The organism is Arthrobacter sp. NPDC058288 (assembly GCF_042880995.1).
GTDB lineage: Bacteria > Actinomycetota > Actinomycetes > Actinomycetales > Micrococcaceae > Arthrobacter.
Window position 1 is genome coordinate 1 of record NZ_JBHVYH010000006.1, and the last position, 55869, is coordinate 55869.

Genomic DNA, 55869 nt, shown 5'->3' on the forward strand with positions numbered 1-55869 from the left:
GCGCGCTTTGGCCCGGAACCTGCCCGGCACCAGCTCCCCGGCCGGGCAGCCCCGCGCAGCAAAAGGGGCCCCGGGGTCCAGGAAATGCCCCTCCAAGGCAGCGGCCGCGGCCGGGTCCAGACCGGATGTTTCATCACACATCACCCGTGCGTGCTGCCACGAAATGCTCCCTGCCCGCAGCGCGGACAGGGTCAGGGGCAGCCCGGTGGTCAGGGTGGCCGACTCCGCCAACAGCGCCGCGGCCGAGCGTTCGCTCACCGTCAGGGCACAGGCCACTTCTGCTGTCACTGCCATGTCCCGGGCGGTGCGCTCCTGCGGGGAAACGGCCGGGCCCGCCAACACGTCCGCCGCGGCCGCGTACCCGGCAGCGAAGTGCACCTTCACCGCGGCCAGCATGGCTTCCATGCCGCACACCCCCGCCAGGCCGTCCAGGCACGCGTCCGCTTCATCGCGAAGAGGGTCAACACCAGCAGCACCCCCGGCCCCGGCCCCGCCCACGTTCCCGGCACATGCCATCAGCACAGCAAGGGAGGCCGCCATGGCCTCCAACGTCCCCGCAACCGCACTGCCGTCCATACCCAGAGCATGACAGCAGGCACCGACATTAAACGGTGGCCAGTAACACCGGCCCCTTAACGCCGGCTCGCTGACAGGCCCACGGCCGTCGTCGCCGGCAAAGATGTCATAGCGCTGGTCGTCCTGGACGAAGCCCCTACAGAGGGCATCAAGGTCCGAACGCAACTGGTTCTGAGGGACTCACCGGCAGCCTCCGCAGCCTGAATTTTTCCCGCAGCGTGCCGGACATTACACCACTTCGACTTAGTTCGTGGTGGTGGAGCGGGAATAAGGGTGCGATGGTGTAGGTTGCATTCCCGTCAGACAAGAACATCAGAAAAGAGAAACACCCCAGTGGCAACCGATTACGACGAAGTACGATCCGACGTCAAGGAATCCCAGGAGAACTCCCTGGAGGCGCTTCAGTCCGCCAATGCCCCCGATGCGCGCAGCGTTGTCCGGGAGCTGGATGAGACCGACGCCCTCGATGACGGCATGGTCCCCGGCGGCGAGTTCGTCGCCGAGGAACTGGTAGTCCAGGTCATCCCGCAGGCACAGGATGAATTCACCTGCTATTCCTGTTTCCTGGTCCGGCACCGGTCCCAGATCGCCCGCGAAAAGAACGGCCACGCCTATTGCGTTGAATGTGAAGGCTAAGGGCCGCAGCGCCGTCTCCCGCCGCCCCTGAAACCGGGGGACGGGCCCCGGAAATCTCACGGAAACGTGACCGGCCTACTGTAGTTACACAAGCAGTACGTTGAAGGGATTTTCGATGCATCTGATGCCCCGTGAGCAGGAAAAGCTCATGATCGTGGTCGCCGCAGACCTTGCCCGGCGCCGCCAGGCCCGCGGCCTGAAGCTGAACTTCCCTGAATCCGTGGCAATCATCAGCTACGAACTGATTGAGGGCGCCCGGGACGGCCGTACCGTGGCCGACCTCATGAGTTACGGCACCACGCTGCTGACCCGGGACGACGTGATGGAGGGCGTGCCGGAAATGATCCACGACGTCCAGATCGAGGCCACGTTCCCGGACGGCACCAAGCTCGTCACTGTCCACGATCCGATCCGCTAGGGGCAGGCGATGATTCCAGGCGAATATGTTCTCGGGTCCACGCCCGTGGTGATCAATGCCGGACGCGAGGCGATCGACGTCGTCGTCGTTAACACCGGTGACCGGCCCGTGCAGGTGGGTTCGCATTACCACTTCGCGGAAGCGAACGCCGCCCTTGAGTTCGACCGCACGGCTGCCTACGGGCGCCGGCTGGACATCCCGGCCGGCACGGCGGCCCGCTTTGAGCCGGGGGACAGCAAGACGGTCCGGCTGATAGAGCTGGCGGGCACACGCGAGGTATATGGCCTGAGCAACGCGGTCAACGGCGCGCTGGCAACGGCCGCGCCGTCCGGAACGACGGAGGGTGCCAAGTGAGTTTCGAACTGACCCGCAGGCAGTACGCGGACCTCTACGGCCCGACGACGGGCGATAGCATCCGCCTGGCGGACACCGAGCTGTTCCTGGAGGTCGAAAAGGACCTCACCGCCTACGGCGAGGAAGTGGTGTTCGGCGGCGGCAAGGTGATCCGCGACGGCATGGGCCAGAACGGCCAGGCGGTCCGCGACGAGGACATCCCAGACACCGTGATCACTAACGCCGTCATCCTGGACTACACCGGCATCTACAAAGCCGACGTCGCGATCAGGGACGGCCACATCTTCAAGATCGGCAAGGCCGGCAACCCGCAGATCACCGACGGCGTGGACATCGTGATCGGTGCCAGCACCGAAATCATCGCCGGGGAGCGCAAGATCCTCACCGCCGGCGGCGTGGACACACACATCCACTTCATCTCGCCGGACCAGGTGCCCACCGCGCTCACCAGCGGCGTGACCACCATGGTGGGCGGCGGAACCGGGCCGGCGGAAGGCACCAAGGCCACCACTGTCACGCCCGGCAAATGGCACATCCAGCGGATGCTGCAGGCCACCGAGGGAATGCCCATCAACATCGGGCTGTTCGGCAAGGGCCACGCGTCCGCCGTCGAACCGCTCGCCGAGCAGATCCGGGCCGGCGCCATCGGACTCAAGGTCCATGAGGACTGGGGATCCACCACGTCCTCGATCGACAACTCCCTGAAGGTGGCGGACGAATACGACGTCCAAGTGGCCATCCACACCGACACCCTCAATGAATGCGGCTTCGTGGAGGACACCATCAGGGCCATCGCCGGCCGGGTCATCCACACCTTCCACACCGAGGGTGCCGGCGGCGGGCACGCCCCGGACATCATCAAGATTGCCGGGCTGCCCAACGTGCTGCCCGCCTCCACCAACCCCACGCTGCCGTACACGCGCAACACCATCGAAGAGCACCTGGACATGCTGATGGTGTGCCACCACCTCAACCCGGACATCCCGGAAGACGTGGCGTTCGCCGATTCCCGCATCCGCGCAGAAACCATCGCCGCCGAGGACGTCCTGCAGGACATGGGCATCTTCGCCATCACCTCCTCCGACTCCCAGGCCATGGGCCGGGTGGGAGAGGTGATCACCCGCACCTGGCAGGTGGCAGACAAGATGAAGAAGCAGCGCGGTGTGCTGAAAGACCCGGCCGGCCGAGAGCACGGTTCAGAAGACAGCGACAACTTCCGGCTCAAGCGTTACGTGGCGAAATACACTATCAACGCGGCTCTCGCGCAGGGCATGGCGGACTCCATCGGCTCCGTCGAGGAAGGCAAGTTCGCGGACCTGGTGCTTTGGGATCCGGCGTTCTTCGGGGTCAAGCCCGAACTGGTGCTCAAGGGCGGGCAGATCGCCTACGCGCTGATGGGTGACGCCAACGCCTCCATCCCCACGCCGCAGCCGCGGACGATGCGTCCCATGTTTGCCGCGTTCGGCAAGGCCGTGCAGCAGTCCTCCATCACCTTCCTGTCCCAGGCCGCCATCGAGGCCGGTGTGCCGGAACAGCTGGGGCTCCAAAAGAACATCCGGCCCGTGTCCGGGATCCGGACGCTGTCCAAGGCCGACCTCAAGTTCAACGACGCCACGCCGGACATCCAGGTGGACCCGGAAACGTACCAGGTGACGGTGGACGGCGAGGACGTGACCTGCGAACCGGCGGACGTGCTGCCCATGGCGCAGCGCTACTTCCTTTTCTAACCTCCCGAGCACCGGAGCACCCGTGATTATCGAAAAGATCCTCGGCAACCTGCATGACCTCCCTGCCGCTGAAACCGCGGCCTTCGCCGGGCTGCACCGGGAGAAGGTGGTGCTGCCCAGCGCCCAGCTGGTCAAGCGGATCCAGCGCGTCACCACGGACCACGGCAAGGAGCTGGGCATCCGGCTGCCGTCCGGTTCCGGGGACCTCCGCGACGGCGACATCCTGCACGTGGCCGATGCCAACATGATTGTGGTGTCCGTGCTGCCCACCGACGTCCTGGTGGTGGCGCCGCGGACCATCCACGAGATGGGCGTGGTGGCGCACTCCCTGGGCAACCGGCACCTGCAGGCCCAGTTCTTCGACGCCGCCTCGGAGTACGCGGCAGAGGTGATGGTGTGCGCCTACGACCACACCGTGGAGGATTACCTCAAACATGTCGGAGTGCCCTACGACCGCCAGGAACGCGTGATGCCCGTCCCCTTCCGCCATGCTGAACACTCGCACTGACGCGGTGGCCGTGGCAGGGTCCTACCAGCTCGCGCTGCAGCAGCTGACCGACTCCGCCCTGCCTACAGGTGCGTTTGCGCACTCGCTCGGCTTCGAGACCTACATTGAGCGCGGCCTGGTCCACGATGAGGCGTCCTTCGGGGTGTGGCTGTCCGCGTTCATCGGGCAGCAGCTGAGCTACTCCGACGGGCTGGCCATCCGCTTCCTCTATGAAGGCGTTCCCGTTGCGGAGCTGGATGCGCTGCTGACCGCACAGCTCCTGCCGCGGCAGCTGCGGGAGGCGAGCACGAAGATGGGCACCCGGCTCCTGGAGATCGGCTCGGAGGTGTTCCCTTCCCCGGAGCTGGCCGGCTACAAGGCGCTGGTGACGGAAAGACGTGCTGCCGGCCATCAGCCGCTGGCGTTCGCCGTCGTCGCCCGTTCCCTGGGTGTGCCGCTCACCGAAGCGCTCGCAGCGTACCTTTTCGCCGCCGTCACGTCGCTGACGCAGAACGCCGTCCGCGCCATTCCGCTGGGGCAGAACGCCGGCCAGCGGCTGCTGCGGAAAGCATCCGACGACGTCGCTGCCGCCGTCGGGCGGATCGGTCGCCTGGCGCTGGACGACTTCGGGGCCGTCAGCCCCGGACTTGAAATTTCGCAGATGCGGCACGAGCGTCAACGCGCCCGCATGTTCATGAGCTAGCAGGAGGACACCATGACTGAACCCATCAAGATCGGCATCGGCGGACCGGTCGGTGCCGGCAAGACCCAGCTCGTGGAGCGACTGACCCGGCACATGAGCCGCGAGATCTCCATGGCCGCCATCACCAACGACATCTACACCATCGAGGACGCCAAGATCCTCGCCGCCAACGGCATCCTGCCCGAGGACCGGATCATCGGCGTCGAAACCGGCGGCTGCCCCCACACAGCCATCCGCGAGGACACATCGATGAACACCGCGGCCATCGAAGAACTCAAGAAACGCCACCCGGACCTGCAGGTCATTTTCGTGGAATCCGGCGGGGACAACCTGTCCGCCACGTTCAGCCCTGAGCTTGTCGATTTTTCGATCTACATCATCGACGTTGCGCAGGGCGAGAAGATCCCGCGCAAGGCCGGCCAGGGCATGATCAAGTCCGATCTGTTCATCATCAATAAAACCGACCTCGCACCCCACGTCGGCGCCGACCTGTCCGTGATGGAGCGGGACTCGAAGGAATTCCGGGGCGAGAAGCCGTTCTGCTTCACCAACCTGAAGACCGACGAAGGCCTCGACGCCGTCATCGAATGGGTGCGGCGCGATGTCCTGATGCTCGACCTGGCCCAATGAGCACGACGGCGGTGCTGGCGCCCGCGGCCGCCTCTGCCGATGGGTCGCCTCGCGGCGTGCTTGAGCTCGTCATCAGTGAGCGGGGCGGGCGATCCATAGCGTCCCGGCAATTCCATGAAGGCGCCCTGCGGGTTTTGCGGCCGCACTATCTCGATGACTCGGGGCAGGTCTGCTACGTCATGGTCAACCCGGGCGGTGCCTATCTTGGGGCTGATCTCTATGTGATTGACGTAGAGGTGGGCGACGGGGCGAGGCTTCTGCTGACCACCCAGTCCGCCACGAAGATCTACCGGACTCCGGGGTCGTTTGCGGAGCAGCGGATGAGCCTGCGGCTGGGGGAGGGGGCGCAGCTGGAGTTGGCCCCGGACCAGCTGATCGCGTACCGGGAGGCCAGTTACCGGCAGAGGACGCACATCACTGTGCGGCCGTCGTCGAGCCTGGTGATGGCTGAAGTGGTGACACCGGGGTGGTCCCCCGACGGCGCCTCGTTCCGGTACGAGGAACTGCGGCTCCGCAACGAGATCCACGTACAAACACCGGACGGCACCGGGCTCCTGGCCTTGGATAACCTGCTGATCCGGCCGCCGCTCAACGACGTTACCGGCATGGGCTTCATGGAGGGCTGCAGCCACCTGGGATCGCTGGTGGTGGTGGACCCCCGCGTGGACCAGGCGCTCGCCGACGAGCTCCACGCCCTCGCCTCACGCCATGACGCCTACACTGGTGTTTCCCTGACCGCATGCGTGGGCGGGACCACCGGCCTGGTGCTGCGGTCGCTGTCCAACTCCACGGAGGAACTCAACCGGCTGCTGGGGGCCTGCACCGCCCTGCTGCGGGACCGCTGGCACGGGCAGGCGCCCCTGAACCTGAGGAAGTACTGATGGCCATGCTCACCGGGGTTGCCGCCATGTACCGGGAACGGGAGCAGCTGCCGCTGCGGACCCGCCTGCTCTTCGCCTTCGGTGCGGTGGGGGCACTCCATCTTGCCGCCGTCGTTCTCTTGCTTGCCGGTTCGGCGGGGGCCGCGCAACCGTTGGCGCTGGGGCTGGTGCTGACCGCCTACCTGGCCGGCATCAAGCACAGCTACGACTGGGACCACCTCGCTGCGATCGACAATTCGACGCGGAAGTTCGTGGCGCAGCACAAGGATCCGGTAAGCGTGGGGTTCGCGTTCAGCCTGGGCCACAGTTCGGTGGTGATCCTGGCCGGGGTCCTGGTGCTGGGCGGCGCCGCCATGGTGGGCCAGTTCATGGAGGACGGTACGGCCGGGAACCTGGTGCTGGGGCTGATCGGCAGCGGGGTCTCCGGGTTGTTCCTGCTGGCCATGGGCCTGTTCAACGGCTCGGCGTTCATCAGGGCAGCGCAGGCATACCGGAACGTGCAGGGCGGCGGGACTGTGCGGGACGAAGACCTCGAGGCGAAAGGCTTCGTGGCACGCCTGCTGGCCAAACCCCTGTCCAGGGTGCAACGACCGCGGAACATCTACGTGATCGGATTCCTGTTCGGGCTCGGTTTCGATACCGCCACCACCATCGGGCTTTTGGTGATGACGACGGCGGCATCCCTCGCCGGGGTCTCCCCGATCGCGTTACTCGCACTGCCGCTGGCGTTCACGGCTGCCATGACCTTGTGCGACACGGTCAACGGCGTGGCCATGATGCGTATGTACCGGTCAGCCATCCACGATCCACAGCGGAAACTCGGGTTCAACGCCCTGATCACCGGGATCTCCGCCGTGTCCGCGCTGTTCATTTCAGCCATTACCCTGGGCGGATTCCTCAACGCGGCGTTCGGTTTGGAGGATCCGCTCACCACCTGGCTGGGCGCGGTGGACCTGGGCGAAGCCGGCCTGCTGCTGGTGGCCGTCCTGCTGGCCGTGTGGGCTGCTGCGGCGTGGCGGGAGCAGTGGAAGGGCCGCTCACAGGCCGTTTAGCGTGATCGGAGACCCGGTCTCGGCGCAACCCATGACGCCGGCCCGGCCGGGTGGCAGGATAGAACGCATGGAACTGCACATCACCGGGGACCCGGCCGCCGACAAACTACTCAGCGACGATGCGTTTGCACTGCTTACCGGCATGCTGCTCGACCAGCAGGTAACCATGGAATCGGCGTTTGCCGGTCCCGAAAAGATCCGGACGCGCATCGGTTCCATGGACCCCGCGGCGATTGCCGGGTACGACCCCCAGGAATTCGTCGAGATGTTCAAAGAGCGCCCGGCCGTACACCGGTTCCCCGGATCCATGGCCGGACGCGTGCAGGCCCTCGCGGAGACCGTGCACCAGGACTGGAACGGGGATGCCACGGCCATCTGGACCAAGGGCGACCCTGACGGCAAGGAAGTGCTTCGCCGGCTGAAGGCCCTGCCGGGATTCGGCGAGCAAAAGGCGAAGATCTTCCTCGCGCTGCTCGGGAAGCAGTGCGGCCTCAAAGCCGAAGGGTGGCGCGAAGCCGCCGGCCATTACGGCCAGGAGGACGCCTACCTGTCCGTGGCCGACATTGTGGATCCGGAGTCCCTGGTCAAAGTGCGCGCCAGCAAGCAGGCAGCCAAGGCCGCTGCCAAGGCCGCGAAACCCGCCGGGAACTGACCGGCCGGCATTGACCGCCCGGCGTCGGGAAGCGTACTAGTTGGGGAAGCCAACTACGTGGAAGGCGGGACCATCAGTGACTGAGCAGCTCGCAGGCAGGCAGGGTTCCCTGTGGGTGGCCAGCAGCAGACTAACCAGTTATGCGGCGCTCCGGGAGGACATCGACGTCGACGTAGCCGTGATCGGTGGCGGCATCGCGGGCCTCACCGCCGCACTGGCACTGAAACGTGCCGGCCAGACGGTGGCCGTGCTGGAGGCCGCCAGGGTGGGCACGGGAGTCACCGGGAACACCACCGGGAAAGTCACGTCCCTGCACCGGCTGGCCTACACCGGACTTGCCGCACATCACGGCACGGAGGCGGCCCGCCTCTACGGGCAGGCCAACGAGGCCGCGATCGAGCATGTGGCCGGCACTGTGGCGGACGAAGGGATCGACTGCGGCTTCCGGCGGGTCTCCAACTACACCTACGCCGAATCGGACCGCGCGCTCGCCCTGGTCCGGGAGGAGGCTGCACTCGCCGGGAGGCTCGGGCTTCCGGCGTCCTTTACCACCGAGGTGCCGCTGCCGTTCAACGTCCGCGGCGCGGTGCGTTTCGACAACCAGGCGCAGATCCACGCACTCAGGTACGTGCAGGGACTGGCCCGCGCAGTGGACGGCGATGGCAGCTTTGTCTTTGAGGAGTCGCTTGCCACAGGGTTCCGCGACGGGTCGCCGGCGGTGGTGGAGACGGAGCGGGGCTCCGTCCGGGCCAAGGAGATCATTGTGGCGACCAACCTGCCGTTCGGGGATGGCGGGCTCTACGCCGGGCGATGCTACGCGCACCGCTCGTATATCGTCGCTGCCCGGAGCGCGGTGGCTCCGCTGGACGCAACCTTCGTCAGCGTTGATGAGCCGATGCGCTCCATCCTGACCGTCGACGTCGAAGGCACCAATTACGTGCTGGCCGGCGGTGAAGGACACCCTGCCACCGAAGGCGTCGATTCCGCCGAACGATACCGGCGTCTCGCGGCTTTCGCCCGGGACCGCCTGGGCGCCGGGGAGATCGCCTTCCGCTGGTCCACCCAGGACGCCATGCCCGCCGACGGGCTGCCCTTCGTCGGCCGCCTGTCGCCGGACTTCCGGCATGTCCACGTAATCACGGGCCTGCGCAAATGGGGCCTGACGAACGGAACGGCCGCTGCGCTGATCCTCCGGGACACGCTGTGCGGCCGCGCTAACGCGGGGGCGGCTTTATTTGACAGCACCAGGACCGTCCGCGAGGAGGGTGCGGTGCCGCCTGCGACAGAGGACGCGACGGCGCCTCCCGCCGGGCTCGCCGGCAGCGCTCCGGCCTGGCCGGACCTCGTTCCCGGAGAAGGAAGAGTCCTGGACGTAGGCGGGGCCAAGACCGCTGTCTACCTCAGCCCCGCGGGCGATGTCAGCGCCGTCTCGGCGGTTTGCACGCACCTGGGCTGCACCGTGGAGTTCAACCCGGCCGACGTGACCTGGGACTGCCCGTGCCACGGTTCCCGGTTCAGCACCGACGGCACGGTGATCCAGGGCCCGGCTACCAGGAACCTCGCTCCCGGCCACGCGCCTTCCTAGGACCCTTGGAGTTTTTCCCGGAGCCGGGTCCTCTTCCAGCGGCGCAACGCCGCCATCACGCGCATGGACAGCGCCCAGTACGCCACCCCGGCGGCAAGCGAAGCGGCAACCGCTAACGCAGGGCTGGTGTCCACCAGCAGGGGGTACACCAGCCAATGTGTGAGGTAGGCGTAGAGCGAGGATGCAGCCAGCAGGCCCACCAAACCGTGCAGGCGGGCGGGCACTGGAATGCTGCGAACCCAGATGAGCAGGAGGATGCCGGCAACGAGGGTGGCCTCACGGTTCGGGTTGTCGAAGAAGCCTGGAACGGTGAGCACGGTGACGGCCGTGACAGCGAGCCGCTGGACGAGGTTCCGCGAACGCGCCACCGCCCAGCCGAGCGCGAAAAGCCACAGCACCGGCCCGGTGTTGGGCACCTCGGGATCCACCAGCTCGAATCGTTCCAGCAGCCCCACTGCTGTCAGCACCAGGGGGAAAGCCCATGGGAAGCGCCGCTCCGCACGGTCAGCCCACGGAACAGCCAGCAAGGCACCAGCCGCCGCAAGGATGTAGACCAACACCTCAACAAACCAGAAGTGCCACTGTGTTGTCACCTCGTCCGGGCCGATGATGGCGTTGAGGAGCAGCACGTTGGCGACGCTGTACCGGTCGGTGAGCAGGTAGGCCGCGCCAATAAAGAGGACGCTGGGAACAACAACCCTGCCGAGGCTGCGCAGCTGGCGGCGAAGCCGGGGCAGCCTTTCTCCGGTGAGCTGGAAGCGGGCAAAGTTGAACCCGGCGACGGCCATCAGTACATGCGCGGTGCCCTGCCAGCTGAAAAGGCCAACGTGGGTGCTGACGATGAAGACGATCGCAAGCGCCCGCAGGACTATCCCCGTCTCCAGCCGGGCGAAGAACCGCCTCCGCCGTTGCGGGGGCTTCCCGGGGTTCGTGAGGCCGGGGTTCATGAGTTCGCGGACCGTGCGGACATGCCAGTCCTGCGGGAGGTTGCCGAGGGCTATTTCCAGCCGGACGGAGACGGCCACGTAGGACAGCGAGTCCCCGCCGAGGGTGACGAACGTGCTGTCGTCCGTGACGTCGTCGTGCTCCAGCTGTTCCGCGAAAATCTTCGGGACGTCCGCTGGTCCCTCGTCAGCCGCGGAAGCGGGCGCTTCACGTGCAGGTGCAGGGGCAGCCCGCGTGGCGGCGAGCTCCAGGACGGCGGGGTAGTCCACCTTCCCGCTCCCCAGCCGGGGAAGGTGCTCGACGGCGTGCACGTCGACGGACGTGCGCGGCAGGCCCACGCCCTGCGCGAGGACCTTGCCCAGCAGCCGTTCATCGTGGTCACCTTCCACAGCGACCACCAGGCCGTCGTCGGATCCCGCGCAGGCCCCGGAAACGCCCAGCCCGGCAAGGATCCGCTCCACCTGCCCGAGATCCACGCGCAACCCGACCACCTTGACGAACCGGCTGCGCCGTCCCACGATTTCGTAAATGCCGGTGGGATGCTGCCGGGCCAGGTCGCCGGTCCGAAGCTCGGCGACTGTCCGGCCCGCTGAGAGGTCGTCCGGGCTCTCGGCATAGCCGAGCATCACATTCGGGCCGGTGTACACCAGTTCGCCGTCGTCCAAACCTGCAACGGGGTCTATCCGGAAGGAACCGCCCGGCACGGGAATGCCGATGGTTTCCGGCGCGCTTTCGGCCAGTTCAGGGGGAAGGTACGCCATCCGGGCCGTTGCTTCAGTGGCACCGTACATGACAAAGAGATCCCAGCCCCGCCGCCGGCCCAACCGCGAGAACTCGCGCACTTGCTCAGGGGCAAGCCTCCCGCCGGCCTGCGTCACATAGCGCAGGTGCGGCAAATCCATCCCGCTAAACCCGACGCGGTCCAAGAGCTCAAAGGTGTAAGGGACTGCTGCAAAGGACGTCGCACCGCGGGCGGCAAAAAGGTCCCAGAAGCACGGATCGACGACCGAGAGATCCGTGAGCACCAGCGCGGCGCCGCGTGCCAGGTGGCTGTTGATGACCGATAGCCCGTAGCAGTAGGACATCGGCAGGGTGGTGGCCGCGCGGTCCTCCGGACGGATGCCCAGGTATTCGGCAATCGACTCCGCGTTTGATTGCAGGTTGACGTGCGAGAGGCGCACCAGTTTCGGTGAGCCGGTGGACCCCGAGGTGCTGAGGAGCAGGGCGAGGTCCGGGTGGAGTTCGTGCGATGTGCCGGGCCGCACTTCCTCGATGGCCGGACGGCCGTTGCCGTCTCCAGACCGGAGGATGACGTCCGGCCTGTAGGCAGCGGCGATGGAGCCCGAGGAACCCGCCTTGTCGCCGGGAACGACGATCAACGGGTGGCCGGCGGAAAGGGCCGCAAGGTAGGCGACCAGCGAGTCCACGTCGTTCCGGGCTTCGAGCAACACCAGGCGCCGCACGGGTCCGAGGGTGGCCGCAGTGGCATCCACGAGTCCGGCCAGTTCCCGGTAGGAGAGCGACGCCGCCGCCGTCAGAACGGCAGGAAGATCGCCATGCCGGGCGAGACTGCCAGCAAAGGTTGCCGGGTCGAGGTCCTGCCCCGTGTCAGGGCAGGCGAGGGGCGGGGCAGGAATCATGGTGGTCCTCACGTCCGTACTTAGGCTGGCCTAACCATGAAACTGTACCGGTGATTTCCGGAATTAAGAAAAGTTTATGTGTCCTATTTCTCCAGCCGTTTTTCTAACCCGGATCACGCTTGTGCGACGTGCCGCACACCGCCGCTGACCTCGGCCTTGAATCCCAGGTTCCGGGAGACCGCCCTGGCCGTGGCCTGGACCGCCGGCGCCAGTACGTTCGGGGGAGTGGCGCCGTCGGGAACAACGATGGAAAGCGCGGCGGCGACGGCGCCCTGGGCGTCGAAAATGGGCGACGCCACGGACACCGTCCGGGACGGCGCGGATCTCCTGATCATGGCCACGCCTGTACGGCGCACGTCGGAAAGGGTGCGCCTGAGCTGCCCCTCCGGCATGGCGTCCACGCCGGCTTCCACGTCGGCCGGCTGCCGGATGACGGAGTCCTGGAACGCCGTGTCCGCGCCGGCCAGCAGGACGAGCCCGACGGCGGTGGACCGCAGCGGTGCGCGGCCGCCCACCCGGTACGCCACTTCCGTCGCCTCCTTGGAGGACAGCCGCTCGATGAGGACGGCCTCGTTCCTGTCGCGCACCGCCAGCAGGACGTGGTGGCGTGTCACTTCAAAGAGGTCCTCGAGGTACGGCAGGGCGATTTCCCGCACGCCGTGGCCGCGGGGAGACAAGGAGGCGACTTCCCAGAGCCGCACGCCCACCACGTACCGCCCGTCGTCGAGCCTTTCCAGCGCACCCCAGGCCACCAGCCGGGCGATGAGCCGGAGCGCCGTTGGCGCAGGCATGTCCGCGTACCTTGCCATCTCGGAAAGGGTAAGGGCACGGCGCCGGTCGGTAAACACGGCGAGGAGGCTCAACGCACGGTCGATGACGGGTTCGCCCTGCTTGGGCCTTTTTCCGCGGGCAGGAGCAGCGACGACCGGTCCGGTGCTGTTCGGATCCCCGTTCGGGACTGCTGTCATGTCACACCGTTCCTTTTGTCGTCGCCAGTGACCCCCACCACCTTAGTATTTCGACCAATGAAACCAGTAGTCAGCACAATGCCGGGCAGGTAGCGTCGTCCGCGAACCTGCCCGGCATTGATCAGCAAGCTGCTAGGAAGCGGCCCCCTGCGCCTGGAGCCGGTCCATCCCGTCCGCCAGGACGGTCAACGTGACGCTGTCCGGCCGCTCCACAGTGCTGTTGATGCGCACTGCCGAGCCGTTGTGGGCAGATTCGAGTACTGATTCCATGACCTCAAGGACGTGGTAGGCCAGGGCCCCGCCCGCCCGTGGTTCGACTCCGTCCGGGGTGGAAGCCAGGTCCGCAATGCCAAAACCGCGGCCGGAGTCCACGTACCCGGCGGACACCGGAAGGGTCTCCCAGGCATCAGCGCCCAGGGAAAACAGCTGGACCTCGCCATCAAAGTGGTTGGGGTCCGGCACTACCAGCGACCCGCGTTCCCCATGGATCTCGATGTTCGGCGACTTGGACTTTACCGCGTCGAAGCTCATCAAGAGGGTGGACAGCGCGCCCGAGGCGTGGACCAGGACGCCGGTGACGTGGGAGTCGATGTCTACCGGGACCTTTTCGCCTTGGCGCGGCCCGGAGCCGATGGTCCGTTCATTGCGGGTGTGGCTCGCGGCGCCCACCACGGAGACGACGGGACCCAGCAGGGTCACCAGCGCAGTCACGTAGTAGGGGCCCATATCGAGGAGGGGACCGCCGCCGGGCTGGTAGTAGAAGTCGGGATTCGGGTGCCAGCGCTCGTGGCCGGGTGTCACCATGGTGGCGGAGGCGGAGATGGGCGCACCGATCAGTCCGTCATCGATTGCTTTGCGGGCGGTCTGGATGCCGGTGCCGAGGACTGTGTCGGGAGCGCAGCCGACCGCCACGCCTGCCTCGCGTGCTGCGTCCAGCACCTGGCGTGCCTCCGCAGTGGTGGCTGCCAGCGGCTTCTCGCCGTACACGCCTTTGCCCGCCGCAATGGCCTTCAGCGCAACCTCGGCGTGCGCAGCCGGGATGGTCAGGTTCAGGACAAGTTCGACGTCGTCCGCGGCGAGGAGCTCGTCAACGGATAGGGCGCGAACGCCCTCATACTGCTCTGCCACGGCCTGGGCGCGCGCCGGATCCAGGTCCGCGACGGCCACCAGTTCGATGTCCTTGAGCGTGCGGAAATTAGCGAGGTACTGCGAGATGATGGCGCCGCAGCCGACGATTCCTACTTTTAACGGCTTGCCCACAGCAGGCCCCTTTCGATGATGGTACGGACATTGGCGTCCTGGAGGATTTCGACACGGTGCCCGGGGGTGGCTACGAAGATCCGGCCCGTGCCCCATTGCCGCGTCCAGATCGCCGGGGAGGTGACTTCGCGGTTCCACGGGTCCCACTCGCGGACTTTCTGGGTGGTGGTGGCGAGTACGTCGATGTAGTCGTCCGAGAGCACCCAGTATTGTTCAGTGACGAGGTCAAAGTCCTTGATCCCCTGGGTGATGGGGTGCTCCGCGGCTGCGGGCAGCATGGTGACTGTGTAGGGCACGTAGTTATCCGACTGCTCGCCGGTGCACTCGTCAGGGTGCTTGCCGGGGTGGCAGGCGAACTGGCCGCCGATCAGGTGGAGGTAGTCGGAGTTGTTCCGGTAGGAATCGGCGATCCCGCCGTGCCAGCCGGCCAGGCCCGTGCCGTTTTCGACGGCGGCGCGCAGCCCGGCGAACTCGTCCTTTTCGATGGTGGTCATGGTCATGCACTGCATGATCAGGTCCACGCCTGCCATGTATCCGGCGTCGGCGTACACCTTGGGGGATTCCTCCACGCGGACGTCGTAGCCGTTGTCCTTGAGGAAGGGGATAAAGAGTTCCGTGGCCTCGTAGGGCTGATGGCCGTCCCAGCCGCCGCGGACCACCAGGGCGTTCTTGCGTTCTGTCATGTCGGGGTTTCCTTTGTTTAGACTTTCTGCCATTGGCTGGAGTTGGCCGCACTGGACTCCACGGCCGCCAGGACCCGCTGGACCTGCAACGCGTCGGCGAAAGAGGGTTCCGGCTCGCGGCCCTCACCGATCGCGGTGACGAGGTCCACTACCTGGTGCGTGAAGCCGTGCTCGTAGCCGAGACCATGGCCGGTGGGCCACCAGCTCCCGGCGTACGGGTGCTCCGGCTCGGTGACAAAAATCCGGCGGAATCCGGCGTCGGGGGATTCGGCCGCGTCGTAGAAGGACAGGACGTTCATTTCCTCGAAGTCGAAGGCAAGTGAACCCCGGGTTCCGTTGAGTTCCAGGCGCATGGCGTTCTTCCGGCCCAGTGCGTAACGGGTGGCCTCGAAGACTCCCACCGCGCCTGCGGAAGTAGCTCCGCCGTCGAACCTTGCGCTGAAGATCGCCGCGTCGTCCACGGTGACCTTTCCCCGCGGTGCGTCGCTGCTGAGGTCGCCGTGCCCGCCCAGGCCGACCAGGTCCCCGGCAAGCGGGCGTTCCGGGACGAATGTTTCCAGCAGTGCCGAGACGCCGGTGATGTTCTGTCCGGTGACCCACTGGGCGGCGTCGATGCTGTGCGCCCCGATGTCTCCCAGGGAGCCGGATCCGGACTTGGCCTTGTCCAGCCGCCAGGTCATGGGTGCGTTCTCGTCGGAGAGCCAGTCCTGCAGATACTGGGCACGGATGTGCCGGAGGTCGCCGAGCCTGCCTTGTTCGACAAACCGTTTCGCCAGCGCCAAGGCGGGCGTCCGGCGGTAGCTGAAGCCGCACATCGAGAGGATGCCCTGCTTGGCAGCAGTCTCCGCCGCGAGAGTCATTCTTTCCGCTTCCTCGACGGAATTTGCCAGCGGCTTCTCGCACAGCACATGCTTGCCGGCTTCAAGGGCGGCGATCGCAATCTCGGCATGGGTGTCGCCGGGTGTGCAGATGTCGATCAGGTCGATGTCGTCGCGCTCGATCAGGCGCCGCCAGTCCGTCTCAACCGATTCCCAGCCAAGCTTGTCTGCTGCGGCCCGCACGCCGTCGGCGTTCCGGCCGGCAACGGCGGTGAGCCGGGGCTGCAGCGGGAGGTCGAAGAACCGGGGCGCCGTGCGCCAGGCGTGGGAGTGGGCTGCACCCATGAACGCGTAGCCCACCATGCCGACCCGCAGGGGTTTGTGATTGGTCACCGGAGTTCCTTTCTATTTGCTGAAGCCGGCGGTGAGGCCGCTGAGCAGCTGGCGGCGGGCGACGACGTAAATCACCAGGAGGGGGAGCGTCGCCAGCACGACGGAGGCCAGAATGGCCGGGATGTTCACGCTGAACTCTCCCTGGAACGTCCAAAGGGAGAGGGGCAGGACCCTGGTGGCGGGGCTCTGGGTCAGGATCAACGGGAAGAGGAAGCCGTTCCAGACGTGCAGGGCGTTATAGATGCCCACCGTGATGACAGCCGGCTTGGTCATGGGAAGGGCAAGCCGCCACATCATGGCCCAGTCGGAGCAGCCGTCCAGCCGCATCGACTCGAACAGTTCGTTTGGCACATCCCGCATGAAGTTGGACAGGATGAGGACGCTGACCGGGATGGCAAAAGCCACGGACGGCAGGATCAGTGCCAGCAGGGTGTCATAGAGGTGGGCCCTGGTGATCATCCAGTAGATCGGAATGATCGTGGCGTGGAGCGGGATGGCGAGGCCAAGGAGGAACAGGTTGTTCGTCAGGCTGAGGAACCGTCCCTTGCCCCGGACGATCGCGTAGGCGGCCATGAAGGACACCAGCAGTGCAGGAAGCACCGTACCGAGGGTGACGATGAGGCTGTTGGTGAAGTACGTGACGAAGTTGTTCTCCAGCACCAGCTTGTAGTTGTCCAGGGTTGGCTCCGTGGCCGGGAGCATCGGATTGGAGGTAAAGAATCCGGCCTGGTTCTTGAAGCTGGTGATCACCACGTAGTAGATCGGGACGATGATGATCGCCAGCCAAAGCCAGCCGCCCAGGCCGCCCGCAAGGTTTGGGCGCAGCCGTCCCGGGCCCTTGGTGCGGGGATCGGGTTTTGCGGCGACGCTGCTCGTGGCCGAGGAAGGAGGAATCGGTAGTTGAGTCGTGGACGCCATCAGGCACCTTCCAATTGGCTGGCGTTGCGGTTCTTGCCGCCCAGGCGCTGCAACAGAAGCGCAAGTCCCAGGCCGATGACGATGAGCATGACACCCAGTGCGCTGGCGGCTCCCATGTCATTGGCTTTGAAGCCCGTCAGGTACATATGCAGCGGGAGGAGCCGGGTGCTGTAGCCCGGTCCGCCGCCGGTGAGGACGAAGATGAGGTCGAAGTAGGCCAGGCTTCCCACCACCATCAAGGTGGAGGATGTGATGACGGTGTACTTCAGCTGGGGCAGGGTGATGTTCCAGAACTGGCGGAAGCGTCCTGCGCCATCAATTTCCGCTGCCTCGTACAGCGACGTGGGAATCTGTCGAACGCCGCCCTGGTAGATCAGTGTGTGGAAAGGGACAAACTGCCACGCGATCACGAAGACCACCACGAAGAGCACCAGGTCGGAATTTCCGAGCCAGTCCTGGGCAAGGATTGGCAGGTGAAATCCGGGACCCAGGCCGAAGTTGGGGTCGAGCAATGCTTTGAAGGCAATCGCAACCGCGGCAGAGGACAGCAGCAGCGGCAGGAAGTAGAGCACGGCCAGGGCGGCACGGTATCTCTGGCTGCCCGCGGTGAAGACGCCCAGCAGCAGGCTGACCGGTGCCTGGACAATGAATGAGAAGAACATGACCTTGGCGGTCACCACCAGGGCGTTGCCCGTTACCGGATCCGTCAGGACCGTGGTCCAGCTGGACAGGCCTTCCAGCTTGATCTCGCCCAGTCCGTTCCAGCTCGTGAAGCTGAGGAAAACGACGCCGATCAGCGGGACGACCGCAAATGCGAGGAAGAAGAACAGTGCGGGAGCCGCGAGCCACCCCGAGGGGCCCGCGTCGCGGACCCCTCGGTTAGCGGAACCAAGAGATGTCACGGTCTCTTACTTCCCGATCGTGGCGTTCATGGTGGTGATGAACTGGTCCGGGCTGATCTTCTTCAGGAAGATCTGGTCCAGGTTCGACAGCATCGCATCGCCCTGTGCCGGGCTGAGGGCCTGGTCCCAGGAGAGCGTGAAGTTGGGCGCGTTCTTGGCCATGCCGTAGACGAAGGTCAGGAAGTCCTTGTCCGGGGAAGCTTCGAGTTTGCTTTCGATACCTGTGACCACCGGCACGGCTCCCGAGCTGATCAAAGCGTCCGTGTTGGCCGCAGTGAACATGCCGTCCTTGACGTAGTCCAGGGCGGCCTTCTTCTGCGCATCAGTGGCTTTAGCGGAGATGGACCAGAAGTTGGAAGGGTTGCCGACCACGTTGGCCGGGTCCCCCTTGCCGCCGGAAACGGTGGGGAAGGTGGTGTAGCCGAGCTTGCCACTCTTGACGAAGTCGGCGGCGTCCTTCTTCATGCCCTGGTAGATCCAGCCGCCCTGGAGGATCATGGCTGCCTTGCCGGTGTACATCAGGGCCTGGTCGGCGTTGCTGTCAGCGGCAACGGACGAGAAGCCGTTAATGAACCCGCCTGCGTCCACCAGTTCCTGGATTTTGGTCAGCGCCTCTTTCACGGCAGGATCGGACCAGGCTCCGGGCTTGTCGGCTGCGATGTTTGCGAATACTTCGGGGCCGCCGATGCGCTCAACGAGGTACTCAAGCCACATCAGGTCCGGCCACTTCGACTGTCCGCCGAGCGAAAACGGCGCGACGCCGGCTTCCTTGAACTTCGGCACGAGGGCCATCAGTTCGTCCCAGGTCTTGGGCGGCTGGGCGCCGACCTTGTCGAATACTTCCTTGTTGAAGTAGAGGACCACCGGCTGGACGTTGTTGTTCGGCAGGGCGTAGGTCTTGCCGTCCACTTCGCCGTTCTTGAGCACGGACGGAAGGTAACGGTCCTTGACTCCCGGGTTGTCCTTGACGAAGTTCGACAGGTCCTCTACTTGACCGGCATCCACATAGGACTTCAACACTCCGCCGCCCCAGCCATAGATGAACGTGGGGCCTTCGCCGGCGCCGACGGCGGTTCGGACCTTGGTCTTGTAAGCATCGTTGGCGAAGAAGTCCAGTTTGATCGACTTGTCCGGATTCGCCTGGTTCCAGTCGTCCACCGACTTCTGCAGTACCGGCTGGTTACCGCCGGTAAGGCCCCACATGCTGGCCGAGCCGCTGCTGACGTTTGACCCGGCAGGACCAGAAGAGCCGCAAGCGGCGAGGCTTATTGCCACTCCGGCGGCGGAAAATGCCAAGGCTACCGAGCGCAACTTTCGAATTTTCATTTCGTTTCCGTTCATCGTCCGGGCTCAACGCTGGGTCCCGGTAACGTGTGACGAGGGCCAGCCGTTCTCTGCTTCGAGGCGGAGTGCCCTGATCAATTGGTCCGTGGCCGCACTGGCAATACTCGAAACATTTCGAAACCTTGCGACCGGTGAAGCAAATCTAACGGTGGTCCGGATCACAGTCAAGGAATTTCTTGGCTCCGTTATGCTACTCATCTACTCCGCCTGGTTGACGATGCCCGAATCGGAAGTCAAGATAAGAGCAAGCGAAATGTTTCGAAAAGACGGGATTACCCCTTGGTCATGAACGCACGCGCGGAAAAGACGACCCTGGCTGCTGTCGCCTTGCAGGTCGGGGTCTCAACCCCCACCGTCTCCAAGGTGGTGAACGGCCGTGAGGACGTGGCGCCGGAAACGCGTGCCCGCGTTCTTGCCGCCCTCGAGCAGGCGGGGTACCAGTCGCCCCTGCAGCGCCGCTCCGCCACTAAGACCGGCACGGTGGTTGAGGTCGTTGTCGACGTGCTCACCGCGGCCTACACGGTGGAGGTCCTGAACGGCATACTGCAGTTCGCCGCCGGAGCCGACGTTGAAATCCTGGTGAGCGCCACCGGTCCGGCAACCTCAAGGGAAAGCAGCCCGGAGCGTCGCGCCCAGCGAATCATCGACGAGGGCAGGGCGGGAATGATCGTGGTGACATCAGCCTTCAGCGAGGCTCAACTGCACGCATTCCGGCGGCGCCAGGTTCCCGTCGTCGTGATCGACCCGCTCAATCCGCCCCCGGCAGACGTGGTCAGCGTAGGAGCGACGAACTGGGCGGGCGGCAAGGCGGCCACGGAGCACCTGCTGGAGTTGGGGCACCGGCGGATCGCCTACATTGGCGGCATAGAGCGGGCGGAGTGCAACCAGGCGAGGCTGCACGGCTACATGGCCGCGCTGGCGGCTCACGGCGTGCCGGTCGATCCCCGGTATGTCATTTCCGGCGGCAGGTTCCGGCGTGACAGCGGAACGGCCGGGCTGAAGGCACTGCTCAAACTTGATGAACGGCCCACAGCCATCTTTGCCGCAAGCGACAGCATCGCACTGGGTGTCTTGAGTGAAGCAGCCCGCCAGGGCATAAGGATTCCGGAAGACATGAGCCTCATTGGTTTCGACGGGACAACCCAAGGCGAGGAGTCTGTCCCGGCACTAACCTCCGTGGCCCAGCCGCTGGAGGAAATGGGGCGGGCTGCATTGCGGGCATTGCTCCGCCAGGCCCGCGGGGAGGTTCTCGACTCCCGCCGCGTCGAATTGGCCACGCAGGTGATTATCCGTGACTCCACGGCTCCGCCGGCGGCCTGAGCTCATCTTTTCGACAGGGAAGAACCACTGAGCCGACCCCTGGCCTAGGGGCCCTCCCGGGCTGCTGGGAGGCTCTGCCAGTACCTGTACCAACAGGACCTTCCCCGCGTGTAGAGGACGCTGTTTGCTGGATAGGCAGCAAAAACCTTCCTAAGGAGCACCACCATGGCAACAGAGACCCCTTCGCCGGCCCAGAAGTTGATCGGAGACGTCGCGCCCAAGCTCGTGCAGCTCACCGACGACGTGCTCTTCGGCGACGTTTGGAAGCGGGCCGGCCTTTCGCCCCGCGACCGCAGCCTGATCACGGTGGCCACGCTTACGGCGCTGTACCGGACCGGCCAGCTCCCCTCCCACTTGCGTTTGGCACTCGTCAACGGTGTCACCGCCGACGAACTCGTGGAAGCCATCACGCACTTGGCTTTCTACGCCGGCTGGCCCAACGCCATGACGGCCGCTACGGCGCTCAAGGAAGTTCTTGCTGAACAGCCGGCGACTGAACAGCCGACGACGGCGCACGCCGGCTAGGAAGCCCGGCCCGCCGATCCGTCAATACCAGAAAAGGATTCCCATGCGAGCAACAGTCATGTACGGCGCCGGAGACGTGCGCGTGGAAAGTGTGCCCGACGCGGCCATCAAGGAATCAACCGACGCCGTGGTGCGGGTGGTCCTGTCCTGCGTGTGCGGCAGTGACCTGTGGCCCTACGGCTCCCTCCCCGCGTCCGGACACGGCCGGCGCATGGGGCATGAGTTCCTCGGCGTCATTGAGGACCTCGGCTCCGAGGTCCGGGGCTTCCAGCGGGGCGACCTCGTGGTGGCGCCGTTCGTCTGGTCCGATAACACCTGCGACTTCTGCCGTGAAGGCCTGCAGACTTCCTGCCGCCACGGCGGGCAGTGGGGCCACAACCTCGACGGCGGCCAGGGCGAAGCCGTGCGCGTCCCGCAGGCGCAGGGCACGCTGGTGAAGCTTCCGGTCGGCGAGGACTCCCCGTTGCTGCCCTCCCTGCTCACACTTTCCGATGTCCTGTGCACCGGACACCACGCCGCCGTTACGGCGCGAGTGAACCCGCGGACCACCGTGGCGGTAATTGGCGACGGCGCGGTGGGACTGTCCGCCGTGATCGCCGCCAAGCGCCTCGGTGCGGAGCGGATCCTGTTGATGGGCCGGCACAAGGACCGTACCGAGCTGGGCCGGGAATTCGGTGCAACAGACATCGTTGCCGAACGCGGGGAGGAAGGGATCGAACGGATCCGCGAACTCACTGGCGGCGATGGAACCCACGCGGTGCTGGAGTGCGTCGGGACACAGGATGCCATCAATACCGCGATCGCCGCCGTGCGCGACGGCGGTGCCATTGGTAGGGTGGGAGCTGCCCAATACACCGATGTGCCCATGAATTTCGGCACCGTGATGCGCAATATCACCCTGGCCGGCGGCGTGGCCCCGGCCCGGGCCTATATCGAAGAACTCATGCCGGACATCCTCTCGGGAACAATTCAGCCCGGCAAGGTGTTTGACCTGACTGTAGCCCTCGACGACGTCGCTGCCGGCTACCGTGCCATGGCCGGCCGCACAGCGCTCAAGGTGCTGATCCGCCCATAAGACTTCCACCCAACCAAGTGAATCCCTCACCCAACATTGGAGAAAACATTGCTTACCGCTAACGCTTACGCCGCCCCGTCCGCTGACGGAGACCTGGTTCCCACCACCATTGAACGCCGCGACGTCGGACCCCACGATGTGCTGATCGACATCAAGTTCGCCGGCATCTGCCACTCGGATATCCACACCGTCCGCGGCGACTGGGGACCCCAGCAATACCCGCTGGCACCGGGACACGAAATCGCCGGAATCGTCACCGAAGTTGGCTCCGAAGTCACCAAGCACGCCGTCGGCGACCGCGTCGGCGTCGGCTGCATGGTGAATTCCTGCCGCGAGTGCGTCAACTGCCAGAAGGGCGAGGAGCAGTACTGCCTCAAGGGCAACATCGGCACCTACGGCGCTGTTGACCGCGACGGCACCATCACCCAGGGCGGCTACTCCACGCACGTCGTGGTGACCGAAGACTTCGTCGTGCGGATCCCCGAGGGCATCGAGCTCGACGTCGCCGCGCCGCTGCTCTGCGCCGGCATCACCACCTACTCGCCGCTGCGCCACTGGGGTGCAGGCCCCGGCAAGAAGGTCGCCGTCCTCGGGCTGGGCGGCCTGGGCCACATGGCCGTCAAGATCGCCCATGCCATGGGCGCCGAGGTTACGGTGCTGTCCCAGTCGCTCAAGAAGCAGGAAGACGGCCTGAAATTGGGCGCGGACCACTACTACGCCACGAGCGACGAGAACACCTTCAGCGACCTGGCCGGCAGCTTCGACCTGATCATCAACACTGTCAGCGCGTCGATCGACATCAGCTCCTACCTGCAGCTGCTGACCCTCGACGGCGCCCTGGTGAACGTCGGCGCACCGGCTGAGCCGCTCCCCGTGAACGCGTTCGCGCTTATCGCCGGCCGCCGCTCCTTCGCCGGCTCGATGATCGGCGGCATCCGCGAGACCCAGGAAATGCTCGACTTCTGCGCCGAGCACCACCTGGGCGCCGAGATCGAGGTCATCCCGGCCGAGAAGATCAACGAGGCCTACGAACGCGTCCTCGCCTCCGACGTCCGGTACCGCTTTGTGATCGACACCGCGACGCTCAACTAGAGCACAGCACGGCAGCGACCCGGAAGCTGTCGCAACCAAAGGCAGCGCCGTCCTCACGAGAGGGCGGCGCTGCTTTCGGTTTACATCGGCCGGCGGGGGTTTGCCGGGTCCGCCGGTTGGCCGCTATCCGGCCGTCATCACATGCGTGAAGTGGTCGTACCGGATGGTGAGCGGGCCGCCGTCGTGCGCCAGGCTGATGTTGGCACCGTTCGGTGAACCGCCGGCACCGTAGCTCTCGGCCCAGGACCGGTTCAGGGCGGCCTTGAACTCGTAGTTGCCGGCCGGCAGGGCTGGCACTGACAGCTTCCACACCAGGTCGGCCGGGTCCAGCGTCAACTGCGCCTGGTCACACGCTGGCATCCAGTCCTCCGGGCACCCAAGCTCCGAGTTCATGCTCCCTGCCACGGCTACGGCTCCCGGCTGCTGTGAGGCGTAGACAGGGCTCAGCACATGCGTGGTGTGGTCGTAGCGGAACGTCACGGCGCCGCCCGGGTGCTCCAGCACGATGTTCGAACCGTTCAAGGCACCCCCTGCGCCGTAGTTCTCGTCCCAGCCGCCGTTCAGGGCGGCCTTGAACTCATACGTGCCCGCCGGCAGTTTCGGCACCGTCAGGCGCCAGATCTTGTCCGCCGGGTCCAGCGTCATGAAGGCCGCCTCGCACGCCGGCTGCCAGTCGTCCGGGCAGCCGAGTTCGGAGTTCAGGCTACCGGCCACCGTCACGGAGTCCGGCTGAGGGATCTCGCCGGCCACCACGGTCCTGATATTGCTGACCACGTTCTCCGCGCCCGGAACGGACATGGTTGCCCGGTAGCGGACCTGCGTGCCGTCGGCGAGCCCCAGCGCAGTGAGGTCATCGAAGACCGTGTACGCCGGAGACGAGCTGTCCGAACCGATCGGTGCCCACTCGCCACCGCCCACACTGCGTTCGAAGGTGACAGTGTAGTCGGCCTTCTCCGGGCTGGCCGTGGCGCTGACCTCCACCTTGCCGTCCACGCTGCTGCCCTCCGCCGGTTTCAGCATGGCGAGGACCGGCGAAGGGACCGTACCCGAACGGGCCGCGCTGACCGAGGTATGCCCGCCATTGTCCAGGGCCACCGCGCGGTATTCCACAGCCGTGCCGGGGTTCAGCCCCGTGACGTCATGGAACACCTGGTACGGGGCGGTGTCATCCGTACCGATCGGCTCCCATTCCCCGCCCGCTGTGCGCGCCTGGAAGGTGACCTCGTAGAACGACGAACCGTCGACGTCGGCCGCCACCCGGATCCTGCCGTTGTCACCTTCCGCCGTAGCCGGCTCCTGGAGGGCGACGGCGGGAGCCGCCTTGGAGCGCGGGATCCGCCCCGACGATTCGTAGACCACCGCGGAAAGCGGCGGGACGGTGACGGTGAGCTTGCCGTCGTCAGCGGTCTTGGACTCGGCAGCTGAACCGCCGGCGTCGCCGTAGATCCTGCTGTAGTTGCGCTTGGCGATATAAGTGGGCACCTCCGCCGTCTGGGCGGTCCCGCTGTTGTTCACCGCCACGACGTACTCGCGCTGGTCGTTCGCATCAGTGCGGGAGAACGCGTAGATTCCCTGGCCCTCGGCGGCGTACCGGTTCTGGTGGGCGCCGTTGCGCAGCGCCGGGTGCTCAGCGGTCAGCCCTGCGAGTTCGCTGATCTTGCTGTACAGCGGGTGGCCGGTGTTGAAGTTGTCCGTGGCATGGGTGGCATCGGTGCCCAGCAGGTCATCGTCCAGGTATTCCGGCACCTTGCTGGCGAAGAGCGTCTGGCGCGCGTCCTGGTCCCCGCCGGGGCCGGTGAAGCCCTGCTCGTCGCCGTAGTAGACCACCGGGTTGCCGCGGGAGAAGTACATCAGTTCGTGGGCCAGCCGGTCCCGGGCAACGCGCTCGGCGTCGTCCGCGCCGGGGTTGTCCGCGGCAATGAAGCTGCCGATCCGGCCCATGTCGTGGTTGCCCAGGAACGTGGGCAGCTCGTAGACGTTGGAGTCGGCATCGGTGTACCAGTCGTCCCCGGCGAAGAACGTCTCCAGCTGGCTGGCGGACTGGCTGCGGGAGGCGAAGTTCCGGGCAGCATCCTGGAACGGGAAATCCAGCACTGCCTGCATCTTGTTGCGGGTGGTGAACTGCGAGGTGAAGCTCTTGGAGGTGTCGAAGACCTCGCCGAACATAAAGAACTCGTCCTTGCCCTGTTCCTTGGCATATTGCAGGACCTTGGGCCCGAACTCCTGCCAGAACTCGTCATTGACGTGCTTCATGGTGTCGATCCGGAAGCCGTCCACACCGAAATCCTTGATCCAGTCTTCGTAGACCTTCGTCATTCCCTCGACCACTTTGGGGTTCTCGGTGAAGAGGTCGTCCAGGCCGAAGAAGTCGCCGTAGAAGGAGTCCTCGCCCTGGAAGGTGGTGTCGCCGCGGTTGTGGTAAAGCGTGGGGTCGTTGAGCCAGGACGGAACCTTGAGGTTCTCTTCGCCCTTATCCAGGACCGGCGTGTAAGGGAAGGAAGTGGAAGGATCCAGCGTGGGGAAGGTGTCCGTGCCGGCGTAGTCGCGGTCGTCGAACGCTTCCCCGGCAGCAGTCTTGTACGGTGCGGCGTCCTTGGACTTGTAGGCTGTGCGGGCGCCTTCCTCGTAGCCGATCACGTCCGCGGTGTGGTTGGTGATGATGTCGAAGTAGACCTTCATCCCGCGCGAGTGGGCCTCGTCAATCAGCGCCTTCAGTTCGGCGTTGGTGCCCAGGTGCGGGTCGATCTGGGTGAAGTCGGTGACCCAGTAGCCGTGGTAGCCGGCCGATTTGTCCTCCGGCTGGACCGCCTTGTTCTTGAAGCTGGGAGTCAGCCAGATGGACGTGGTGCCCAGGCCTTGGATGTAGTCGATCTTATCCAGCAGGCCTTTGAGGTCGCCGCCGTTATAGAAGCCCTTCTTGGTCGGGTCGAAGCCGGAGACCATCGGATCGGAACCCAGGCCGCCGTCGTCGTTTGCGCTGCTTCCGTTGCTGAAGCGGTCGGCCATCACGAAATAGAAGTTCTCGTCCGTCACCGGGGCGCGGAGCGAATGCGGGGCCGACGGCGCGCCCGGGCTTTTCGGCTCCGGCGCCGCCTGGACGGGGGCCGCCAGGGCGGCCGCTGCAACCAGTGCCGCCACCACCGCGGCGAGGCCCCTGATTGGTTGGGGGCAGGGTGGATTCTTGGTGTTTGAACTGCGGAAAAACACGATAAGGAAACCTTCCGGAAAGCGACTTTGCTGCTGTGAAGGACGATGCGGGAGACCGCTTCTGAGAGCCAAGTCACAACTGTAAGCGCTTGCACTGACTTTTTCCAGCAAATCCCAAGGTTGCTTGGTATCTGCCCGGATTCGGTAGCATGAAACCCATCCGCCCGGACCTGAGGGAGCTGCCGTTGCCGCCGGAACGCCCACTACCGACCGGCCGTACCGTGCCTGCTGTCAGCCCGGAAACGCGCAGTCCGGACGAGGCGGTTCACCGCCTGCGGGCCGCCGGCTGCGTGTTCGCCGAGGAGGAAGCCCGATTGCTCGCCGGGGCGGCTGCCTCGGCTGCGGAGCTGGAAGCGATGATCGGGCGGCGCGTCGCAGGCCTGCCACTGGAGCACATCCTCGGCTGGGCCGAATTCTGCGGGCTGCGTATCGGTGTCACGGCAGGGGTGTTTGTGCCGCGCCGCCGCACGGAGTTCCTCGTACGCCAGGCGGAGCAGCTGCTTCGCGGCGTTCAGGGCGACGACGCCCACCGCCGCGGGGTTCACGGCGACGGCGCTAACGGCACGCGGCAGCCCGTCGTCGTGGACCTGTGCTGCGGTTCCGGCGCAGTGGGGGCTGCGCTGGCAGCACGGGTGGCCGGAATCGAACTGCACGCCTCGGACCTGGATCCGGCTGCGGTGCTATGTGCCAAGGGAAACATCGAGCCGGCCGGCGGGCGCGTCCACGAAGGCGACCTCTTCGGACCCCTGCCGGCGCGGCTGCGCGGCGGCATCGCAGTCCTGGTAGCCAACGCCCCCTATGTGCCGACGGCCGCGATCGGGACCATGCCCCCGGAAGCCCGCACGCATGAGCCGCTGATGTCGCTGGACGGCGGTCCGGACGGGCTGGACATCCAGCGAAAGGTTATCGCCGAGGCGCCGGCCTGGCTTGCCCCGGGCGGCCACGTGCTGATCGAGACAAGCCGGAGGCAGGCGCGGCGGACCATCGGGCTGATGCGCAGCGCGGGACTCGCGGCCCGGCTGGCCAGCGACCCGGAGCTGGACGCCACGGTGGCGATCGGCCTGAAGCGGGACTGACGACTCTTTGCGTTCCGCTGTCCACCTCAGAACCCGTGCACCTCAGAAACCGGGCACCTCAGAACGCGGGCACCTCAGAACCCGGCCGCGGCGGCCTGCGCGGCGGCGCGGGGTGATCCCGCCAGGAGCTCCGAATAGAACCGGATGTAATCCCGGACCATCCGCTGGGAACTGAAGCGCTGCTCGGCCGAGCGCCGGCAGTCGCTGCGGCGGAGCCATCTGCAGCCCTGCAGTGCCTCGGCGAGGCCCTGGAGGCTGTCCGCGAGGAACCCCGTTTCGCCGTCGCTGATGATCTCAGGAGCCGAGCCCCGGCGTGTTGCCACCACCGGGGTGCCGGCGGCCAGGGCTTCGATCATCACCATTCCGAACGGTTCCGGCCACTGGATCGGGTTCAGCAGCGCTACGGACTCGCCGAGCAGCCGGTACTTGTCCGCCGTGCCCAGCTCGCCGAGGTATTCAACATCCGGTCCCAGCAGCGGCTCGATCACGTCGTGGAAGTAATCGAGTTCGAACGCTTCGCGCATCTTCGCGCCGATCCGCAACGGGATGCCCGCCTTGCGCGCCACCATGATGGCCTGGAGGAGGCCCTTGTTCGGGTGCATCCGTCCCAGGAAGCACGCTCCGCCCGTGTGCGACGGGCTGTACCGTACGCCCCGTACATCGAGGCCGTGGTGGATGACGGCGTCCACGTCCATGCCGCGGGCCGTGGAGGCCTGGTGGTGCGAGATGGCCACGAGCGCCGTCTCCCGGTGCATGGCACGGTAGATCAGGCTGAGTTCGTCGTCGAAAGGCCCGTGCAGGGTGGTGACGCGGGGAACACCGGGCATGCTCCGCTGGCACAGCGGACCGAGCAGCGTGTGGTCGTGGATGATATCCACGTCCTCCATGGCGTCGTAGGCGCGGAGCACATGCAGAAGCTCCTGCCGTCCCGAGTCCATGCTGAGCTCGAACGAGTCCGGGAGTCCCGGAACCCTCGGCACGGGACAGGTGCTGTCGCCCGAGGCCGCGAGCACGACGTCGTGCCCTGCCTCCGCCAGCCCCGCGGCCAGGGTGTGTACCACCGATTCCGTGCCGCCGTAGCTGGGTGGGGGAACGGGTATCCATGGTGGTGCCAGGATTCCTATGCGCATTGTGCCTCCTTACATCAGCCGGCCTTTCGGCCGGGGTCGTGGTGGACCCGGATGAGGTCCGCCAGGGGTTCCTGCGTCCCCAGATGCAGTTCAATGGCCGGCGGCAGCCCCGTCACTTGCACGGCGTTGCCCGACACCTCGATGGTCAGGCGGGAGCCGGCCAGCGGCACCTGTTCCTTCTTCAGGTAGCCGAATCCGTCCGGGAAGGCCGGGCTCACCCAGAGCCGGCCGGTCGGGGCGGAGGGATCAAGTCGCAGCAGGACACGGATGAGGTGGATGGGAGTGGCCGAGGCCCAGGCCTGAGGGGAGCACGACGACGGATAGGCCACCGGGGGGCGGCCCGTTTCGCGCGGGAAACCGCAAAAGAGCTCCGGGAGCCTGCCGCCGAACGCTTCCGCGGCATCGAAGATGGCCATGGCCACCCGCTGCGCTTCTTCAATGAAGCCGTACCGCATCAGACCGGAAGCAATGAGGGCGTTGTCGTGCGGCCACACGGAACCGTTGTGGTAGCTCACGGGGTTGTATGCGCCCATGCTTGACGCGAGGGTGCGCACGCCCCAGCCGGAGAACATGTCCGGCTCCATCAGGCGCTGCGCCACAAGGGGTGCCTTGTCATCGTCCACGATTCCCGACCAGAGGCAGTGCCCCATGTTGGACGCGCAGGCATCCACTGGCCGCTTGTCCTTGTCCAGGGCCACCGCGAAGTAGCCGCGCCGCGGCAGCCAGAACCTGCGGTTGAACTCTTCCTTGAGTGCGGCCGCCCGGTCGCCCCAGCTGCGGGCAAGGGCGGTCTCGCCGGCATCCAGGGCGAGCAGCGCGCGGGCAACGTAGGCGCTGTAGACGTATCCCTGCACCTCGCACAGGGCAATGGGCGGTTCGGCGAGGGTGCCGTCCGCAAAATTGATGCCGTCGTAGGAGTCCTTCCAGCCCTGGTTGAGGAGGCCATGCCGGGTGGCGCGCTCGTATTCCACGAAGCCGTCACCGTCACGGTCCCCGTGGTGGGTAATCCACTCCAGCGCGCGGTCAGCGTTGGGGAGGAGCTCCTGCACCGCACGGGGCTCCAGTCCCCAGCGGCTGACTTCACCCAGGAGCGTGACGAAGAGCGGCGTGGCGTCCGCCGTTCCGTAGTAGGTCTTTTCGCCGCCCAGCGACAGGGCAGCGCCGGAACCGAGCCGCACTTCGTGGAGGATCCGTCCGGGCTGTTCCTCTGTGATCTTGTTGATTTTCTGGCCCTGGTGTTCGGCAAGCGTCTGTAATGTGCCCAGCGCAATGGCAGGATCCACGGGCAGCGCCATGTGGGAGGTCAGCAGGGCGTCGCGGCCGAACAGTGCCATGAACCACGGCGCGCCGGCGGCAATCACGGTGCGGTCCGGATGTGCGGGGTCCGCGATCCGCAGTGAGCCAAGGTCCCGCTGGCTCTGGCGCAGGATCTTTTCGAGCAGGGGATTGTCCATGCTGATGACCGGCGCAGCAGCGCGCCAGGTCCGGTGGCGCCGGGCGGGAACCGATTCGTTCGGCGGTGTACTGGCGGAGAACCGGCCCGCCGGTTCGCTGCCGTCAGAGCTGGGCGTCACCACGATGGTGGCGGTCCACGATCCCTTCGCGGGAACGGTCACCTTGAACATCACTCCGTGGCGGTTCACGTCGGCTCCCGGGGCGCGGATGGTCACGGCGAGCAGCCGCCCGTTGTGCCGGCCGCTGATGACCAGCCGGTCACCCTCCGGCCGGTGGGAGGGGCGGAGCTGTCGGGTCTTCCGGCCGGCTTTGACCTCGAACAAGTCCGCGAAGTCCGCCTCCACCGCCAGCTTGATGCTGCAGGGCGCCGGGCTGCTGGAGTAGTTGCTCAGGGTGAGCGTCTCACGGACGCCGTCGCCCACCTGCCGGTCCCGCTCGATCACCATGGGCCGATCGGCCGCCCCGTCCGGCTGGGGCGCCCGGCCGGTGAAGACGGCCCGGTATGGCTCCGGGTTCACTGCCAGGAGGCCTTCCACCACGTGGTTGTTCACCAGCAGGTTCCAGCGGGACAGGATCCTGGTGTCCTGGTAAAAAACGCCGTGGGCCAGTCCGGGATCCAGGTCGCCGTTGCCGGCGGAAATGAAGAACGACGATCCCTCAACGATGGTCACTGCATTGGGGCCGACGGATCCGGACGTGTCCAGGTTCCAGCCGTTCATGGACGCCGCCGGGCAAGGGGCCGCGCCGCACGTGCCGGAGGAACGGGGGCCAGGCGTCGAGAAGTCATGAAATCACTCCGGACCGGGGGATTCAATGGCTGACTGCTTAGCCACCCACATTCTAAAATTCCGGGCAGCCCCGGACAAGGTCCTTTGGACCCTTGCCAGGGTCCCTCGCCGAGGGCCCTGGGACGCGCAGGGCGGGAACGGGGGGCAGACACAGGCCGACCCGCCCGGAACATGGTCCGGACGGGTCGGCGCAGCTGTTGGCGGGTTTTAGCTCCGCTCGGGACTCGTGTTGGTGGCGGCGCCGGCGGGTGTGGCGCCGCCCTCATCGGACCAGTCCTGGCCGGTGGAGTCGTTGAGGGCCGGGTCGCTGGTGGTGTCGGGGATGCCGCTGGCAGTGCTGCTGTCCGCGTTTCCGCTGTCCGCAGTCCCCAGGTTGACGGTCTCCGGGTGCGTGCTGTGCGAGGGGACGTAGTCGCCGGCGGGCAGATCGCCGTCCGCGACGGGACCGCCGGAGGCAGCGTGGCCGTCCTTGGTGGTGTCGCTTGGCTTGTCCCGGTGCACAGCGGAACTGATGACCGTGCCGGCGCGGCGGGCGGCTTCCGTTAGCTGGTCAGAAACTTCGGGAGCCTTTTCCTTGACCGCCTCGGTTGCCGCAGCCACTTTGTCCTGGACGGGCTTGCTGTCCCAGAGTGCCGCTGCCCTCGCCTTGATTTTTTCGTAGGCGGCGCGGCCTGACCTGGAGCCGAGGACGAAGCCTGCGGCCATTCCGGTACCAAAAAGAAGTTTTGCTTTCATGATGTACTCCTGCTCCGTGAGAAGGTTCCATACGCGGGCGGGCCGTAGGGGGATGTTGGCCGCCACTCTTAGGCCGAATTTTTCATGGCCGGAATGAAAAAACGGCCCCAGGAAAAATCCCGGGGCCGTTTATCAGGCCGGATTCCGCTTTAGCGGGCCGTGCGCTTGGTGATCATGCCGTAAACAAGCAGGACGATGATCGCGCCGCCAATGGCCAGGAGCCACGTGGACAGCGAGAAGAACTCGTTGATGCCAACACCGAAGAGCAGGCTGCCAATCCAGCCGCCGAGGAAAGCTCCTACGACGCCCAGGAGCAGGGTGATGAAAATGCCACCGCCCTGACGGCCCGGGAGGATTGCCTTAGCGATTGCTCCGGCGATAAGGCCCAGAATCAGAAATGCGAAAAAACCCATTTTATCGTTCCTTCTTCTTTCATTGAGGAGGTGCCCGGATCCCGGGCACGCTACATCCTTCTACCCAATACTAATCATGCTTAGTATTAATCTGCCAGTCGGTGGACCTGTGAATTCCCGGGAACGCCGATTTTCAGTGACCTTGAACCTCGGAATTGACTCCGGACTCGTCACCTCCGTCCAGCGTGGCAATGGCGGTCATGTCGTCCTCGTCCAAAGAGAAACCGAAGATTTCCAGGTTCTCCTTCATGCGTTGGGGGTTGGCAGATTTGGGGATGGCAACAAGGCCCTGCTCAACGTGCCAGCGGAGCACGATCTGGCCGGGGGTCTTGCCATGCTTGCGGGCGATCCTTCCCAGTACTGGGGCGTTGAGGAGGTCGCTGCCGGCACCCAGCGGGCTGTATGACTCGGTGACGATCCCATGCCGCCTGTTGTACGCGATATCGACTATCCGCGTGATGGCCGGGCTGACCTGGATCTGGTTCACTGCAGGCACAACGTCGCAGGCAGCCATAAGCCTCTCCAGGTGCCCCGGCTTGAAGTTGGACACACCGATTGACCGCACTTTGCCTGCCGCCTGCAACCGTTCAAAAGTTTTCCAGGTGGAGATGAATTCATCCCGCCGGGGGAGTGGCCAATGGATCAAAAGCAGGTCCACGTAGTCCAGCCCGAGGCGGGTGAGCGATCCGTCCAGTCCGGCTACGGCCCTGTCCTGCCCCTGGAATTCGCCGTCCAGTTTGGTGGTGATGAACAGGTCCGACCGGTCAAGGCCGCTGGCGCGCACGCCATTGCCCACACCTTTTTCGTTGCCGTATTTCACGGCGGTGTCGATGTGGCGGTACCCCGCCTCCACCGCCTGCACCACGGCCTCAGCCACCTGGTGATCGTCCAGCGGCCAGGTCCCCAGGCCGATCTGCGGAATCCGGGATCCGTCGTTGAGCTCAATCACTGGTGAGAGTGCCATTTGGAAAGTCTTTCCTATCGCAGTGGGTTTGCACAGATGCCGGAAGGCACGGTCTTCCAACGATGGCGCAGCTAACCGCGGGGGTGGCGAACCGGCGGACCGGTGAGGTCCAAGGCTTGCGACGGCGACGCCACCGTGGCCGGTAACTTCACCAGGCGTAGTCTTCCGGAGCGGTGCGGTGCCCCGGGAAGATGTCGTCGAGGCGCTTGAGCGCATCGGCGTCGAGCGTCACGTCCAGGGCCCTGATGGCGGCGTCGAGCTGTTCCTGCGTGCGGGGACCGACGATCGGTGCGGTGACCGCGGGCTGGTGCAGCAGCCAGGCCAGGGCAATATCGCCGGGCTCGTGGCCCAGGTCGTCGGCCAGGTCCTCGTACTGGCGGATCTGCTCCTGGTGCTTCTTCAGTGTTTCGGCCGCCCGTCCTTCGGTGCGGCGGACGCCGTCGCGCTCCTTCTTGAGCACGCCGCCCAAGAGGCCGCCGTGCAGCGGCGACCAGGGGATCAGTCCCAAACCGTATTGCTGCGCGGCGGGAATGACTTCCAGTTCCAGGTTGCGGGTCAGGAGGTTGTAGATCGACTGCTCGCTGACCAGTCCGGTGAAGTTGCGGCGGGCGGCGGATTCCTGAGCCTGGGCGATGTGCCAGCCGGCAAAGTTGCTGCTGCCCGCGTAAAGGATCTTGCCCTGCTGGACAGCCACGTCCATGGCCTGCCAGATCTCGTCCCAGGGGGTGTTCCGGTCGATGTGGTGGAACTGGTAAATGTCGATGTAGTCGGTCTGGAGCCGTTTGAGGCTCGCGTCCAGCGCCCGCCTGATGTTCAGGGCGGACAGCTTGGATTCGTTGGGCCGCTCCGTCATGGTGCCGTAGAGCTTGGTGGCCAGCACCGTGCGTTCGCGGCGATCGCCGCCCTGGGCGAACCAGCGGCCGATGATTTCCTCGGTCCAGCCCCGGTGGTCGGTGCCGCCGTATACGTTGGCGGTGTCGAAGAAGTTGATGCCGGAGTCCAGGGCGGAGTCCATGATGGAGTGCGCGGCCGCTTCTTCGGTCTGGGGCCCAAAGTTCATCGTGCCCAGGCACAGGCGGGAAACCTGCAGGCCCGAACGGCCAAGGTGTGTGTACTGCATGCTGAGAATTCCTTTCTGTCTGTGGCCTGCTACATCTGGCTGAAGGCGGCGACGGCGGGGTCGGCGCCCGCACGGGCCCCCGACTCCAGGACCGTGATTTCGCTGAGTTCGGCGGGGGAGAGCTCGACGGCGACGGCACCCAGGTTCTCCCGCATGCGCTTCGAATCGGCTGACTTAGGGATGACGATGGTGCCTTGGGCGAGGTGCCAGGCCAGCACGATCTGGGCCGGAGTGGCGTCGTATTTGCCGGCAAGGTCCTTCACGGCCGCTGCGTTCAGGTCGGCGCCCTGGCCGAGGGGACTGTACGCCTCCACGGCAATGCCGAGTTCCCTGCACTTGGCGGCCAGTTCCTGCTGCTGGAAGGTGGGGTGGATTTCGAACTGGTTCACCGCCGGGACTACGTCCGCTGCGGGGAGGAGGGTGTCCAGGTGCTCGCCGAGGAAGTTGGAGACGCCGATGGCGCGGATCTGGCTGTTGGCGTAGAGCTTCTCCATTGCTTTCCAGGCTTCGGTGAAAAGCCCTTGGGAAGGCACGGGCCAGTGGATCAGGTAGAGGTCCACGAACTCGACGCCGAGTGCCTTGCGGCTGTTCTGGAACGCCTCGTGGGCGTTGCCCTGTTCGCCGTTGCGGAGCTTCGTGGTGATGAAGATGTCTTCGCGGGGAATGCCCGAAGCGGCGATGGCAGCCCCCACTCCGGCCTCGTTCCGGTAGGCTGCGGCGGTATCTATGTGGCGGTAGCCGGCTTCGAGCGCATCTTCGACGATGCGCTGGGTTTCTTCCGGCGGCACCTGGAATACGCCGAAGCCGAGTTGCGGGATCTGGACTCCGTTGTTGAGGGTCAACTGCGGGATGGTGTTTTGGTGCGTCTGGGACATCGTCGGTTCTTCCGGTCGAGGGATCGTCGAAGGGCAAGGGGGAAACCGCTTTCGTGCTGGCTATGTTCCGAGCCTATGCACTTTGCCGCGCCGTGTCAGTAGCCATGCCTGTTCCTGTTTTTCCTAGGACTGACAGTCCTACGTTCGTTGTAGAACGGAAGCTTCCCGGCCGTGCACAATGGAAGGCATGGGTCAGAGCGCCGAGTTTGGAAAATTCCTGAAGGCCATGAGGTCGCGGCTGAAGCCGGAGGATGCAGGGTTGCCCGGAACCTCCGGCGCCCGGCGGGTTCCCGGGCTGCGCCGCGAGGAGATAGCCCGGCTGGCGGATGTGAGCACGGACTATTACACGCGCCTGGAGCAGGGCCGCAACATCCACCCGTCCAGGGCGGTGCTGGATTCAGTGGCGCGGGCCCTGCGCCTGGATTCCAGCGAGCAGGCGCACATGATGGACCTCCTGGAGAACTGCGCGGAATCGCAGCGCTCGCCGATCCCGGCCCAAGGCGTCCGCCCGGCCCTTCGCCAGCTCCTTGGCGCGGTGGGTGACGTCCCGGCGATGGTCCTGGGCCGCCGGAGCGACGTGTTGGCCGGCAACCCGCTGGCGTTCCTGCTGTTTGCCGATTTCCCGGCCATGCCGGCAGGGGAGCGCAACCTCACGCGCTGGCTCTTGCTGGACCCGCGCGCCCGCGAACTGTTCCCCGACTGGAAGGCTGTGGCGGCCGAGGCCGTCGGGGCCCTACGCGTGGATGTCGGGCGGCACCCCAATGATGCACAGGCCAATCAGCTGGTGGGTGAACTCGCGGTCCACAGCGAACACTTCCGCCAATGGTGGGCCGGCCACCGCGTGGCCGCTCCGTCAGCCGGCAGCGTAAGGCTCCGCCACCCGGTGGTCGGAGACCTGGAGCTGGATTTTGAAAACCTGGTGCTGCCGGAGGACCCGGACCAGGTCCTCCGGATATTTTCCGCCAAGCCCGGTTCGGCATCGGCTGATTCGCTCACCCTGCTGGGCAGCTTCGGAGCCGGAATGGACGGAGTGGCCCCGGGGCCAGCCGTTGCGGCTGTGCAGCTGCCACACGAACCCGGCTGAATTTGGGCAAACGCCCATTGGGGGATCCCGGCCCCTTTCCTAGCCTTGGGGTAGACCTTTTTACTACCAAGGATGGGATTCAACGATGAAGCGCATCGCACTGCTCCGCGAACGGGTGGCCACCGCCGGCGCCACAGGGACCCACTGCCCGGCGTCCGGACTGTGGGCCCCGGCGGAGGCGCCGCACGACGGCCAGACCTTTTTTGAAGGACACGTCTTCCCGTCCTACAACGGTTCGCCTACAGTGTGGCGCCGCCAGACGTCAGGGGATACTTCCCGCTGAAATTCCGCGGTTCAGCGCTCCAGGCGGAATCCCAGTTTGATGGTTACCTGCCAGTCGGCCACCTGCCCGTTTTCAAGGTGCCCGCGGATTTCCTTGACCTCGAACCAGTCCAGGTTGCGAAGGGTTTTCGCGGCCTCGGCGATCCCGTTGCGGACGGCAGCGTCCACACCCTCGTTTGAAGTTCCGACAATTTCAGAAATGCTGTAGGTGTGATTCGACAACTTCGCTCCTCATAATCTGCATTGATACCCGGAACTGCGGGCCGTCCCTGCAGATTAGCGGACACGGGGCGGCGCGACTAGGGTTTTCCGGCGGGAAGCGGGCCGGCGGGGAAGGGGCCGTGTGCCATGCCCGGACCGAATATCGGCCCTGGTTCCGGTCGTTTGGCCTTCAGGCCCAGGTTTGCGGGGCGTTGCCGCACCCGGCGCACCACCCACGGGAACAGGTAGTCCTTGGCCCAGACCAGGTCACTGCTTCTAGCATCCCGCCAGCTGCTGACGGGCAGCACCTTGGGCTCGAGCGGCTTCAGGGTGTGGTCCACATTGAGCGTATCCAGCACCATGGCCGCAATGGTGTGGTGGCCCAGCGGGGAGAAGTGCAGGCGGTCGGGATCCCACATGTGCGGAGCCGTCAACTGCCGCAGTGTCCACAAGTCGGCCACCACGCCGTCGTGCCGGGCCGCCAGGGTGCGCAGGTTTTCGTTGTAGATGGCTACCTTGCCGCGGATGCGGCCGAACACCGGAGTGCCTCCCCAATCCGGGCCGGTGAACAGCACCACTGTTGCTCCGGTGGCGCTGAGGAGTCCGATGACAGGGTCCAGCCGCTCCGCCAGCTTGTCAGGATCACTGCCGCGGAACACGATGTCGTTGCCTCCGGCCGAGAGAGTGACCAGGTCCGGCCTGAGTTCAAGTGCGGGCCCTACCTGGTCATCCACGATCTGCTGGAGCAGGCGGCCCCTGACCGCCAGGTTTGCGTAGGCGAAATCCTGGCGTCCCAGGCTCAGCTCTTCCGCGACCCGGTCTGCCCAGCCCCGGACACCGCCGGGGCTTTGTGGCTCCGGATCGCCGTACCCCTCAGTGAAGGAATCTCCCAGTGCCACGTAGCGGTTCCAGGGGTGCGGAGCCGGAGTGGTCGCCGCGGTGGGTGTTCGCGACGGTCCAGGAATGCTGAACGTACTCACGTTCCCATGGTGACTCCATCCGCGGCCCGAAAACAGGGTCCAAGGGCGCAATTCCCCGCGGTCCCAAGGCCCTGGGCCGGTGTGATTCCAGCTACATAAGCCGCAGCCAATACCAAGGGGGGTATAAGATGGACAAAGTCCTAGAGTCACGGAGGAAGCAATGGAACTCGATCCCGCCGACATGAAGCCGGTCATCAACCGCCTGCGCCGCGCGCAGGGGCAGCTGGCGGCTGTAACCCGGATGATCGAAGAGGGCCGCGACTGCAAAAGCGTAGTCACTCAGTTGGCCGCAGTTTCCAGCGCCCTGGACAGGGCCGGTTTCTCCATCATTGCCACCGGCCTTCAGCAGTGCCTGCAGCAGGAGGACCCCACCTTGGACAAGGCTGAACTGGAGAAGCTCTTCCTCTCCCTCGCCTAAGGGCTAAACGGTCAGGCGGTTTTCGCTTCCAGCACGTACGTCTTCAGGTCATCCAGGGTCTGCTGCATGTGGGCGTCCATGGCGCTGCGTGAGCGTCCGGCGTCCCGCGATTCCAGCGCGTCGGCAATTGCCTGGTGGTGCCCGATCGCATGCTCCTGGATGTCGCGGAACTTGGACGTCTGCGTCCGGCGCGTTTCCAGTACGCGGTGCAGCGGCTCGAACAGGACGGCCACAAAAACGTTCTCGGAGGCGCGGAGGATAACGTCGTGGAAGGCGAGGTCGGCTTCCACGAACGCAGCCAGGTCGTCGGAGTCATGGGCCTTGCGCATGGCTGCCACGTAGCCGTGCAGGATCCCGATCTCGGCGTCGCTGATGCGGCCCGCGGCGAGTTCGCACGCCCCCGTTTCCAGCATCCGGCGGAGCTCAATCAGCTGGATCGCAGCGGAGGCATCATTCACGCCCTCTGAAGCCGCGCGGAGGACTGCTTCCAGGGAAGCCCAGCGGTTGAGCGGGTTGACGAAGGTGCCCCGCCCGCGCTCCACGCTCAGGATGCGCTGGGCTTCGAGTGTCTTCATGGCTTCGCGCACGGTCATGCGGCTGACCTCGTGCTTCGCGCTGAGCTCCAGCTCACCCGGGACGCTGGAGCCGGGGGGAAACTCGCCGGCAATGATCCGGTCCAGGAGTTCGTCGGCCACCACGCCGACCAGTGATTTACGTGCCAATTTTCCCCCGTTCAGCTGTGAGCGACGATTTGTCCGACAAGTCTACTTGCGAGTCCGTGTGCCATGTGCCACACTAGCATTCAAATGTTAGATGTCTGACATCTTACAAATCCCTAACCGCAGCAGAGATTTCATACACAACGGAGTGCAAAGTGCCCCTTGAAGCAGATGTACTGGCAGCCTTCCCGGCAGAGGTCCAGATTCCCGCTGAGCTGGTTGCCGACGCTGTCGCGGCGTCTTCGGCAGCCTCCCCCCGAGTGCTCGTGGTGCTCGACGACGACCCCACCGGCACGCAGTCCGTTGCGGACCTGCCCGTGCTCACCCGCTGGGACGTTGCCGACTTCACCTGGGCCTTCTCCCACATTCGGGAGAACAACCTCAAGTCCGCCGTCTACGTCCTGACCAACACCCGCAGCCTGGACCCGGCCGAGGCCGCTGCACGGAACGAAGAAATCGTCCGCAACGCGCTGGCCGCAGCAGGGAACACAGCCGGCGCCGCCGAAGGAAAAGCGCTGCGCCTCGGTTTCGTCAGCCGCAGCGACTCCACCCTCCGGGGCCACTACCCGCTGGAACCTGATGTCATCGCCGCCACCGTAGCTGCCGAGACCGGCGAGGCCACCGACGGCGTAGTGATCGTTCCGGCATTTCCCGACGCCGGCCGCGTCACCATCGGCGGCGTGCACTACATGCGCGGCACCGGGGCAGATGCCGGCACGCTCACCCCCGTGGCCGAGACAGAATTCGCCAAGGACGCAAGCTTCGGGTTCGCCAACTCCGAGATGGCCAGGTACGTCGAGGAGAAGTCGAAGGGCCGGTTCGCCGCAGACTCCGTGATTGTCCTGGACCTCAATATCATCCGTGCCGGTGCTGCCGCCGCGGATCCTGCCATCTCCGCCAAGGCCATCGCGGACGCCATCGAATCCGCCACCGATTCCACGCCAATTGTGGCCGATATCGTTACCGAGAATGACTTCCGCGCCCTGGCCCTCGGCCTGGAAGAAGCAGAACGCCGCGGCAAGAAGCTCCTCTACCGCGTGGGGCCTCCCTTCGTCCGTGGCCGCATCGGCCAGGAAATCCGCGCCCAGCTCAGCGGTGAAGAGGCCTACGCCGGCAACACCCCGTCGGAAGCCGGCGGGCTCATCGTGGTGGGCTCCCACGTCGGTGTCACCACCCGCCAGCTCAAGGCACTCACCGAGCAGCACAGCGCGGCACGCATCGTGGAGATCGACGTCGAGAAGCTGCTTGGCGATAGCGCCGCCGGCTACCTGGACGAAACAGTGGACACGGTGGTGGAGTCGCTGCGCACCGGCGACGTCATCGTCCACACCAGCCGCCTCCTGATCAAGACCGACGACGCCGCCGAAAGCCTGCGGATCGCACGCACCGTGTCCGCTGCCGTCGTCGCCGTCGTGAACCGCACACTCAAGACGTTCCCGCCGCGCTTTGTGATCGCCAAGGGCGGCATCACGTCCTCGGACGTTGCCGCGCACGGCCTGGAAATCCGCCACGCGATCGTCCGCGGCCCCATGCTCCCGGGCATCGTGAGCCTGTGGGAACCGGTGGACGGCCCCGCCAAGGGCATCCCGTACATCGTGTTCGCCGGCAACGTGGGAGACGACTTGTCCCTCGCCGACGTCACCCGCAAGCTCAGCAACACCTTCTAAGCCTCCCCGCCACCCCAAGATTCAATGGAGAACACCATGACCAGCAGCAACTACACCATCACCGTCCTGGGCCTTGGCGCCATGGGCCTGCCCATGGCCACCCGACTCGCCAGCCAGCTCACCGTCCACGGCTTCGACATCGCCGAACCGCGGCTGGAGCTTGCCGCCGAAGCCGGCATCAAGACCTTTGCCTCAGCCCGCGAAGCCTCCGAAGGCGCCGACGCGCTGCTCCTGGCCGTGCGCAACGGCGAGCAGCTCAACGATGTCCTCTTCGGCGAGAACGGCGTAGCCTCCGTGCTCAAGCCGGGCGCCGTCGTGATCCTCGGCAGCACCGTTGGCACCGACGCCATCCCGGCCACGGTGGACCGGCTGGCCGAATACGGCGTCGAGCTGGTGGACGCGCCCCTCTCCGGCGGCCCCAAGCGCGCCGGTGAAGGCGACCTGCTGATCGTGGTGGGCGCATCCCCGGAAGCGCAGGAAAAGGCCCGTCCGGCCCTGGAACTGCTGGCCTCCACCCTCACCGTTGTGGGCGACAAGCCCGGCGACGGCCAGGCGCTCAAGACCGTCAACCAGCTCCTGTGCGGCGTCCACATCGCCGCCGCTGCCGAAGCCCTGGCCCTGGCCGACGCCCTCGGCCTGGACCAGGAGAAGACCCTCAAGGCGCTCGAAGCGGGTGCGGCGGGTTCGTTCATGCTGTCCAACCGCGGCCCGCGCATCCTCGAGGCCTACAACGAGGAAGGTGCCGAAGTGCTGAGCCGCCTGGACATCTTCGTCAAGGACATGGGCATCGTGGGCAAGGCCACCCGTGCCGCCGGCCTGGCGGCCCCCGTTGCCGCCGCTGCCGAGCAGCTCTACCTCCTGGGCCAGGCCCAGGGCCTCGCCGCTGCCGACGACTCCGCTGTCATCAAGGTCGTCGCCCCCACCAGGCGCACCGCTTAACCCCGCTTCCTCCCCGGGAGTTTTTGTCCAGATAATGCGACTTAGAACGCTCTTTGGCGCCATTATCTGGACAAAAACTCCACGCTACCCAAAGCCCGACGACGGCGGTCCCCCCTCCGTCGTCGTCGAACCACCTCGCCGGGCGTTGCCGGCGACGTCAAAGGAGACAATCCCCCAATGAATCCCCTGATCAACTCATTGATGGTGCGGGCGGCTGACGCCGCTCCCATCAAGCCGGCCGTGGAGCTGGGCACTCCGCTCCTCCTGACCATTGCCGCCCTCGGCATCGCGCTCCTGCTGGTCATGATCATCCGCTTCAAGATCCAGGCCTTCGTGGCGCTGCTGACGGTAAGCATCCTCGTGGCCGTGGCATCCCAGATCCCGTTGAAGGATGTCTTCACCGTGGTGGCCACGGGCGTGGGCGGCACCATGGGCAAGGTCGCACTGCTGATCGCCCTCGGAGCGATCCTGGGCCGCATGATCGAGGTATCCGGCGGCGTCCAGTCGCTCGCCTCCCACTTCACCGAGAAGCTCGGAGCCAAGCGGGTGGCTGTGGCACTGACCGCCGTCGGCTTCCTGGTGGCCATTCCGGTGTTTTTCGAAGTCGGCGTGATCGTCCTGGTGCCGATCGTCTACGCATTCGCCAGGATCGCCAAGGTCCACCCCGTGAAGTTCGGCCTGCCCATGGCCGGCATCATGCTGTCCATCCACGTTGCCGTGCCGCCGCACCCGGGCATCGTCGCCGGTGCAGGCGTCTTCGGAGCCGACATCGGGCTCATCACGCTGATCTCCCTTCTCATCTGCATCCCCCTCGGCTTCCTGTCCTACTGGGTTGCCAGCATCATGAACCGCAAGGAATACGAACTCCTCCCCGGCGTCAAAGCACAGGTTGACGAGTTCGGTTCCGCTTCCCTGGTGCACGTGGGCCACGACGGCCCCGGAGCCCAGGCTGTTGCCCCGCCGCGCCCCGGCCTGATCATCTTCCTCATCGCCGCCCCGATCGTCCAGATCCTCCTCGGCACAGTGGGCACCCTGACCATCAGCAAGGACAACTTCTGGTACGGCGTGGCGGCGTTCGTCGGGAACCCCTTCCTGGCCCTGCTCGTGGCCGTTGGCCTGTCGTTCTTCCTGCTGGCGGTCCGCCGCAACTGGTCCCTGCGCGAAACGGGCGAGATCTTCGAAGGTGCGCTGCCTCCCATCGCCTCAATCCTGATGGTGGTTGCCGCCGGCGGCGTGTTCGGTGAAGTACTTCGCACGTCCGGCATCGGCGCGGCACTCTCGCAGACCCTGGACCACCTGGGCCTGCCGCTGATCGTCCTCGGCTTCATCATTTCCCTGGCCCTTCGTGCAGCGCAGGGCTCCGCCACCGTTGCCATTGTCACCACGGCCGGCCTGCTGACCTCGGCCGTCGCGGAAGGCGGATACTCGCCCGCCCAGATCGCCGTGCTGGTCATCGCCATCGGCTTCGGCTCCCTGGGCCTGTCCCACGTGACCGACGCGGGCTTCTGGACCGTGGTGCGGTACTACGGGCTCACCGTGTCCGACGGCCTCCGCACCTGGACCGTCCTCACCACCATCCTGGGACTGGCCGGCTTCGCGCTGACCTTCGTAGCCTGGATCCTGGTGGGGGGCCTGAGCGCCTGATGCGTGCCCGACTCGACCACCTGGTAGTTTCCGCCCTCCAGCAGGGCGCAGCCGTCCCGGCATTCACCTGCTACGACTTCACCACCGCACTGGCCGTGGTGGAGGCGGCGGAAGAAGCCGGCCGCGGGGCCATCCTGCTGGTGGCTCCGAAGACGGCCGGCACCCCCAACGGGCTGCGGCTCATCACCGCCCTCCGCGGACTGGCGGACTCCGCCGGCGTCCCGATTGCCGTGCAGCTGGACCATGCGTCCGATCTCCGGGTGATCGCCGACGCCGTCGCGGCAGGGGCGGATTCGGTCCTCGCGGACGGTTCGTCGCTGCCATACGAGGAAAACATCGCCCTGGTCCGCGAAGCGCGCGCCGTGCTGGAAGCGCAAGGCCACGCCGACGTCGTGATCGAAGCGGAACTGGGCGGGCTGGCTGGTGACGAGGACCGCGCCTTTGGCGCGGATGCCACAGGGTCATCTGCGCAAGGCACCGCCGGACTGACCGACTCCGCGCAGGTGGAGGACTTCGTTGCCCGCACCGGCGCCCAGCTGCTGGCCGTGGCCGTGGGCAACGTGCACGGCAAGTACAAGGGCGAGCCGCAGCTGCGGTGGGACGTGCTGCAGGACATTGCGGTGCGCACCCACATCCCGTTGGTCCTGCACGGCGCCTCAGGTATCCCGGCGGAGGAACTGGTCAAGGCCGCCGCCATGAACGTGGGCAAGGTGAACTTCAACACCGAACTCCGCACCGGCGTGCTGGCCACGCTCGAATCCGAAACGGGTCCGCACCGCGCCGACGGCGAGAACCTCCAGGGTTTGCTCGGGAAATGGAACGCCTCGGCCAGGGAGTTCGCAGCGGGCGCCCTGTCCACCCTCACGAAGTAAGGAGTTTTTGTCCATATATCGCGAGTTGGAGGGCCGTTAGCTCGCGATAAGTGGACAAAAACTCCCAACGGGGGAGGCTAGGATCGAGCCATGATCCCGGCCTCCCTCGTTTTTGCGTTCATCGCCGCCCTGCTGCACGTCTACATCTTCACCATGGAATCCGTCACCTGGACCCGGCCGGCCACGTGGAAGCGCTTTGGTGTCGCCTCGCAGGCCGACGCCGAGACCACCCGGTCCATGGCCTACAACCAGGGCTTCTACAACCTGTTCCTGGCCGTCGGCGCCCTGATCGGCATCAGCGCGGTCCTTTGGGGTGAGCCCCCGGTGGGGTGGACCCTCATCTTCGCGTCCTGCGGTTCCATGCTGCTCGCGGCCGCCGTCCTGGCGCTGAGCGGACGCAAGTACCTCCGGGCGGCCTCCACGCAAGGCACGACGCCGCTTCTCGCCGTCGGGCTCGGCCTCCTGGGGCTGCTCACCGCCTGAGCGCACGACTTCTGGCCCTTGACGGAGGCCCGGCGGACAATGGACAGTACGCAAAGAATCGTTCCGCCTCCGTAGGGAGCGTAATGGGTGTTCCGCAGCAGCAGAAGCCGCAGGCAAGCGCAGGGCAGGACCCGCCCGCACCGGACCGCGACGCTGTGATCGACCTTGCCCGTTTCTTCTGCCTGGCCCTGGTGGTGGTGGGCCACACCATGATGGTCAGCCCCGTGCTCCACCCCGACGGGACCGTCACCACCGAAAACACGCTTGCGCTGCAGGACTGGTTCGAGCCGATTATCTGGATCTTCATGGTGATGCCGCTCTTTTTCGTGGCCGGCGGCATCACCGGACTGCAGTCCTGGCGGCGGCTCAAGGCCCGCGGGGGCAGCGGCATCGAGTTTGCCCAGGCCCGGTTGCTGCGGCTTGTCCGCCCGGCCGCCGCGCTGCTGGCGGTGATGTTCGCCGGGCTGTGGGCCGCGCGGCTGTCCGGCGTCAAGCCGCAGGTGGTGGAGCTGATCGTCACCGGCGCCGGAATGCCGCTATGGTTCCTGGCCGCGTACCTGGCGGCCCAGCTGAACATCCCCTGGCTGGCGGCACTCCATGACCGTGCACCCTGGCTGACACTCGCCGGCCTCACCGCCCTGGTGGTGGCTATCGACTGCTTCCGCGGCGCCCTGCCGCTGCTTGCTTACGCCAACATCCTGTTCCTCTGGTGCGCCGTCCAGCAGCTGGGGTTCCTGCTGGCGGATGTCCCGCCCGGGAAGCCCGGCGCGTCCACGCTGGTGGGGGTCATCGTCGCGAGCAACCTCATCCTGGGCCTGGTGACGGGCCTGGGGCTGTACCGCGGCAACATGCTGGTGAACCTGAATCCGCCCAACCTTTGCCTGTTGCTCCTGGGCGCGGCGCAGGCGGCCGCGCTCCAACTCTCCCGGCCGGTGCTCAGCGGTGCGGCCTCGGCGCGGTGGGTCCGGGCCGTGGTGGGGATGGCCGGACGGCGCGCCATGACCATCTACCTGTGGCACCTGCCCCTGCTGGCCGCGATGTCCGGGCTTCTCCTGCTCACCGATTTCCCCAAGCCGCCGGCAGGTACCGCCGCATGGTGGTGGTCGCGGCCGATGGTACTGCTCGGCGTCATGGCGCTCCTGCTGCCTGTCCTCGCGGTGTTCGGGCGGTTGGAAGAACGGCCGACGGCGTCGGCCCACTCCCGCCGCCGGCCCGCCGCCGCGGTGGTCCTCGCCGTCGTGGCGGTCTTCATCCCGGTGGTTGACGCGGCCATCAACGGGCTGACGCTCGCCCTCTTGGGCGGGGGAGCCGCCTGCTTTGCGCTGGCCGTGCTCCTGCTTGGCCGGATCCCGGTGCGTCCCGGCGGCGCGCCGGGTGCCCCCGGCGGACCATTGCCACAGGGGCCTTTAAGTGCCAATGTCGAACCATGACGGAGAACACGGCATCCACTGAAGACACGTTCAGCCCGGACGTCACCACCACCCGGAATGATGCCCTTCACCGCTACGAGCTTCATGTCGGCGGGAAGCTGGCGGTCCAGTCGCGTTTCGTGGACAGACCAGGGCACGTGGACTTCATCCACACCGACACGTCGGAGGAGTTCAAAGGGCAGGGCCTGGCAAAGGTGCTGGCGCATTTCGCCCTCGATGACGTGGTGTCCGCCGGCAAACGGATCATCCCGCATTGCCCCTTCATTTACGGCTACCTCAAGAAGCACGACGCCTATGGTCAATTCATCGACTGGCCCGAGCAGCCGCCCACGGACCCCGTTACTGCATCCTAGGCTGTCGCTTTCCTAGGGTTGCGCCGCTTCCTAGGTTTGCGCCCGGCCGTTGACGGCCGTTGACGGTGACCTGGCCGTCTGGCCTAGCCGTCGAAATGTGTGGCGGATGTCCCTGGGCTGAATGATTCCACGAGCTTTTCCGCCACGACGCGGAGCTTTTGGTTCCGGCCACTGGAAGCCTTGGTGAGGATGGCCATCGCTTCTGCCTGCGAGCACCTGTTCTGGCCCATGATGATTCCGGCCGCGAGGTCTATCGCCGTGCGGGACTCCATCGCGGAGCGCAGGTCCTTGGCCAGTTGCTGCTGGACGCCGATTCTTACCGCCAGGCGAAGAGCCTTCTCTGTATGCAACGCAAAGAGTTCGGCTTTCTGAATTGCCGAGACACCAAAGACGTTCGAGTCGCGAGCAAAGACATTCAGCGCCGCCGCTGCGCCGGAGTCCAGGGTGAGGGGGACGCCCAGCACGCTCAACTGTCCCAGCGAGGCGATCGCGTGGCCGTAGTCGGGCCACCGCGGGTCAGTGCGTGTATCGCTGACCAGCACCGTGGTGCCCGTGGACATCGCGTGGAGGCAGGGGCCGTCGCCGTAGTTCTGCTGGATCTCGTCGAAGAGGCGTGCCTCCGGGTTGCTCCAGGCTGCCGTGGTGGTCCGGTGGTGCCGGCTCAGCGTGACAGCGCAGGAAACCTCCTGGCCGAGTGCGCGCGAGAGGGAGCCAGCGGAAAGCTCGCAGAGTTCCGCCAGGAATCCGTTGACGTCCTGGCTGCTGATGACCAGATCCTGCAGCTGTTCGGCCACGGGTGTGTCCAGCGTGATCTCGTCCATGGTTCAAGTTTAGTTCTGGCCGAAGCGGAATGCCCCGGCCCGGAAGCGCAGCTTGTGGCGCGGGCAACAATTTCGTATGGTTTAGGTGAGTTATGAAGCTGGCTCTTGGACGTCTCATTGGGAGAAGCCTTGAACCATAAATTGCGTGTGCTGGTCCGCGTGGATATTGATCCCGGACGGGTGGCCCTGGAAGTCACCGGATGCCTGACTCAAGCCAATTACCCCGTGCTGCTGCACATCATGCGCCGCGGGCGCCGGCTCTCGCCGGAGCAGGACATCACCGTTGACCTTCACAAAACGTCCCATCTTGACCCCGAAGTCCTGATGTACCTGCGTCACATCGCGGGCCAGGACGCTGAAGGCAGCGCCGACGCTTTCCGGCTCACCCTGGCCGAGCCCGCGGAACTTCCCATCTGCCTTGAGCATGCCGGGCTGGCGCGCGGCGAAGAGACCAGCCTGGACGGAGAAATCAACGCCCTTTTGGATGCTGATGCCACCTCCGGGTTCGACATCGACGGCGGTGCGGCAGTCGCCGGGGAACAACGCACGATTGACGGGCTGGAGCTGTCCGAGTACCTCGAGGGAAACCTGGATCCCGCATCAACTGTCCGGGCGTTGTCCGACGACGCCCTCGGCAAGCTGGCCGACGCCCTGTACCGGCACCTGGACACCCGCAGCCCTTCCTTTGGGGCGCACACCTGGTACGAACTGGCCGCCGAGGAACTCCACCAGCGGCACCTGACGGAGCCGGACGGACCATCGCAGGAGGAAGTCGCGGCCGGCTGACCTCGCACCGACGTTCCCGGATCATATTTCGCTCCGGGCCTTGGCCCTTTTCCGTGCCGGGCAGATAAGGTGGGACTGACTCAGGACAGTCCGCCCTTCCCGCTCCACCGGTCTCACACCGGAGCCGGATCCTCACCGGGCGGCTGACTGAACCGACGAGGATCCAGGGGGACAGCCGGGCGTGCTGGGGCGTAGCGTGGTGGATTCCGGGCCGGAAGCATGGGGACTTCTACAGGACCGGCCTAGTAGGCGTGCCCGGGCGGTGGCCGGCCTGGACGCCGCCGACGGCTTTGAGCTGTTCGAAGAACTCGCAGCCTGCGCAATTGGTGTACGGAGGCAGCCATGACACCGCGCCAGCTGACACCGCGCCAGCTGACACCGCGGCAGCTGACACCGCGGCAGCTGACACCGCGCCAGCTGACAGTGCGCCAGCTGACACCGCGACAGCTGACAATCAGGCTGATTGTCCTGGCCACGGCCGTCCTCGGCCTGAACTACATTATTTGGCGCTGGATGGTGTCCATCAACTGGGAGGCATGGTGGATCGCGGTTCCTCTGGTCCTGGCTGAAACCTACTCACTGGTGGACTCCCTGCTGTTCGGCGTCACGATGTGGCGTTACCGGCAGCGCGACACGCCGCCACCCCCGCCGCCCGGCCTGACCGTCGACGTGTTCATCACCACCTACAACGAGCCGTTTGACCTTGTGATGGGAACGGCGCGGGCGGCGAAGAACATCGAGTACCCGCACCGGACCTGGATCCTCGACGACGGCAACCGCGCGGAACTACGGGCCATCGCGGAAGCGGAAGGCATCGGCTGGATCACGCGGTCCGAGGACTGGGCCAACCGCCCGCGCCATGCGAAGGCCGGCAACCTGAACAACGCGCTGCTCGCCACCGACGGCGAGTTCATGCTGATCCTTGACGCCGACCAGGTGCCGGACCCCATGATCCTGGACCACACCCTGGGCTATTTTAACGACCGCAGGATGGCGCTGGTCCAGACGCCCCAGGTGTTTATGAATGTCCCGCCCAATGATCCGCTGGGCAGCCAGGCGCCGCTGTTCTACGGGCCCATCCAGCAGGGCAAGGACGGGTGGAATGCCGCGTTCTTCTGCGGCTCCAACGCGATCATCCGCCGCGAAGCCCTGATGCAGCTGGGCGTGATGCGCTACGTCTCGGAAACCGAGCTGGCGCTGAACAAGGCGCTTCGGACGGCGGACAAGGTGGTGGCCAAGGCGAGGCGGCAGCTTGGTCCCGGGCAGGAACGGCTGGCTGCGGCGCTGACCACAGTGGCGGCGGACCTTCGGCAGGTCCGCCGTGAGCTTAGCGACGGGCAAAGCATCGCCGACGTCACCTACCGGTTCCAGGAACGCGTGGACACCGTGGCCCGGACCCTCGTTGCTGAAGACTTCGCGGCCCTGCACGCCGAGCTGAACTCGATCGAGGGGTTGTCCCGGACCATCGACGCCGACGGCTCCCTCGCGGTCATCGACGACGTTGCGCTGGACCGGCTGTCCCAGCGCGACTGGTCTCCGCTGGGTGCGGTGGAAACCGTCCGGGTCCTGATCGAATCCGTCAACGCGGAGAAGGCCGGCGAGGCGCAGGCCGTGATGCCGCTGGCCACCATCTCCGTGACAGAGGACATGGCCACGTGCATGCGGCTGCATTCCCTCGGCTGGGAATCTGCCTACCACCACGAAAAGCTGGCCGACGGCCTGGCCCCGGAGGATCTCGACTCGATGCTCACACAGCGGCTCCGGTGGGCGCAGGGCACCATGCAGGTCATGTTCCGGGAGAATCCGCTGCTGCAAAAAGGGCTGAGCGTGGCCCAGCGGCTGATGTACCTGGCAACCATGTGGAGCTACCTCGCCGGCTTCGCTGCGGTGGCTTACATCGCGGCCCCGGTCATCTACCTCACGCTGGGGATCCTGCCGGTGCAGTCGCTGAGCAACGAGTTCTTCCTCCGGCTCATCCCGTTCCTGGTGGTCAACCAGATCCTGTTCCTGGTGGTGGGGCGCGGGGTGAAGACGTGGCGCGGCCAGCAGTATTCCCTGGCCCTCTTCCCCACCTGGATCAAGTCCGTCACTTCCGCGTTCGGCAACGTGTTCCTGGGCCGGGACCTGGACTTCCGGGTCACGCCCAAGACATTGCAGGAGCGCAACCGGCTGCCGTGGCACCTGGTCCGGCCGCAGCTGATTGCCATGGCTGTCCTTGTCCTGGCTGTCGTTGTGGGCGTCATCCGCCTGCTTCTGGGTCAGGGCGATGTCCTGGGCAGCTCCGTCAACTTTGTGTGGATAGCCTTCGACCTGCTCATTTTCAGCGTGGTCATCGAGGCTGTGCGCTACCCCGGCTACGATGCCTGGCTGGACAGCAATAAGAAGAAAGAGGTAAGTCAATGATCGAATTCAGCAACGAGACCCTGGCCAACGGAGTGGGCGTGATCCGTCCCGTGGGCCGACTCAACATGGTCTCCGCGCCGCACCTCGGCGCCAACATTGACGCGCTCATCAGCGACGGCACGGTCCGGCTGGTGGTTGACCTGGCCGGTACCGATTTCATTGACTCGTCCGGCCTGGGAGCGCTGATTACCGGGCTGAAGAAGACGCGGCAGGCCGGCGGCGACCTCAGGCTGGCCAACCCGACGGCGCAGATCACGGCGGTCCTGGAAATGACCAACCTGAACAAGGTGCTGCAGCCGGTCGCCTCGGTGGACGGGGCCTATTGATGAGCAGCCAGTTCGGCCTGCGGGCCGCCGCGGTTCCGGAGAGCCTGGAGCTGATCCATGAGCTGCTGGAGGAAGTCTGGGCGGGCGAACCCGGAATCGAGCCCATGGACCGCATCCGGTTCGAGACTGCGCTCATTGAGGTGGCGTCCAACATCATCGAGCACTCGCAGCCGGCCAGCACCGACCCCGTTCGGTTCGTCCTGGCGGTGGAGTGTGAACCGGAGCGGTTGTACGCCGAGTTCACGGACAATGCCCGGCCCGCCGGCATCGACCTGTCGGCGGCAGAACTGCCGGACGACATGTCCGGGAGCGGCCGCGGACTTGCCCTCGCCAAGGTGGCCCTGGACCAGTTTTCCTACGCCAAGGAGGACGCCGGCAACCGCTGGACGCTGCTGTGCCGCCGCAAGTCAGCAGCAACCGCCACGCATTAGGCGGCGAAGTTTGCCTTAACCGCGGCATCGGGAACAGTCAATGACGCCCCATTGAGCCTCAAACACCCCGATAATCCTCCAATTTAATAATTAGCTCACAAAAGTTTGACTAAAAGGTTTACCTAAGTAAGGCTTACCTTGCTACGTTGGCGCGCCGCCAAACGCCTACCAAAGGAAAACCTTGTGACGCTGTTGCCCCCTGTGGACCCACAACCGCCGGGCCTCCCTTCCCCGACTGCCGGGCCAGACTTCGGCTCCCGGGTGGAGTTGGCCCTCGCCGCCACCAACCACCTGCTCAACTCCCGCAACGCGCCGCGCTACGTGGCCCAGGTGCTCCAGGGCGTCAACGCCGTGGCCACCAAACTGGAGCGGACCACCAAGCCGTTCACCGGCGTCGGACCCCTCGAACTCAGGGAACGCGTCGCCGCCGTCGATCTGGGCATCCCATTGCCGGATACCGCTGCCGCGCTGGCTGAACTTGAAGAGGTGTACCTGAAGGACGCCGTCTACTTCCACGACGCCAAGTACGCGGCCCACCTGAACTGCCCCGTGGTCATTCCGGCGCTGGTGGGGGAGAGCATCCTGTCCGCCGTCAATTCCTCCATGGATACCTGGGACCAGAGCGCGGGTGCCACCATGATCGAGCGCCGGCTCATCGACTGGACCGCGGAGCGGCTGTCCCTGGGCGCCACAGCGGACGGTGTGTTCACGTCCGGCGGCAGCCAGTCCAACTTCCAGGCGCTGCTCATTGCCCGCAACCACGCAGTTGCCGGGCTGCGGAAGCTACCCGGCAAGGAGTCCCTCCGCCTGCCGGGCCTGCTGGACAAGCTGCGTATCTTCGCGTCGGCTGACAGCCACTTCAGCATCCGTAAGTCGGCGTCCATGCTGGGGCTGGGATACGACGCCGTCGTGCCGGTCGCCTACGGACCCGACCATCGGATGGACCCCGCTGCGCTGGCGGCCGCACTCGCGCGGACTGCCGACGCCGGCCTGGTGCCGATGGCCGTGGTGGGAACAGCCGGGACAACTGATTTCGGCGCGGTGGATCCGCTCGCCGAGCTCGCCACCCTCGCCAGGGCGTACGGAGCGTGGTTCCACGTCGACGCCGCCTACGGCGGCGGGCTCATGGTTTCGGGCCGTTACGGCCACCGGCTGGACGGAATCGGGCTGGCGGACTCTGTCACCGTGGACTTCCACAAGACCTTTTTCCAGCCTGTCAGCTCAAGTGCCCTGCTGGTGCGGGACCGGGCCATGCTGCAGCATGTGACCTACTATGCGGACTACCTCAACCCGGAGAGCGCCGTGCTGGCGGACATTCCCAACCAGGTGGACAAGAGCATCCAGACCACGCGGCGCTTTGACGCGCTGAAGCTCTGGCTCACGCTCCGGATCATGGGGACGGATGCCGTGGGTGCGCTGTTGGACGAAGCGATCGACCTTGCGGCCCGCACCGGGCAGGCCCTGGCCGCGGATCCTGACTTTGAGCTGGCCGCCGAGCCGCAGCTGAGCACGCTCGTGTTCCGTTACCGCCCGGTCCTTGCTGACGGCAACCGGCTTGCTGAGGACTCCGCCGACACCCTCAACCCGGCCATCCGGGCCGCAGTATTCGCCTCGGGCGAGGCGGTGGTGGCCGGCACCAAGGTGGCCGGCAGGCACTTCCTGAAGTTCACGCTGCTCAACGCCGAGGCTACTCCCGAGGACATCAACGCGGTCATCAACCTGCTCCGCAGCACCGGCGAAGCGCTGCTTGCCGGCCGGGAGGCCTCAGCATGAGCGCGGGCAAGCCCGACGCCCCAGCATCCGGCACCTCCAGCACCTCCAGCACCTCCAGCACCTCGGGCGCCGGCCGCATTTACGACGTCGCCGGAATCGGCGTCGGACCCTTCAACCTGGGACTCGCCGCACTTGCGGAGCCGGTGGCCGGGCTCGACGCGGTGTTCCTGGAGCGCCGCGACTCGTTCGACTGGCACCCCGGCATGATGCTGGAGCCCGCCCACCTGCAGGTCCCGTTCATGGCGGACCTCGTGACGCTGGCGGACCCCACGTCCCCTTATTCGTTCCTGAACTTCCTGAAGCAGTCGGGCAGGCTCTACCGCTTCTATATTCGGGAAAGCTTTTACCCGCTCCGCGCCGAGTACAACCAGTACTGCCAGTGGGTGGCCGGCCAGCTCGAATCGCTGCGGTTCGGCACTGACGTCCGGGAGATCACGTACGACGACGGCGTGTACACGCTGTCCGTGGACGGCCCCGAGGGGCCCGAGCTGCTCCGCGCGCGACGGCTGGTGCTGGGCACTGGAACGTCGCCGTACGTGCCGGCAGCCTGCGGCGGAATAGTAATGGCGGCAGCCAACGGCGGCGGTGTAGTGCTCCACAACGCCGACTACCTGGCGCGGAAGAGTGAACTGCAGAGGCAGCGGAGCATCACCATCGTGGGCAGCGGCCAGAGCGCCGCCGAAATCTACTACGAGCTGCTCCAGGAAATCGACGTCCACGGATATGGGCTGAACTGGGTTACGCGGTCCGGGCGGTTCTTCCCGCTGGAGTACACCAAGCTCACCCTGGAGATGACGTCACCGGAGTATGTGGACTACTTCCACGGGCTACCGGAGGAGCAGCGCGACGGCCTGATCAAGAGCCAGAAGAACTTGTACAAAGGCATCAACTCCGAGCTCATCGACGCCATCTACGACCTCCTGTATGCCAAGAGCCTCTCAAACGCCGTGGATACGCGGCTGCTGACGCACTCGGCACTCACCGCGGCCTCGTGGTGTCCGGAAGCCGGCACCCACACCCTGCACTTCCGGCATGAGGAACAGGGCGGCGGCTACTCGCTGGAGACGGAGGCCGTGGTGCTCGCCACCGGCTACGGCTACCGCGAACCGGAGTTCCTGAACGGGATACAGGACCGGATCGCCCGGGACCACCGAGGCAGGTTCGCGGTGGAGCGCAACTACAGCACCGGCGTCGAACCCGGGGAGATCTTCGTCCAGAACGCGGAACTCCATACCCACGGCTTCGTCACGCCGGACCTCGGCATGGCCGCTTACCGCAACTCCTGCATCCTGCGCGGGATCTGCGGGCGCGAGGTCTACCCCGTGGAACGGACCATCGCCTTCCAGGAGTTCGGGGTGCACGCATGAGCTTCACGTTCCGCTGCTTCGATCCGGAATCCGACGCGGAACTCCTCCACAGCTGGGTGGCCCTCCCGTACGCCGCTTTCTGGGGGATGCACTCCGCCACCGTGGCGGACGTTGTCGAGGAATACTCAAAGATCCAGTCCAGCGGGCACCACCACGCGCTGCTGGGGCTCGACGACGGCGTTCCCGCCTTCCTGATGGAGGAGTACCTTCCGTCCTTCTCGCCCCTGGCCGGCCTCTACGCCGTGCAGCCGGGGGACATCGGCATGCACCTCCTGGTGGCTCCGCCGGCCGGGCCGCCGCGCACCGGCTTTACCGCCGCCGTCATGGAAACGGTTTTGGACCGGCTCTTCGCGAAGGACAGGGTAGAGCGCGTGGTGGTTGAGCCGGACGCGCGGAACCATAAGATCCACGTCCTCAACGAACGGCTGGGATTCCGGCCTGCCGGTGGGATCGTTCTGCCGGACAAACAGGCCCTCCTCAGTTTCTGCACCCGGGAAGCGTTCACTTCCGCCCGTGCAGCCCTCCATTCATCCCCGATCCACCAGTCCCCGATCCGCCAGGGAGCATCACTATGACCATCGCTGACCTTGAACCCGTCCTGACCGCGGGCAACGCGGCAACACACCTCACCCCGGAACGCTGGGCTGCGGCCAACCGCCACCTTGTCCGCAAGGCGCTCGCCGAGTTCTCCCACGAGCGCATCCTCAGCCCGGAACGGACCAGCGCCGGGGACCCGGCCCGGGGTGGCACGGGAGCGGCAGCCCGGTCCCGGGACTACCGGGTGCTCAGTGACGACACCACGGTTGAATACCGCTTCTCCGCAACTATCCGGCCCCTTGAGCACTGGTCCGTGGATGCCGACTCGATCACGTGTAGCCGGGACGGGGAGGATGCAGCCCTGGATGCCCTCCGGTTCATCACCGAATTCCGCGACACCCTGGGGATCCGGCCGGAGATGCTCCCTGTCTATCTTGAGGAGATCAGCAGCACGCTCTCCAGCCATGCATACAAGCAGTGGATGGGCCAGCCGTCCTCCGCTGAGCTGGCGGCCGGCGTGACGCGCGGCGCGGATGCGGCCACGGACTTCCAGGCCATTGAGCGGAGCATGACCGAGGGACACCCCTGCTTCGTGGCCAACAACGGCCGGTTGGGCTTCGGCATCAACGATTACCGTGCCTTTGCTCCGGAAGCCGGCGCCCCTGTTCAGCTGGAATGGATCGCAGTGCACCGGAGCAAGGCAGTGTTCACCTCCAGCGAGGGACTGGACTATGCCGCCCACCTGGAAGCCGAACTGGGCACGAACACCGTGGCCTCTTTCGATGCCAGGCTCACCGCCCTGGGACTGGACCCGGTCCGGTACTTCCTGATGCCGGTGCACCCCTGGCAGTGGGAGAACAAGCTGACGGTCACCTTTGCCGCCGAAATCGCCCGGCAGCACATTGTCCACCTCGGCCTCGGGGCTGACAGCTACCAGGCGCAGCAGTCCATCAGGACATTCTTCAACACGTCCGCGCCGGAAAAGGCGTACGTCAAGACGGCCATG

The 55869-nt window shown here is 65.9% G+C and carries 56 protein-coding genes (1 of these 56 only partly in view); 35 read left to right on the plus strand and 21 right to left on the minus strand.

The window, feature by feature from the left end:
- Positions 1-576 (minus strand): DUF222 domain-containing protein (locus ACFVWT_RS15490; RefSeq protein ID WP_390249284.1); only part of this gene is annotated, 576 nt, incomplete at its 3' end.
- 333 nt (positions 577-909) lie between these two features.
- On the opposite strand from ACFVWT_RS15490, the gene ACFVWT_RS15495 reads away from it, so the two are divergent.
- The 11 genes from ACFVWT_RS15495 to ACFVWT_RS15545 all read left to right on the plus strand — a co-directional run bounded on the left by ACFVWT_RS15495 (position 910) and on the right by ACFVWT_RS15545 (position 9701).
- Entirely contained in the window at positions 910-1212 is a 303-nt protein-coding gene (locus ACFVWT_RS15495; RefSeq protein WP_011690111.1) for a DUF4193 domain-containing protein, read from the plus strand.
- 115 nt (positions 1213-1327) lie between these two features.
- The gene (locus tag ACFVWT_RS15500; protein ID WP_011690112.1) at positions 1328-1630 is read left to right on the plus strand and encodes an urease subunit gamma; all 303 of its coding nucleotides are present in this window, start codon (positions 1328-1330) and stop codon (positions 1628-1630) included.
- Between the two features lie 9 nt (positions 1631-1639).
- On the plus strand, positions 1640-1984 hold the full coding sequence (locus tag ACFVWT_RS15505) for an urease subunit beta (protein WP_390249287.1): 345 nt from the start codon (positions 1640-1642) through the stop codon (positions 1982-1984).
- Positions 1981-3711, plus strand: coding sequence for an urease subunit alpha (ureC, locus tag ACFVWT_RS15510; protein WP_390249289.1), 1731 nt, complete (start codon positions 1981-1983; stop codon positions 3709-3711). Before ACFVWT_RS15505 ends, ureC begins: the two co-directional genes overlap by 4 nt.
- Positions 3712-3733: 22 nt before the next feature.
- Positions 3734-4219, plus strand: a complete 486-nt coding sequence (gene ureE / locus ACFVWT_RS15515; RefSeq protein WP_390249291.1) for an urease accessory protein UreE — start codon at positions 3734-3736, stop codon at positions 4217-4219.
- A complete protein-coding gene (locus ACFVWT_RS15520) occupies positions 4200-4901 on the plus strand; it encodes an urease accessory protein UreF (RefSeq protein ID WP_390249293.1) in 702 nt (233 codons plus the stop codon). Before ureE ends, ACFVWT_RS15520 begins: the two co-directional genes overlap by 20 nt.
- A 12-nt stretch (positions 4902-4913) precedes the next feature.
- On the plus strand, positions 4914-5531 hold the full coding sequence (gene ureG / locus ACFVWT_RS15525; RefSeq protein WP_390249295.1) for an urease accessory protein UreG: 618 nt from the start codon (positions 4914-4916) through the stop codon (positions 5529-5531).
- Positions 5528-6412 carry an urease accessory protein UreD gene (locus ACFVWT_RS15530; protein ID WP_390249297.1) on the plus strand — a complete coding sequence of 295 codons (885 nt, stop codon included), beginning with the start codon at positions 5528-5530 and terminating at the stop codon, positions 6410-6412. Before ureG ends, ACFVWT_RS15530 begins: the two co-directional genes overlap by 4 nt.
- Complete coding sequence (locus tag ACFVWT_RS15535; RefSeq protein ID WP_390249299.1) at positions 6412-7464, plus strand: HoxN/HupN/NixA family nickel/cobalt transporter; 1053 nt, start codon at positions 6412-6414, stop codon at positions 7462-7464. The genes ACFVWT_RS15530 and ACFVWT_RS15535 overlap by 1 nt, the downstream gene beginning before the upstream one ends.
- Before the next feature lie 67 nt (positions 7465-7531).
- Entirely contained in the window at positions 7532-8116 is a 585-nt protein-coding gene (locus tag ACFVWT_RS15540) for an HhH-GPD-type base excision DNA repair protein (protein WP_390249301.1), read from the plus strand.
- Positions 8117-8192: 76 nt separating this feature from the next.
- Positions 8193-9701 carry an FAD-dependent oxidoreductase gene (locus ACFVWT_RS15545; RefSeq protein WP_390249303.1) on the plus strand — a complete coding sequence of 503 codons (1509 nt, stop codon included), beginning with the start codon at positions 8193-8195 and terminating at the stop codon, positions 9699-9701.
- Here ACFVWT_RS15545 and ACFVWT_RS15550 read toward each other — a convergent pair.
- The 8 genes from ACFVWT_RS15550 to ACFVWT_RS15585 form a co-directional block, all read right to left on the minus strand.
- Positions 9698-12286 (minus strand): AMP-binding protein, encoded by a 2589-nt coding sequence (locus ACFVWT_RS15550; protein ID WP_390249305.1) that lies wholly within the window; start codon positions 12284-12286, stop codon positions 9698-9700. The two genes, ACFVWT_RS15545 and ACFVWT_RS15550, sit on opposite strands and share 4 nt — an antisense overlap.
- A gap of 113 nt (positions 12287-12399) precedes the next feature.
- A complete protein-coding gene (locus ACFVWT_RS15555) occupies positions 12400-13254 on the minus strand; it encodes an IclR family transcriptional regulator (RefSeq protein ID WP_390249307.1) in 855 nt (284 codons plus the stop codon).
- Positions 13255-13386: 132 nt separating this feature from the next.
- Entirely contained in the window at positions 13387-14514 is a 1128-nt protein-coding gene (locus tag ACFVWT_RS15560) for a Gfo/Idh/MocA family protein (protein WP_390249309.1), read from the minus strand.
- Entirely contained in the window at positions 14499-15197 is a 699-nt protein-coding gene (locus ACFVWT_RS15565) for a ThuA domain-containing protein (protein WP_390249311.1), read from the minus strand. The genes ACFVWT_RS15560 and ACFVWT_RS15565 overlap by 16 nt, the downstream gene beginning before the upstream one ends.
- Before the next feature lie 17 nt (positions 15198-15214).
- Positions 15215-16408, minus strand: coding sequence for a Gfo/Idh/MocA family protein (locus tag ACFVWT_RS15570; RefSeq protein ID WP_390249313.1), 1194 nt, complete (start codon positions 16406-16408; stop codon positions 15215-15217).
- Between the two features lie 12 nt (positions 16409-16420).
- Complete coding sequence (locus tag ACFVWT_RS15575; RefSeq protein WP_390249315.1) at positions 16421-17326, minus strand: carbohydrate ABC transporter permease; 906 nt, start codon at positions 17324-17326, stop codon at positions 16421-16423.
- Positions 17326-18228, minus strand: a complete 903-nt coding sequence (locus ACFVWT_RS15580) for a carbohydrate ABC transporter permease (RefSeq protein ID WP_390249317.1) — start codon at positions 18226-18228, stop codon at positions 17326-17328. Before ACFVWT_RS15580 ends, ACFVWT_RS15575 begins: the two co-directional genes overlap by 1 nt.
- A gap of 6 nt (positions 18229-18234) precedes the next feature.
- A complete protein-coding gene (locus ACFVWT_RS15585; RefSeq protein WP_390249319.1) occupies positions 18235-19431 on the minus strand; it encodes an extracellular solute-binding protein in 1197 nt (398 codons plus the stop codon).
- Between ACFVWT_RS15585 and ACFVWT_RS15590 the strand changes: the two genes are divergently transcribed.
- From ACFVWT_RS15590 to ACFVWT_RS15610, 5 genes are all read left to right on the plus strand, one after another.
- Positions 19430-19861: a hypothetical protein gene (locus ACFVWT_RS15590; RefSeq protein WP_390249321.1), complete on the plus strand. Its 432-nt coding sequence runs from the start codon at positions 19430-19432 to the stop codon at positions 19859-19861. The genes ACFVWT_RS15585 and ACFVWT_RS15590 overlap by 2 nt on opposite strands.
- Positions 19858-20892 carry a LacI family DNA-binding transcriptional regulator gene (locus tag ACFVWT_RS15595; protein ID WP_390249323.1) on the plus strand — a complete coding sequence of 345 codons (1035 nt, stop codon included), beginning with the start codon at positions 19858-19860 and terminating at the stop codon, positions 20890-20892. The genes ACFVWT_RS15590 and ACFVWT_RS15595 overlap by 4 nt, the downstream gene beginning before the upstream one ends.
- Positions 20893-21057: 165 nt before the next feature.
- Positions 21058-21417, plus strand: a complete 360-nt coding sequence (locus ACFVWT_RS15600) for a carboxymuconolactone decarboxylase family protein (RefSeq protein WP_390249325.1) — start codon at positions 21058-21060, stop codon at positions 21415-21417.
- 43 nt (positions 21418-21460) lie between these two features.
- Complete coding sequence (locus ACFVWT_RS15605; RefSeq protein ID WP_390249327.1) at positions 21461-22492, plus strand: zinc-binding dehydrogenase; 1032 nt, start codon at positions 21461-21463, stop codon at positions 22490-22492.
- 48 nt (positions 22493-22540) lie between these two features.
- Positions 22541-23584: an NAD(P)-dependent alcohol dehydrogenase gene (locus ACFVWT_RS15610; protein WP_390249329.1), complete on the plus strand. Its 1044-nt coding sequence runs from the start codon at positions 22541-22543 to the stop codon at positions 23582-23584.
- 123 nt (positions 23585-23707) lie between these two features.
- On the opposite strand, the gene ACFVWT_RS15615 is transcribed toward ACFVWT_RS15610, so the two are convergent.
- A complete protein-coding gene (locus ACFVWT_RS15615) occupies positions 23708-26725 on the minus strand; it encodes an alpha-amylase family glycosyl hydrolase (protein ID WP_390249811.1) in 3018 nt (1005 codons plus the stop codon).
- Positions 26726-26940: 215 nt separating this feature from the next.
- On the opposite strand from ACFVWT_RS15615, the gene ACFVWT_RS15620 reads away from it, so the two are divergent.
- Complete coding sequence (locus tag ACFVWT_RS15620; RefSeq protein ID WP_390249331.1) at positions 26941-27867, plus strand: putative protein N(5)-glutamine methyltransferase; 927 nt, start codon at positions 26941-26943, stop codon at positions 27865-27867.
- 74 nt (positions 27868-27941) lie between these two features.
- On the opposite strand, the gene ACFVWT_RS15625 is transcribed toward ACFVWT_RS15620, so the two are convergent.
- The 7 genes from ACFVWT_RS15625 to ACFVWT_RS15655 all read right to left on the minus strand — a co-directional run bounded on the left by ACFVWT_RS15625 (position 27942) and on the right by ACFVWT_RS15655 (position 35347).
- Entirely contained in the window at positions 27942-28997 is a 1056-nt protein-coding gene (locus tag ACFVWT_RS15625; protein ID WP_390249333.1) for a glycosyltransferase family 4 protein, read from the minus strand.
- A 14-nt stretch (positions 28998-29011) separates the two neighbouring features.
- Positions 29012-31171 carry a glycogen debranching N-terminal domain-containing protein gene (locus ACFVWT_RS15630; RefSeq protein ID WP_390249335.1) on the minus strand — a complete coding sequence of 720 codons (2160 nt, stop codon included), beginning with the start codon at positions 31169-31171 and terminating at the stop codon, positions 29012-29014.
- 276 nt (positions 31172-31447) lie between these two features.
- Positions 31448-31975 carry a hypothetical protein gene (locus ACFVWT_RS15635; protein ID WP_390249337.1) on the minus strand — a complete coding sequence of 176 codons (528 nt, stop codon included), beginning with the start codon at positions 31973-31975 and terminating at the stop codon, positions 31448-31450.
- 149 nt (positions 31976-32124) lie between these two features.
- The gene (locus ACFVWT_RS15640; RefSeq protein WP_011690132.1) at positions 32125-32388 is read right to left on the minus strand and encodes a GlsB/YeaQ/YmgE family stress response membrane protein; all 264 of its coding nucleotides are present in this window, start codon (positions 32386-32388) and stop codon (positions 32125-32127) included.
- Between the two features lie 133 nt (positions 32389-32521).
- Entirely contained in the window at positions 32522-33352 is an 831-nt protein-coding gene (locus ACFVWT_RS15645) for an aldo/keto reductase (protein WP_390249339.1), read from the minus strand.
- Positions 33353-33500: 148 nt separating this feature from the next.
- Positions 33501-34472, minus strand: coding sequence for an aldo/keto reductase (locus ACFVWT_RS15650; RefSeq protein ID WP_390249341.1), 972 nt, complete (start codon positions 34470-34472; stop codon positions 33501-33503).
- Between the two features lie 29 nt (positions 34473-34501).
- The gene (locus ACFVWT_RS15655; protein ID WP_390249343.1) at positions 34502-35347 is read right to left on the minus strand and encodes an aldo/keto reductase; all 846 of its coding nucleotides are present in this window, start codon (positions 35345-35347) and stop codon (positions 34502-34504) included.
- Positions 35348-35534: 187 nt separating this feature from the next.
- Between ACFVWT_RS15655 and ACFVWT_RS15660 the strand changes: the two genes are divergently transcribed.
- Complete coding sequence (locus tag ACFVWT_RS15660; protein ID WP_390249345.1) at positions 35535-36431, plus strand: helix-turn-helix transcriptional regulator; 897 nt, start codon at positions 35535-35537, stop codon at positions 36429-36431.
- Between the two features lie 85 nt (positions 36432-36516).
- Complete coding sequence (locus ACFVWT_RS15665; protein WP_390249347.1) at positions 36517-36714, plus strand: hypothetical protein; 198 nt, start codon at positions 36517-36519, stop codon at positions 36712-36714.
- An 11-nt stretch (positions 36715-36725) separates the two neighbouring features.
- Here the strand turns inward: ACFVWT_RS15665 and ACFVWT_RS15670 are convergent, their stop codons facing one another.
- Complete coding sequence (locus tag ACFVWT_RS15670; protein ID WP_011690139.1) at positions 36726-36935, minus strand: dodecin; 210 nt, start codon at positions 36933-36935, stop codon at positions 36726-36728.
- 77 nt (positions 36936-37012) lie between these two features.
- Positions 37013-37879, minus strand: coding sequence for an SGNH/GDSL hydrolase family protein (locus ACFVWT_RS15675; protein WP_390249813.1), 867 nt, complete (start codon positions 37877-37879; stop codon positions 37013-37015).
- A 175-nt stretch (positions 37880-38054) separates the two neighbouring features.
- On the opposite strand from ACFVWT_RS15675, the gene ACFVWT_RS15680 reads away from it, so the two are divergent.
- A complete protein-coding gene (locus tag ACFVWT_RS15680; RefSeq protein WP_390249349.1) occupies positions 38055-38312 on the plus strand; it encodes a metal-sensitive transcriptional regulator in 258 nt (85 codons plus the stop codon).
- A gap of 11 nt (positions 38313-38323) precedes the next feature.
- Here the strand turns inward: ACFVWT_RS15680 and ACFVWT_RS15685 are convergent, their stop codons facing one another.
- Complete coding sequence (locus ACFVWT_RS15685) at positions 38324-39034, minus strand: FadR/GntR family transcriptional regulator (RefSeq protein ID WP_390249351.1); 711 nt, start codon at positions 39032-39034, stop codon at positions 38324-38326.
- Between the two features lie 152 nt (positions 39035-39186).
- Here ACFVWT_RS15685 and ACFVWT_RS15690 point away from each other — a divergent pair, with 152 nt between their 5' ends.
- The 7 genes from ACFVWT_RS15690 (at position 39187) to ACFVWT_RS15720 (ending at position 46419) form a co-directional block, all read left to right on the plus strand.
- Positions 39187-40698, plus strand: a complete 1512-nt coding sequence (locus ACFVWT_RS15690) for a four-carbon acid sugar kinase family protein (protein WP_390249353.1) — start codon at positions 39187-39189, stop codon at positions 40696-40698.
- Between the two features lie 36 nt (positions 40699-40734).
- The gene (locus ACFVWT_RS15695) at positions 40735-41637 is read left to right on the plus strand and encodes an NAD(P)-dependent oxidoreductase (protein ID WP_390249355.1); all 903 of its coding nucleotides are present in this window, start codon (positions 40735-40737) and stop codon (positions 41635-41637) included.
- A 177-nt stretch (positions 41638-41814) separates the two neighbouring features.
- Complete coding sequence (locus ACFVWT_RS15700; protein ID WP_390249357.1) at positions 41815-43281, plus strand: GntP family transporter; 1467 nt, start codon at positions 41815-41817, stop codon at positions 43279-43281.
- Positions 43281-44153 carry a class II fructose-bisphosphate aldolase gene (locus ACFVWT_RS15705; protein ID WP_390249359.1) on the plus strand — a complete coding sequence of 291 codons (873 nt, stop codon included), beginning with the start codon at positions 43281-43283 and terminating at the stop codon, positions 44151-44153. The genes ACFVWT_RS15700 and ACFVWT_RS15705 overlap by 1 nt, the downstream gene beginning before the upstream one ends.
- A 90-nt stretch (positions 44154-44243) precedes the next feature.
- Positions 44244-44636 carry a DUF1304 domain-containing protein gene (locus ACFVWT_RS15710; protein WP_390249361.1) on the plus strand — a complete coding sequence of 131 codons (393 nt, stop codon included), beginning with the start codon at positions 44244-44246 and terminating at the stop codon, positions 44634-44636.
- A gap of 83 nt (positions 44637-44719) precedes the next feature.
- Positions 44720-46066, plus strand: coding sequence for an acyltransferase (locus tag ACFVWT_RS15715; protein WP_390249363.1), 1347 nt, complete (start codon positions 44720-44722; stop codon positions 46064-46066).
- The gene (locus ACFVWT_RS15720) at positions 46063-46419 is read left to right on the plus strand and encodes a GNAT family N-acetyltransferase (RefSeq protein WP_390249365.1); all 357 of its coding nucleotides are present in this window, start codon (positions 46063-46065) and stop codon (positions 46417-46419) included. Before ACFVWT_RS15715 ends, ACFVWT_RS15720 begins: the two co-directional genes overlap by 4 nt.
- Before the next feature lie 83 nt (positions 46420-46502).
- Here ACFVWT_RS15720 and ACFVWT_RS15725 read toward each other — a convergent pair whose 3' ends face one another.
- Positions 46503-47240 (minus strand): GAF and ANTAR domain-containing protein, encoded by a 738-nt coding sequence (locus tag ACFVWT_RS15725; protein WP_390249367.1) that lies wholly within the window; start codon positions 47238-47240, stop codon positions 46503-46505.
- A gap of 129 nt (positions 47241-47369) precedes the next feature.
- On the opposite strand from ACFVWT_RS15725, the gene ACFVWT_RS15730 reads away from it, so the two are divergent.
- The 8 genes from ACFVWT_RS15730 to ACFVWT_RS15765 all read left to right on the plus strand — a co-directional run.
- On the plus strand, positions 47370-48026 hold the full coding sequence (locus tag ACFVWT_RS15730) for a hypothetical protein (RefSeq protein ID WP_390249369.1): 657 nt from the start codon (positions 47370-47372) through the stop codon (positions 48024-48026).
- Positions 48027-48539: 513 nt separating this feature from the next.
- Positions 48540-50429 (plus strand): glycosyltransferase family 2 protein, encoded by a 1890-nt coding sequence (locus ACFVWT_RS15735; protein ID WP_390249815.1) that lies wholly within the window; start codon positions 48540-48542, stop codon positions 50427-50429.
- The gene (locus ACFVWT_RS15740) at positions 50426-50755 is read left to right on the plus strand and encodes an STAS domain-containing protein (RefSeq protein ID WP_390249371.1); all 330 of its coding nucleotides are present in this window, start codon (positions 50426-50428) and stop codon (positions 50753-50755) included. The genes ACFVWT_RS15735 and ACFVWT_RS15740 overlap by 4 nt, the downstream gene beginning before the upstream one ends.
- Positions 50755-51186: an ATP-binding protein gene (locus ACFVWT_RS15745; protein ID WP_390249373.1), complete on the plus strand. Its 432-nt coding sequence runs from the start codon at positions 50755-50757 to the stop codon at positions 51184-51186. Before ACFVWT_RS15740 ends, ACFVWT_RS15745 begins: the two co-directional genes overlap by 1 nt.
- 189 nt (positions 51187-51375) lie before the next feature.
- On the plus strand, positions 51376-52959 hold the full coding sequence (locus tag ACFVWT_RS15750; RefSeq protein WP_390249817.1) for a pyridoxal phosphate-dependent decarboxylase family protein: 1584 nt from the start codon (positions 51376-51378) through the stop codon (positions 52957-52959).
- Complete coding sequence (locus ACFVWT_RS15755) at positions 52956-54326, plus strand: lysine N(6)-hydroxylase/L-ornithine N(5)-oxygenase family protein (protein ID WP_390249375.1); 1371 nt, start codon at positions 52956-52958, stop codon at positions 54324-54326. The genes ACFVWT_RS15750 and ACFVWT_RS15755 overlap by 4 nt, the downstream gene beginning before the upstream one ends.
- A complete protein-coding gene (locus ACFVWT_RS15760) occupies positions 54323-54901 on the plus strand; it encodes a GNAT family N-acetyltransferase (protein ID WP_390249377.1) in 579 nt (192 codons plus the stop codon). The genes ACFVWT_RS15755 and ACFVWT_RS15760 overlap by 4 nt, the downstream gene beginning before the upstream one ends.
- On the plus strand, positions 54898-55869 hold the 5' portion of the coding sequence (locus ACFVWT_RS15765) for an IucA/IucC family protein (protein WP_390249379.1). It continues 936 nt past the right edge of the window; 972 of the gene's 1908 nt are visible here — the first part of the coding sequence; its start codon is at positions 54898-54900; its stop codon lies beyond the right edge, outside the window. Before ACFVWT_RS15760 ends, ACFVWT_RS15765 begins: the two co-directional genes overlap by 4 nt.

Excerpts from the sequence above, each read along its gene's own strand:
- ACFVWT_RS15660 (WP_390249345.1), top strand. The coding sequence starts at position 35,535 with ATGGGTCAGAGCGCCGAGTTTGGAAAATTCCTGAAGGCCATGAGGTCG.
- ACFVWT_RS15720 (WP_390249365.1), top strand. The coding sequence starts at position 46,063 with ATGACGGAGAACACGGCATCCACTGAAGACACGTTCAGCCCGGACGTC.
- ACFVWT_RS15735 (WP_390249815.1), top strand. The coding sequence starts at position 48,540 with ATGGTGTCCATCAACTGGGAGGCATGGTGGATCGCGGTTCCTCTGGTC.
- ACFVWT_RS15640 (WP_011690132.1), bottom strand. The coding sequence starts at position 32,388 with ATGGGTTTTTTCGCATTTCTGATTCTGGGCCTTATCGCCGGAGCAATC.
- ACFVWT_RS15695 (WP_390249355.1), top strand. The coding sequence starts at position 40,735 with ATGACCAGCAGCAACTACACCATCACCGTCCTGGGCCTTGGCGCCATG.
- ACFVWT_RS15715 (WP_390249363.1), top strand. The coding sequence starts at position 44,720 with ATGGGTGTTCCGCAGCAGCAGAAGCCGCAGGCAAGCGCAGGGCAGGAC.
- ACFVWT_RS15760 (WP_390249377.1), top strand. The coding sequence starts at position 54,323 with ATGAGCTTCACGTTCCGCTGCTTCGATCCGGAATCCGACGCGGAACTC.
- ACFVWT_RS15665 (WP_390249347.1), top strand. The coding sequence starts at position 36,517 with ATGAAGCGCATCGCACTGCTCCGCGAACGGGTGGCCACCGCCGGCGCC.
- ACFVWT_RS15725 (WP_390249367.1), bottom strand. The coding sequence starts at position 47,240 with ATGGACGAGATCACGCTGGACACACCCGTGGCCGAACAGCTGCAGGAT.
- ACFVWT_RS15530 (WP_390249297.1), top strand. The coding sequence starts at position 5,528 with ATGAGCACGACGGCGGTGCTGGCGCCCGCGGCCGCCTCTGCCGATGGG.
- ACFVWT_RS15680 (WP_390249349.1), top strand. The coding sequence starts at position 38,055 with ATGGAACTCGATCCCGCCGACATGAAGCCGGTCATCAACCGCCTGCGC.
- ACFVWT_RS15555 (WP_390249307.1), bottom strand. The coding sequence starts at position 13,254 with ATGACAGCAGTCCCGAACGGGGATCCGAACAGCACCGGACCGGTCGTC.
- ACFVWT_RS15505 (WP_390249287.1), top strand. The coding sequence starts at position 1,640 with ATGATTCCAGGCGAATATGTTCTCGGGTCCACGCCCGTGGTGATCAAT.
- ureG (WP_390249295.1), top strand. The coding sequence starts at position 4,914 with ATGACTGAACCCATCAAGATCGGCATCGGCGGACCGGTCGGTGCCGGC.
- ACFVWT_RS15755 (WP_390249375.1), top strand. The coding sequence starts at position 52,956 with ATGAGCGCGGGCAAGCCCGACGCCCCAGCATCCGGCACCTCCAGCACC.
- ACFVWT_RS15645 (WP_390249339.1), bottom strand. The coding sequence starts at position 33,352 with ATGGCACTCTCACCAGTGATTGAGCTCAACGACGGATCCCGGATTCCG.
- ACFVWT_RS15605 (WP_390249327.1), top strand. The coding sequence starts at position 21,461 with ATGCGAGCAACAGTCATGTACGGCGCCGGAGACGTGCGCGTGGAAAGT.
- ACFVWT_RS15540 (WP_390249301.1), top strand. The coding sequence starts at position 7,532 with ATGGAACTGCACATCACCGGGGACCCGGCCGCCGACAAACTACTCAGC.
- ACFVWT_RS15590 (WP_390249321.1), top strand. The coding sequence starts at position 19,430 with ATGCTGGCCGAGCCGCTGCTGACGTTTGACCCGGCAGGACCAGAAGAG.
- ACFVWT_RS15630 (WP_390249335.1), bottom strand. The coding sequence starts at position 31,171 with ATGAACGGCTGGAACCTGGACACGTCCGGATCCGTCGGCCCCAATGCA.
- ACFVWT_RS15535 (WP_390249299.1), top strand. The coding sequence starts at position 6,412 with ATGGCCATGCTCACCGGGGTTGCCGCCATGTACCGGGAACGGGAGCAG.
- ACFVWT_RS15550 (WP_390249305.1), bottom strand. The coding sequence starts at position 12,286 with ATGATTCCTGCCCCGCCCCTCGCCTGCCCTGACACGGGGCAGGACCTC.
- ACFVWT_RS15655 (WP_390249343.1), bottom strand. The coding sequence starts at position 35,347 with ATGTCCCAGACGCACCAAAACACCATCCCGCAGTTGACCCTCAACAAC.
- ACFVWT_RS15650 (WP_390249341.1), bottom strand. The coding sequence starts at position 34,472 with ATGCAGTACACACACCTTGGCCGTTCGGGCCTGCAGGTTTCCCGCCTG.
- ACFVWT_RS15625 (WP_390249333.1), bottom strand. The coding sequence starts at position 28,997 with ATGCGCATAGGAATCCTGGCACCACCATGGATACCCGTTCCCCCACCC.
- ACFVWT_RS15745 (WP_390249373.1), top strand. The coding sequence starts at position 50,755 with ATGAGCAGCCAGTTCGGCCTGCGGGCCGCCGCGGTTCCGGAGAGCCTG.
- ACFVWT_RS15595 (WP_390249323.1), top strand. The coding sequence starts at position 19,858 with ATGAACGCACGCGCGGAAAAGACGACCCTGGCTGCTGTCGCCTTGCAG.
- ACFVWT_RS15520 (WP_390249293.1), top strand. The coding sequence starts at position 4,200 with ATGCTGAACACTCGCACTGACGCGGTGGCCGTGGCAGGGTCCTACCAG.
- ACFVWT_RS15500 (WP_011690112.1), top strand. The coding sequence starts at position 1,328 with ATGCATCTGATGCCCCGTGAGCAGGAAAAGCTCATGATCGTGGTCGCC.
- ACFVWT_RS15585 (WP_390249319.1), bottom strand. The coding sequence starts at position 19,431 with ATGTGGGGCCTTACCGGCGGTAACCAGCCGGTACTGCAGAAGTCGGTG.
- ACFVWT_RS15635 (WP_390249337.1), bottom strand. The coding sequence starts at position 31,975 with ATGAAAGCAAAACTTCTTTTTGGTACCGGAATGGCCGCAGGCTTCGTC.
- ACFVWT_RS15600 (WP_390249325.1), top strand. The coding sequence starts at position 21,058 with ATGGCAACAGAGACCCCTTCGCCGGCCCAGAAGTTGATCGGAGACGTC.
- ACFVWT_RS15565 (WP_390249311.1), bottom strand. The coding sequence starts at position 15,197 with ATGACAGAACGCAAGAACGCCCTGGTGGTCCGCGGCGGCTGGGACGGC.
- ACFVWT_RS15575 (WP_390249315.1), bottom strand. The coding sequence starts at position 17,326 with ATGGCGTCCACGACTCAACTACCGATTCCTCCTTCCTCGGCCACGAGC.
- ACFVWT_RS15740 (WP_390249371.1), top strand. The coding sequence starts at position 50,426 with ATGATCGAATTCAGCAACGAGACCCTGGCCAACGGAGTGGGCGTGATC.
- ACFVWT_RS15705 (WP_390249359.1), top strand. The coding sequence starts at position 43,281 with ATGCGTGCCCGACTCGACCACCTGGTAGTTTCCGCCCTCCAGCAGGGC.
- ACFVWT_RS15710 (WP_390249361.1), top strand. The coding sequence starts at position 44,244 with ATGATCCCGGCCTCCCTCGTTTTTGCGTTCATCGCCGCCCTGCTGCAC.
- ACFVWT_RS15620 (WP_390249331.1), top strand. The coding sequence starts at position 26,941 with ATGAAACCCATCCGCCCGGACCTGAGGGAGCTGCCGTTGCCGCCGGAA.
- ACFVWT_RS15700 (WP_390249357.1), top strand. The coding sequence starts at position 41,815 with ATGAATCCCCTGATCAACTCATTGATGGTGCGGGCGGCTGACGCCGCT.